The sequence below is a fragment of the Enterococcus larvae genome, from assembly GCF_017830045.1.
Taxonomy (GTDB): Bacteria; Bacillota; Bacilli; order Lactobacillales; family Enterococcaceae; genus Enterococcus_L; species Enterococcus_L larvae.
Genome location: NZ_JAEDXU010000009.1, coordinates 57672 through 115342 on the forward strand (window position 1 = coordinate 57672; position 57671 = coordinate 115342).

The following is a 57671-nucleotide window of genomic DNA, read 5'->3' on the forward strand; positions in this document are numbered from 1 at the left end:
TTTTGTATCCAAGCAGCGCACGATTCGACGGTTTGATCTGGTGGCGATCCAGACACCAAATGGAAAAGGTGTTTCTGTTCGCCGAGTCATCGGTCTGCCGGGTGAGAATATCAGCTACAAGCAAGATCGACTTTATGTGAACAATGAAGAAAAGGAAGAGCGGTTTATCGCGGATGCGATAGCACAGGCAGATGCTTCCAACAGCTATTATACGGATGATTTCAGTTTGTATAAGCTGACCAAGGAACATCAGATCCCATCAGGACAATACCTTGTTCTGGGGGATAACCGTCCGTATTCCAGTGACAGTCGTTATTATGGATTGATTGACAAAGAAGACATCATCGGTGTTGTGACCATGAGAATCTTTCCTCTCCATCAAATGACAAAATTCTAGCGTACTACAGCTTACAGCTAGGTAATAACATAGAAAAGGTACAGTGTGATTTTAACCGAAATCATACTGTGCTTATTTGAGTTTCTCCTCTATTTTCTGAGTTTCTATTGTTTTTATGTATATAGAATCCTGTAATTTTTTTCAGACTAAAATAAATAAAACAGTTTTTTTGAATTTTCTGAATTTTCTATTGACATTCTAATTTATAGGGTTTATAGTTAACAAAAGCTTTTCGAATTCACATTTTATTTTAATCATAATCGATTTATATACGAAGGAGAATTCCCATTATGAGAAAGACAACCAATTTTGAATTAGTCATTATTTTATTAAACAGGACTTAGAACACTGAGATTTTTGGCAGATGTTTGAGTCCTATTCGTCTTTAGTGAATGGGATTCTTGCTAAAGCATCCCATTAATGGGGTGCTTTTTTTGTAGGAAAAAGTTAAATGAAATGTCTTGAAAACTAGAAATGGAGTGAAGAATATGCGAAGCGATAAGATAAAAAAAGGAATAGAGGCTGCCCCAGCGAGGAGTCTGCTGTATGCAACAGGGCAGGTAAAAAGTGCTAGGGATATGGAGAAACCGTTTATTGCGATTTGTAACTCATACATTGATATCGTACCGGGACATGTCCATTTGAGAGAATTGGCAGATATTGCAAAAGAAGCGATTCGTGAGGCCGGTGGGATTCCTTTTGAGTTCAATACAATTGGTGTGGATGATGGGATTGCAATGGGGCATATCGGGATGCGCTACTCTTTGCCTAGTAGAGAAATCATTGCAGATGCTGCTGAGACAGTGATCAATGCTCATTGGTTCGATGGCGTTTTCTATATTCCAAATTGCGATAAAATCACTCCTGGAATGCTTTTAGCAAGCGTTCGGACTAATGTACCGGCAATTTTCTGTTCAGGCGGTCCAATGAAGGCAGGAATCGATCCGAGAGGGCACACAGCTACATTGTCTTCTATGTTTGAAGCAGTTGGTGCATTTAAAGACGGACAGATGACAGAAGAAGAATTCAACTTTATGGAACAAAATGCTTGCCCTACTTGTGGTTCATGCGCGGGGATGTTCACGGCAAATTCAATGAACTGTCTAATGGAAGTCTTAGGAATGGCACTTCCTGGAAATGGCACGATTTTAGCCGTCTCTGACGAGCGTAGGGAATTGATTCGTGAGTCAGCCTTTCATTTGATGGACCTGGTAAAAAATCAAGTGAAGCCTAGAGACATCATCACAAAAGAAGCAATCGATGATGCCTTTGCGTTAGATATGGCGATGGGCGGTTCAACAAATACAGTTCTGCATACATTGGCAATCGCTAACGAGGCAGAGATCGATTATGAGTTGGAATCAATTAATGAAATCGCTAAAAGAGTACCATATTTGTCTAAAATTGCTCCTTCCTCTGCTTATTCTATGCACGATGTTCATGAAGCCGGCGGCGTGTCTGCCATCCTAAAAGAGCTAGTGGATCTAGGGGATGCCATTCATCCTGATCGAATAACTGTTTCAGGAAAGACACTTCGTGAGAATGTTGCAGAAGCAGTGATCAAAAATGAGGAAGTCATCCATCCGAAGGAAACACCATACAGCCCTGTCGGTGGTTTATCGATTCTCTATGGAAATATTGCTCCAAAGGGTAGTGTAATCAAGGTTGGTGGTGTTGATCCATCAATCAAGGTCTTCAAAGGGACAGCAATTTGCTTCAATTCCCATGATGAAGCTGTTGAGGCAATCGACAATCATACAGTCAAGAAAGGACATGTAGTTGTTATACGGTACGAAGGTCCTAAGGGTGGTCCGGGAATGCCGGAAATGCTGGCACCTACATCAAGTATTGTCGGCAGAGGACTTGGTAAGGACGTAGCACTGATCACAGATGGTCGATTCTCAGGTGCTACTCGCGGAATTGCAGTAGGACATATCTCACCCGAGGCAGCCTCTGGCGGTCCAATCGCATTAATCAACGATGGGGATGAAATAGAGATTGACCTGACTAATCGTACACTGAATGTTCTGGTCGCCGAGGAAGAGCTGGAAGCAAGGAAAGAGACGCTGCCGCGATTCAAGGCAAAGGTAAAAACAGGTTATCTTGCAAGATATACGGCATTGGTAACCTCAGCACATACAGGCGGTGTCATGAGAATACCGGAGGATCTGTTGGAATAGAGAGTAATGGCTGAAGGGCAGTTCATCGAGTCGGTATAATGCAACGTATCTGTCCTTGTGGCTATCTTGACACAACGTTAAATGAACGATGATGGGGTAAAAATAAAGGAATCAAAATGAAGGATACTGTGTTTACTTAAATAAAGCTTTAGCTCAAAAAGTGAATATAAGCTAAGGCTTAAGGAGTTAATTATAAGAACGAGGAGGGCTTCTATGGAAAACATTAAAAGTGGATCAAAAATACTGATAGATTCTCTGCTGCGGCAAGGCGTTGAGATGATCTTCGGTTATCCGGGCGGAGCAGTACTGCCGCTGTACGATGCACTGTATGACGGAGATCTAAGGCATATACTGACGAGACATGAACAGGGAGCAGTACATGCAGCAGAGGGCTATGCAAAGGCAACAGGGAAGCCGGGCGTAGTTGTTGTAACAAGTGGTCCGGGGGCGACAAATGCGGTAACAGGAATCGCGGATGCTATGAGCGATTCCGTACCACTGATTGTCTTCACAGGACAGGTAACAACAAATGGCATTGGTAAGGATGCCTTTCAAGAAGCGGATATGGTCGGCATCACAATGCCAATCACCAAGAATAACTATCAGGTCAGGGATACCTGTGATCTGCCGAGAATCATTGATGAAGCCTTTCACATTGCTACTACAGGAAGGAAAGGTCCAGTGGTGATTGATCTGCCGAAAGACATGACAATCATTGAAACTGAAGCAGTGCATCCGCCTGAACTGGTTCTACCTAGCTATCAGCCAACGGTTTATCCTAATAAGCTGCAGGTTAAAAAATTGATGGAGGAGCTGGAAACAGCGAAAAAACCATTAGTCTTGGCTGGAGCCGGGGTTGTTCAAGCGAATGCCAGTAAGGAACTGACTGAATTTGTAGAAAAGTATCAGCTGCCGGTATTGAGCACGTTGCTGGGGTTGGGAGCAATCCCTTCAGAGCATGAGCTTTTCCTTGGAATGGGTGGGATGCACGGTTCTTTCGCCGCAAATATGGCTCTGACTGACTGTGATTTACTGATCAATATTGGCTCGCGCTTTGATGATCGTCTGGCAAGTGCACCACAGGAGTTTGTCCCAAATGCTATTGTTGCTCATATTGATATCGATCCGGCAGAAATTGGTAAGATCATTGATACAAAAATTCCAATTGTGGCTGATGCAAAAGAAACCTTGAAGGAAATGCTGTCTTATGATTGTGCAGCAATCAGTGAGCATTGGACAGACTGGCGAAAAATCAATTTATCCAGAAAGAAGCTTCATCCTTTTAAGTATGACAAGGAGCAGAAGGAAGAAATCAAGCCTCAGAAGGTCATTGAGTATATTGGTGAGCTGACGAATGGCGAAGCCATCGTAACGACAGATGTTGGACAGCATCAGATGTGGGCGGCACAATTCTATCCATTCAAAAATGAAAAGCAGTTGATCACAAGTGGCGGTTTGGGAACGATGGGGTATGGCATACCTGCGGCAATTGGTGCTCAGCTGGGCTGTAGAGATAAGGAAGTTGTCTTGTTTGTCGGAGATGGCGGTTTTCAAATGACGAATCAGGAAATGGCGATTTTGAATGAATATGATTTGCCGATAAGAATCGTTCTCTTGAACAACCAGTCATTAGGAATGGTTCGGCAGTGGCAGGAAAGCTTCTTCAATCAGCGACGTTCAGAATCTGTATTTACAAGTCAACCGGATTTTCTTAAACTGGCTGAAGCATACGGCGTTAAAGCGGTGCAGATATCTGATCCGGAAACCGTTGAGGAAGAATTGAAGCAGGCGTTTGAGGAAAAAGGACCAATTTTGATTGAAGTTCGAGTATCCCAGACAGAGCATGTTTTACCAATGGTACCTGCCGGTAAGCCAAACTATCAAATGCTGGGGGTGGAGTAGCATGAGACGGATCATAACAGCAACAGTTTATAACAATTCAGGTGTTCTTAACCGTTTCAGCGGTGTTCTGACTCGACGTCAGGTAAATATCGACAGTATCTCTGTCGGACCAACGGAGCAGGAGAATATTTCAAGGATAACCATCATCGTACAGATCGAGGATTTAAGGGAAAGCGAACAGGTAACGAAGCAGCTGAATAAGCAGGTAGATGTTATCAAGGTATCAGATATAACAGATGAGCCGCACTTAGAAAGAGAGCTGGCTTTGATCAAACTGAATGCCCCGGCAGCAATCCGCTCAGAGCTTTTCTCAGTCATCGATCCGTTTCGAGCAAATGTCATCGATGTTGGGACAAAAACAGTGGTGATACAAGTCACTGGAACAAGTGAAAAAATCAGCGCGTTTGTCGATGTGGTTTCACCATACGGCATCAAGCAGCTGGCACGCACAGGAGTAACAGGCTTCACTAGAGGTAATCACTAAAGTGAAGTTTTTAAATAAACAATACTAAAAATACACGGAGGTTTTATAATTATGGCAAAAGTTTACTACAATGACTCAGTTGAAAAAAACGTACTGGAAGGTAAAACAGTCGCAATCATCGGATACGGCTCACAAGGGCACGCACATGCGCAAAATTTAAGAGATAACGGCAATCAGGTTGTGATCGGTATCAGAGAAGGAAAATCTGCTGAGGCAGCTAGAAATGATGGGTTCGAAGTACTTTCAGCAGCTGATGCTGCGAAAAAAGCACAACTCGTGATGATCTTGGCACCGGATGAAATCCAAGGTGACCTGTATGATAATGAGATTGCTCCAAATCTGGCAGCAGGAGATGCACTAGCTTTTGCCCATGGCTTCAATATTCATTTTGATGTTATCAAACCTCCGAAGGATGTCGATGTGTTCTTGGTAGCACCGAAAGGACCTGGACATTTGGTTCGTCGTACCTTTACAGAAGGCTTTGCAGTCCCGGCTTTGTTTGCAGTTTATCAGGACGCAACAGGAACTGCTCGTGATGTGGCACTTTCTTACGCAAAAGGGATTGGAGCAACACGTGTAGGTGTTCTGGAAACAACTTTCAAGGAGGAAACGGAAACCGATCTATTTGGGGAACAGGCAGTTCTTTGCGGAGGTTTGACAAGCTTGATCGAAGCTGGTTTCGAAACGTTGACGGAAGCTGGATATCAGCCTGAGCTTGCGTACTTTGAAGTATGTCACGAAATCAAGCTGATCGTTGACTTGATCTACGAAGGAGGCTTTGGGAAAATGCGTAACTCTATCTCAAATACTGCTGAGTACGGAGACTATGTTTCTGGTCCTCGTGTTATTACAGAACAGGCGAAAGCAAACATGAAGGATGTATTGACGGATATCCAAAACGGGAACTTTGCGAAAGGCTTTGTTGACGACAACAAAAACGGCTTCAAAGAGTTCTATAAGATGAGAGAAGAAAATGCCGGTCACCCAATCGAAAAAGTTGGTGCCGAATTAAGAAAAATGATGCCATTCGTTTCTCAAAATGACTAGTCCGACGTTTCAGACAAAGAGGTGAGAGAAATTTGATGGAACTGACAAAAGAGAAAATCGATGGTGCACATGAAGTATTAAAAAAAGTAGTGACCAAAACACCTCTTCAGTATGATTTGTACCTTTCACAAAAATACCAGTGCAATGTATATTTGAAGAGAGAGGATCTGCAGAAGGTTCGATCATTCAAGCTGCGGGGAGCTTACTATGCTATCTCGCAGATTGCTCCTGAAACACTGGCAAATGGCGTTGTCTGCGCCAGTGCAGGGAATCATGCGCAGGGCGTTGCATATACTTGCAGGGAGATGAAGGTACCGGCAACGATCTTTATGCCGACAACCACGCCGCAGCAGAAAATTTCACAGGTTCAATTTTTTGGTGGAAATGAAGTAGTAATACAGCTGGTAGGAGATACATTTGATGCTTCTGCCGCAGCGGCAAAGAAATTTGCACAGCAGAACAATCAGACGTTTATTGATCCATTCGACGATTTGAATATCATGGCAGGTCAGGGAACTGTCGCAGCAGAGATCTTCACTAAAGCTAAAGAAGAAGATATTCAAATCGATTATTTACTGGCGGCGATTGGCGGCGGCGGATTGATCAGCGGTTCAGCAGTTTATACAAAAGCGGTCAGTCCAGTTACTGCTGTGATCGGTGTTGAACCGCAGGGTGCGCAGTCGATGAAGGCCGCTTTTGAAGAAGGCGCACCGATAGAACTGACGCAGGTAGAGAAATTTGTTGATGGGGCTGCAGTGAAAAGGGTTGGTGGGAAGACCTATGAACACACGGTGGAAACAGTCGACAAATTGATTTCTGTTGATGAAGGTCAAGTATGCTCAACAATACTTGAGCTATATTCAAAACAGGCGATCGTTGTTGAACCAGCAGGAGCACTGAGTGTAGCTGGTCTTGAACAAATGAAGGAAGAAATAAAAGGAAAGACAGTTGTTTGTATTATCAGTGGCGGAAACAATGATATCAACAGGATGGCAGAGATTGAGGAACGGTCTTTGATATTTGAAGGACTGAAGCATTATTTTGTCATTAATTTTCCGCAACGTCCGGGAGCATTGAGGGAATTTGTAAATGATGTCTTGGGCCCCGATGATGATATCACACGATTTGAATACACAAAGAAAGTGAATAGGGGAACAGGGCCGGTGATATTAGGTGTCCTGTTAAAAAGAAGAGAAGACTTGCCTCAACTAATGGAAAATCTTCACAGCTTTGATCCGACATATATTGATCTGAGTGAAAACCCTTCTCTCTATACTTTACTGGTATGATTGATCATTTTGTAAATAAGACCTTTCTGGATGCATAAACGTCCAGAAGGGTTTTTTTGTTATTTTATTATTATTATCTAAACATATTTTAAAAAAGGGAACATATTAAAATCTCCTTTTATTTTTATGTAATCCCAGTTCGTCATACTTTCGTCCGACTACTATAAAGAATTAGTAAAATTTTGTTGAAAGCATGAAAGACCCCTTGCCATTTTCGCTGAAAGGACGTATATTTAAATTATCGCTGAAAAAAGCATTTAAAATTTGAAAATAACTTTTACAAAATAGATTATAGTAAAGTTGGTTAATATAGATGGAACATAAAAAAAGGCTTGAAAAAAGCCGTTATATTACTGGATTCGATGGAATCCGGACGATTGCAGTTGTCGGAGTCATTCTCTATCATTTATTCCCGCAAATCATGAGCGGCGGATATCTGGGGGTTCCGATATTTTTTACTCTTTCAGGGTATCTGATCACCGATTTATTACGCCAGGAATGGCTTCAAAATGATGGAATAGACGTAAAAGGATTTTACATAAGAAGGATGAAGAGACTTTACCCGGGACTGATATTCATGCTGATTTCAGCCTCCGCCTACATTGCTCTTTTTCAAAGGGATTTACTCAATAATCTGCGTGGTGTAGTTGCCAGCAGCGTGTTATATTATAATAATTGGTGGCAAATTTTTCATGGTTTTTCCTATTTTGATCGTTTTGCTGCACAATCCCCGTTTACTCATATCTGGTCTTTAGCAGTGGAGGCTCAAAACTATCTGATCTGGCCTTTGCTGTTCATTCTCTTAAAAAAATACTTGAAAACAAATGGAAAAATAGTTGGAGCCATTTTGGCGGCCGCAGGGATTTCAGGCCTGTTGATGGCCGTTTTATATGTTCCGGGCGCTGATCCAACAAGGGTTTACTATGGAACAGATACAAGAATATTTTCTATTTTGATTGGTAATGCGCTGGCATTTGTCTGGCCGACTTCTCGATTAAAGGAAGAGATCCCGAAAAAAGCGCGTTTTCTGCTTAATGGAGTTGGCGGTATATCGCTGGCAGTCATCATCATCTCCTTTATCTTTTTGTCCGATCATTATGCATTTATTTACCGCGGCGGGATGTTTCTTCTGAGCATATTTACCGCACTATTAGTAGCTGTTACAGCCCATCCCGGTGCAGACCTGAACAAATGGCTGACCAATCCTGTGTTTGCCTGGGTTGGGAAAAGAAGCTATGGCATTTATCTTTATCAATTCCCTGTCATGATATTCTATGAAGCGAAAATCACGAATCTGACGGATCACCTTTTCCTGCATTCACTTGTGGAGTTAGCATTGATTCTTGGTATCAGTGAGTTGTCTTATCGCTTTATTGAAAAGCCGCTGAAGAATTTCTATTATCGTTATATCCTCTATGCATTGAAGGATATAGTCAAAAAGCCGTTTATTACGGTTCCCAAGGCAACGTTTGCGGTTGGTGTCATTCTTTCCGGTTTTGCAATTTATGGATGGATCATTGCACCAACAAACTATGTCACAGCAGAACAGCTCCAGCTTCAGCAAACTATAGAGCAGAATAAAAAATTGGCTGAAGAGCGGAGAAAAGCAGAGTTGGAGAGAACCGAAGCCTCTGAGTCAGCTGCCTCTGAATCTCAGGAAGAAGCCGGAGATCCGGCTCACTACGGCTTGACGGACGAAGAATGGGCAAAAGCTCAAGCATTGGAAATCACTGCTTTTGGCGACTCAGTCATTTTGGATGGCGGAGCAGATTTGCAGACGGTATTTCCTAGAATGCTCATTGATGGAGAAGTTGGCAGGCAGGTATTCAATAGTGAGGAACCATTGGAGAAGCTTAAGACGGACAATCAGTTGAGGGACACAGTTCTAGTCAGTCTGGGAACGAATGGCTCATTTACTGAAGCCCAGTTTGACAGTTTACTGCAAATCATCGGAAGCGAACGACAAGTCTTTTGGATCAATGCTAGAGTTCCTACAAGACGTTGGCAGAATGAAGTAAATACAATGCTGAGTTCGATGGCTGAGAAATATCCAAATGTTACAATCATTGACTGGTACGACTTCAGTAAGGATCATGATGAATGGTTCTATGAAGATCTTGTTCATCCAAATGTAGATGGTCAAATCCAATATGCTCAATTTATTGCAAAAGCTATAGTAAACAACAGCAATAACGAGACGAAGGAAACAAAAGAAACGAGTGAAACAACTCAATCAACTAAAAAAGCAGAGTAATTTATCTGTAAAGCTCAAAGAGGGTCAGGTATCAGACGCCCCCCTGAAGTACCACTTAGTTGAATATTACGGGTGAAACCGACTGGATGTCAGCAATGATCCAGTCGGTTTTTTTAAATTTTTCTGAAGTTGACCTGATACGAATAGGCTTTCTTTGTGTTTTCATTGGATGAAAGGTAAAGTGGAAGAAAATGAGTGTACTGGAGGAGAAAAATTCATGGACACGATGAAAGCAGTCGTATTGAAGCATTCTGCAGAGCCGAATGGTATCAATTATTTTGATGATGCAGAAATTGCAATACCTGAATTGAAAGAAGCCCACGATCTGCTGGTGGAGGTCAAAGGAATCTCTGTAAATCCTGTAGATACAAAAACGAGTAAGAAGAATTTCGAAGAAGACTATCGTGTTTTAGGCTGGGATGCTGCTGGCGTCGTCAAAAAAATTGGGAAAGCAGTGACTGATTTCAACGTAGGAGATGAGGTCTTTTATGCAGGAGATTATACTCGTTCGGGAAGCAACAGCCAATATCAATTGATTGATGAACGTTTGGTTGCGAAAAAGCCTGAGCTGTTGTCAATGGCAGAAAGTGCAGCGATTCCTTTGACTGCTCTAACTGCTTGGGAAGCACTGTTTGATCGTTTAGAACTTACTGAAAAGGATCGAGGAAAGAAAATCCTGATCATCAATGGTGCCGGCGGTGTAGGATCAGCGGCGATTCAACTGGCAAAACATGCCGGTTTGGAAGTCATTACTACAGCTTCGAGAATAGAAACACTTGAGTGGGTCAATAAGATGGGTGCAGACAGAGTGATCAATCATCGTCAGTCACTATCAGAAGAGTTGAGAAAAATTGGCGTGAAGGAGCTGCCGTATATTTTATGCTTGTATAATCCAAATGCGTATTGGGAAGAAATGGCAAAAATCATTCAGCCCCAAGGCAGGATATGCTCAATTGTGGATGCAGACAGACCAGTTGATCTGAGTTTGTTGAAAAATAAGAGTGTGACCTTTAGCTGGGAATTTATGTTTACTCGCTCTATGTACCAGACAGAAGATATGGGGCGTCAAGGAGAAATTCTTACTGAAATTGCTAAGATGTATGATCAGGAAATACTGAATAAGACAATGACAAAACATATGCATCCAATCAATGCGGAGAATATCGAAGATGCACATAAAATTGTTGGAAGCAGTAAGATGATCGGCAAGTTGGTTTTGACCGGCTGGTAGAAGAGGTTAAATAGAGGTGATAGGGGCGAGCCATAAGAGAAAGCCTATGAGACATGTATTTATGGTTTACCTATACTGATGATTTCCACTATAGATAAACGTTAATTTACAAATTTTTGAAATCGTTTGATCTATTTTGAGAAGGAGCATTGCCTCTGAAAATCTAACGATTTTTGAGACAAACCATTATGCTGTATTCCTTTTTTCTGGCTCTACAGTTTTCTTCTCACTTCCCCCCTCGTTTATGGAGCAGAGGGACCTTATCCGTTCTATCAAATTTATAGCAATCAAAAAGTCTGGGAAAATAAAATCCCAGACTTTTTGATTTTTGCTGTATTAAGTATTAAGTTTCAGTTTATAAATTTTCGATGGTCGGCCAATCCCGACAGGGCGTTCACCGATTTCATCGAAGTATTGCAGCATCGCTTTTTTAAAGTTCGAATGATCGATTGATTTGTAATCTACACCAAGGAACTTAGCAAAGACCTTTCTAGCTTCCGTGATCGTGAAATCCTTCCCAAGAACTTGCAAAACCTGAGGCTCATGCTCCATTTTATTGGCTACTCGATTAAAGGCCTTTAAAACGATTTGGCTATGGTCAAAGGCAAGCAGTTGGTGATCATCCGCTGATGGATCATTCAGGTCCAGACGAATTTCTACATCTTCATCTGTAAGAATCAGCTTATGACCGACACGTTTCATATTGAACCAGCTGACTTCCTTGGCATCATCTCCGGCTATCAAGGGCTCTTCGCCGATAAAGGCCAGATAACTGACTGTTACCACCCAGCCCCGCGGATCACGATTTGGCGTACTGAAGGTATGCAGCTGTTCAATATTCTGTTTGGATATCACAACACCGGTTTCTTCCTTCGTCTCACGCAGGACGCTTTCTCCTGTAGACTCATTCGGCATAACAAAGCCGCCGGGCAGTGCCCATGAGTTTCTGTAAGGATGTCCCTTACGCTTGATCAAAAGCAGCTTCAGCTGATCCTCTTCCTTGTTATAGCACATCAAAACAATATCAACAGTCAATGAAGGTTTTTCATATTCAGGATGATCTTGCTGGTGATACCACTTTAGAAACTCCACTTCACTGGCTTCTTGTTCATAGTATTGTCGTTCTTCTTTTTTTGAAGCAAAGCGAGACAAAAGCGTTCATCCTCTCTAACTTATAAGATAAAAGTAATTTTCACTTTATTTTATCATGTAGAAGAATAAAAACAACTATAGAAAGTTGACTCTTGTAAAATAATCCGGATTTTGTTAGACTGTAACTAACTTAAGAAAGGGAAAGGTACTTGGACTATGGATACTACATCTACTAAACAATAATTTAATTCAATTATTAAATTCTGTAGTGGATGAGTGTACCCAAAATAGTGATGACAAGTATTCTTTCATAGAAGCAAATAAACGGCTTATTTTGTATAGCCTTGGGTTTGCTATATATGCATAGTAGGGAAACTGTCATCTTCTTCAGAATTGAAGGAGGTTTTTTTGTTATGTCAATAGAATTCAAAAATATAAAAATGTACTTTGGTGATAAAGATTTATTTGCAGTCGATCACTTCCTGATTCCAACAGGCAGTCGTGTAGGTGTAGTCGGGGATAATGGATCAGGGAAAACAACATTGTTCTCCTTGATCAAAGGAACGATGGAGCCCAATGAAGGGCACATCATATGTGATGATCAGGTTGCGTCAATCGATCAGCTGATTGATGCTGACACGACTGATAGTGGTGGGGAACAGACGAAGAAGCGGATTCAGGAAGCCTTGAAGGGGGCATCTGGAATTCTGTTGGCCGATGAGCCAACGAACCATCTGGATACAAAGGGAATCGACTTCTTAGAGAAAAAACTGAAGCGTTATTCAGGAACACTGCTGGTAATCTCTCATAACCGTTCTTTTTTGAATAAGGTAGTGAATAAAATACTGGCAGTTGAGAAGGGTACCTTAAAGCTGTACGAGGGAAATTATGATGCATATCTGGAACAGAAAAAGATCGAAGAGACCGAGCATCAGCGCGCCTATGACAACTATCAGCAGGAGAAACACCGCTTGATTCAGGCAACAGGTGTTGTGAAGGAAAAAAGCCGTCAAACCAGAAAAGCACCACGACGTATGGGCAATTCAGAAGCTCGTCTGCATAAAATGGGCGATCAGCGGGCAAAGAAAAACCTAGATGATCGTGCAAAAATCATGGAAACCCGTTTGGAAAAGTTGGAGAAGGTAGAGAAGCCTAGAGAAAAGAAACAGCTGATCATACCATTTACTGCGACACAAAAACTGCATGCAGTCTATTTGCTGTCAGCAGATCACTATTCCTTGAAAGTCGGCAGCAAGGAGCTTCTAGTGGATGCCTCCTTCCAATTGCTGACAGGGTCAAAAACAGCTTTGCTTGGCGCAAATGGGACAGGGAAAACAACATTGCTGAAGCAGATTCTTAATAGAGATGCTGAGATATCTTTTGCTAAAGGAGTAAAGATTGGCTATTTTAGCCAGAGCTTTGAGACGCTGGACGAAGAAAAAACGATTTTCGATACAGTCCGAGAAAGTTCACTTCATGATGATCAAGCAGTCAGAGACTTATTGGCGCATATGCAATTTCGAGGAGAAACGATATTTAAAGAGATTGGTGTATTAAGCGGCGGTGAGCGAAGCAAGGTGGCAATCAGCAAGTTGTTATTGAGTGATTACAATATCCTCTTATTGGATGAGCCGACGAACCATTTGGATATTTCTTCGATCCAGGTTTTGGAGGAAGCATTAACTGCATATCAAGGGACGATCTTATATGTTTCCCATGATCAGACATTTATTGAGCATACCGCAACTGACAAATGGCTGATAACCGAAAAACTCATTCAAACAGAACAGGATAAGAATCGTCTGAATGAGCAGGAAGAGCAAAGAAAGCAGCAGCAGATGCTGTTGGAAAATCGGAAGACAGCGTTATTGAGTCAGATGATTGGTACAGGAGGCGATGAGAAGCTGGCGATAGAGAAGGAGTTTCAAGAAGTGCTCCAAACATTGAAGAAGCTAGCTGAAGAGTAGGATATGATTGTGGATGAATAAATGGTCGCTTTGCTGGGTGCTGCTTCAACTAAAATCAGGAATAACGATTGAAGGTTCATCGTACGAAAAGTGATCTTTGTATGAAATCTGCAGCAAAGAAATTAGAAGTAGTTGCTATTTCCTTAATAGAGAATATATGGAACTTTTCAAGCTAGGTCTGTTGCTTAGCTTTGAGGAGTTCCATTTTTTATTGACATTTTAAGGAGAAAATATTAAACTGACTATATAGTCAGTTTGTTGTTTCAGACTAATAAAAGGAGCAGCCGATGAATAGAGAAGAAAAAAAAGCATTGACGAAGAGCAAGATTCTGTCTGCAGCAGAAAAGCTGTATAGTGAAAAAGGCTTTGTAGAGGTATCTATTGAGGAAGTCAGTAAGGCAGCTGGTGTAGGAAAAGGAACGGTTTTTCTTCATTTTGGGAATCAAGATGAGCTGATGGGGACAGTACTCAGTCAGCTGCTTGAAACCTTTGATCAGGAAATGGAAAAGAAGGGGCACGAACTAGCAACGTTAGAAGAATATTTGCTTCTTCATCTATCTGTTCTAGCCTATCACGAGGATTTGTATTTTCACTTCATCACACAACGATTGCTGTTGGGGAAGTCAGTGAATTATACATATATAGGATTACAGGCAGCTTTTTCTCATCATTTTGAAAAATGCGTCAAGCGTGAATTATCTCTGCCTTTGGATGTTGTGTTCACTAGTTGGATCGGGATGGTCCATTATTATCTGGAAAATAGGGATTTGTTTGGCGGAAAAAATATTATCTCAAAGAATAAAGAAAAATGGGTAGCCCATTATCTTATTTTATTGAATGAAGGAGGAATCAAGAAATGAAACAATGTATTTCATGTGGTATGCCGATGAGAAAAAAAGAGGACTTTGCAAATCAGGATATGACGAAAGATTATTGTGTGTATTGCGTAAAGGAGGATGGGAGTATGAATACATTTTCCGAAATGGTTGATGGTACTGCCAAATTTCTTATTCAAACACAAGGACTTTCTGAAGAAGCGGCGAGAGAAGCTGCGGTCTATCAGCTAAAACAGCTGCCTCATTGGAAAAATGCAGAGGAGTGATCATCATGACTTTAGAAAGCGTTCCGGGATTAGGACCGGTAACTGTTGAAAAACTCCGGAAGGTTGGTATCGAATCCATCGATCAACTGGAGGAAATTGGAAGCATGAATGCTTTTTTAATGGTAAGAGAGATGGTAGATAAAGGAGCGTGTCTCTCGTTTCTTTACGGTTTGGAAGGTGCAGTACAGAAAAAACGCAGCAAAGAACTTTCTCCTGACACGAAGGAAAAGTTGAGAAAGTTTGTTCGTTCATTGGATCAAGAACAATAAAATAATTGAATCGATCATGAAAATAAAGTGCTATGACATAAAAATGTCAGAGGGCTTTATTTTTTATACATATTTCTTCCCAAAAGAGTTGATAACAGTCCTTGTGGAATGTAAAAAAATAGTCTTCAGGTTTTGTCAAAGCCAAGTGGACAAAACCGTATTTTCATTCTCTTGTGAATGGAAACGACAGCGTTTACAATGAGGTTGACAGCAAGAGCTCGTCAAAAAAATTCGACTGCGCAGTCTGAATGAAAAAGATACATTCTTATGGAATCAGGATGTTTTAAAACTTGAGGAGGAAAAAGTTATGGAACAGACACAGGGGAGTATAAAAGTAAAAATCCAGCAGTTCGGTAGTTTCTTAAGTGGAATGATCATGCCGAATATTGGAGCATTCATTGCGTGGGGGATTCTGACGGCATTATTTATTCCAACAGGTTGGCTGCCGAATGAGCAGCTGAATGAAATCACAGGTCCGACAATCAATTACTTATTACCTATTTTGATTGGCTTTACTGGCGGGCGTTTAGTTTATGATATCCGCGGAGGTGTCGTGGGTGCGATGGTTACGATGGGTGTGATCACAGGATCGAATATCCCGATGTTTCTTGGTGCAATGATGGTTGGTCCTGCAGGGGCTTTATGCATCAAGAAGTTTGACGAACTGGTTGACGGAAAAATCAAACCGGGTTTTGAAATGTTGGTCAACAATTTCTCGGCTGGTATTTTATCTTCTATTTTAGCAATTTTAGCATTTTTGGTGGTTGGACCAGCAGTAGAGGGATTGAACAGTGCATTGGCTTCAGGTGTTGGTTTCCTGATCGATCATTCGTTACTGCCGTTGGCAAGTATCTTTATTGAACCGGCAAAAGTATTGTTTTTGAATAATGCGATCAATCATGGTGTTATCAGTCCGATTGCAATCGAACAGGCTGCAGAAACCGGAAAATCATTGCTGTTCTTGTTGGAGGCGAACCCTGGACCGGGCTTAGGTATTTTACTTGCCTATACGATGTTTGGTAAAGGAACAGCAAAACAAACAGCACCGGGTGCAATCATTATTCATTTCTTAGGTGGTATACATGAAATTTATTTCCCTTATATATTGATGAAACCGGCACTGATTCTTTCAGCAATCGGTGGTGGTATGGCAGGTGTACTGACATTATCCGTTTTTAATGCAGGCTTGGTAGCACCGGCTTCTCCAGGAAGTATCTTTGCAATATTGGCAATGACACCTCGTGATGGTTATCTTGGTGTTATCCTAGCAATTATCGCAGCGGCGGCAGTGTCATTTGGTATTTCTGCATTGATTCTGAAAACGTCAAAAGAAACAGAAACAGATTTGAAGGAAGCAACAGAAAAAGTCAGTGCTTTGAAAGGAAAGCAGTCAGCTGCTCAAACATTGACAGAGGTGGAAGCTGTTGAACAAAGCAATGGTGTTTTAACGAATGTTCAAAAAATCATTTTTGCTTGTGATGCAGGAATGGGGTCCAGTGCAATGGGCGCTTCTGTACTGAGAAACAAAGTGAAAAAAGCAGGACTATCAATAGAAGTAGTTAACTCAGCTATTGCTCAGCTGCCGACTGACGCAGATGTGGTGGTCACCCATAAGGATTTGACCTCCAGAGCAAAAGAGAAGCTGCCGAATGCGTACCATGTTTCGGTAGAGAACTTCTTGAATGGGGATCAATATGACCAATTGGTAGAAGAGCTTTTAGCTCAAGCATAAGAAAAAAACAATATTAGTAAATCAAGGAGGGGAAATCAATGTATCTTTCAGCTAGAGCACGATTGATATTGGAACAGTTTTTAAGCTATTCGCTGCCGGTTACCTTGAAGAAATTGGCCAAGGACTTGAATGTCAGTGAGCGAACGGTTCGTCGTGACATGAAAGAGGTGGAAGAGACATTGACCTCCTATGATTTACAGCTGAAAAAGGAAAACAGTATGTATCATCTACAAGGTACGGAGAAGGATATTCAGAATTTTCGCTGGTATTTGATGGATCTTTCTTATAACGAATATAGCCCAGAAGAACGACAGGCTAGAATATTGAAGACGCTGCTGAAGGAAGAGGATGGGATCAAGCTGATTGCATTGGCTAATGAACTCAATGTAACTGTCTCGACAGTGAGCGGAGATCTAAACAAGCTTGAAGAACAGCTTCCGACAGATGTATCGATCGAACGAAAGCGTGGCGCAGGTGTTTCCTTGCAAGCGACAGAGGTCAGCAGACGTCATTTGATGAGCGAAATCGTCGGCAATCAGTTTCCTAATTATCAGCTGATCAAATATTTTCAGGAAAAGGAAAAATCTGAAGCAACCGCAAATTGGGTGGAAGAACGGTTGCTGAATCTAGTTGATGAGAGCTTGCTGCAAAAGGTTGAAATACGTATCAGAGACTGGCGGGAACAACAGGCTGTTCAAATCAGTGACGAAGCATACAGCAATTTAATTGTTCATCTATCAATAGCTGTTGAACGAATCATTGACGGCAGTTTTGTTCCAAGCTATCAATCTGAACAGGAGATTCTCAGCTCATCTGAATATGAAGTTGGAAAGAGACTGCTTGCTGATATTCTTGAAATCGATCCCGAGGTTGTCCCGGAAGGAGAAGCAGTGTATGCTGCGCTTTATTTACGAGGGTTGAAAAGCAGTAAGGCAGATAAGGATTTCTATGAAAATGAAGACATTCAGGTCATCCTCCTTGCTAAAAAATTGATTGCTGCCGTAGAGACAAAGCTTGCCAAAGAGCTGCCTAAGGAACAGCTGCTAAAGGGGCTGATATCTCACTTAAAGCCGACCTTGAGGAGGCTGCAGCAGGGGATGAGGATCTATAATCCACTGATTCAATCAATTAAACAGGATTATCCGGACTTGTTCAAGGTATTGCGAACTGCTTTTGACAGTGTATATTCTGGTGCTCAAGCACCGGACGAAGAAATCGGTTATTTGGTTCTTCATTTTGGGGCAGTGCTGCTTCAATTGGAAAGCCAGAATGAGTTTTCCGCCTTGGTCGTTTGCGCTAGTGGTATCGGGACTTCTCGTATGCTGGTCACACGTCTACAGCAGAAAATTCCACAGCTGAAGCAGCTTCAGACGGTATCACTCTTTGAGCTGGGCAGGAAGCGTAAAGAAACAAAGGTCGATATCATTATTTCAACAATTGATTTAGGTAAAGTGGATTTTAATTATTTTCTAGTTTCTCCAATCTTAACGGAGCAGGAAATCATGCAGATTGATATCTACTTAAAAAATACAGAGAACAGCTTTGGTAAGAGGGCGCATAAGCAGCAAGAGCTGCAGGCTGAGCTGACGATTTTAGAGGCTGTTGATTTGTTGCAGGAAAGACAATTGTATCATGAGGTTGTTCTTTCTGTTTTGAGTAATTTTAAATATGTTCATTTGAAAGAGCAGCTGGTGCTGACAGAGGATATTCTACGTGCTGTTTGCACAAAGCTTTTGGAGAAGGACCCTACGTTGGATGTAGAGCTTCTGATTGGTATTCTGCTGAGGGATGAGCACTGGAGCGGCTTTGGTATTCCCAATACATCGATTGCGATGTTTCATGCAAGAGATGAGATGATCCGTCAGCCATTTTTCCAGGTCTTTCATTTAGCAGAAAAAATTTCTGTCAAAGGCATGGATCAATCAGAAATGAAGGTGGACAAATTGATTTTGCTTTTGGCACCTGAAAAATATTCTCAGCAAGGACTAAGAGTCTTGAGTTACATAAGTGCTCTGTTTGTCGATAATCCAGAGCTGCTTGAGGTTTTGGACTATGGATCAGACGAAGAGGTTTCCAACTATTTTGTGCGAAGTTTACTGGATTTTTTGACTATACAAAGCGAATCTTGAAAAATGATACACCTCGAGAAAGGAATGGTTAGATGGAACTAGGATGTAAAGATGTTGTATTAAATCAACTATTTGAAGATAAAGTAGAAGCAATCACTGCAGCTGGAAAACTTCTGTTGGAAAGAGGGTATGTTACAGAAGGATATATTCCTAAAATGATTGAACGAGATCAAATGACCTCAACCTTCATTGGAAACATGGTGGCAATTCCCCATGGAACAGAAGATAGTAAATCAGAGATTCTTCGATCAGGAATCGTGATTATTCAAGTCCCGGAGGGAGTATCCTTTGATGGGAATGAAGTGAAGCTGATCATAGGAATTGCCGGAGCTGAAGGCCAGCATTTAGAGCTGTTATCGGAAATTGCAATGGTCTGCTCTGAGCTGGACAACGTGGAGAAATTGATTGCTGCAACAGAGGAAGAAGCAATCATCAGACTTTTTGAAGGAGGTGCAGCAGCATGAAAACAGCAGTACATTTTGGGGCTGGTAATATCGGTCGAGGCTTTATTGGCTGGCTGTTGTCGGCTGCGGGTTATGAAGTAGTTTTTGCTGATGTGAACCAGAAAGTGATTGATGCAATCAATGAAAAGAAAGAATATCAGGTAGTATTGGCAAATGAGCAGCAAGATAGCTTTCTTGTTAAGAATATTCGTGCGTTGAATAGTGAAAAGGATCAAACCCAGCTGATTCGGGAGATTGCAAAGGCTGATATAGTAACAACTGCTGTTGGAGCTACAATCTTACCGTATTTGGCAGAGACGATCGCAAAAGGGATCAAGCTGAGAAGTGTTTCGGAACAGCCATTGACAATCATTGCTTGTGAAAACATGATTGGAGGCTCCTCTCTTTTGAAGAAAGAAGTCTATCAAAAGCTGGATGAAAGTGAACAAGTATACGCTGAAAAGCACGTTGCGTTTCCTGATTCAGCTGTCGATCGCATCGTACCGGATCAAAAGCATGACGATTTATTGACAGTGACGGTTGAACCGTTTTATGAATGGGTCGTAGAAGAGCTTCCGCAAATGGATCGAGCACCGAAAATTCCGGGAATGACCTATGTACCGGATTTGACACCATACATTGAACGAAAGCTGTTTACTGTTAATACGGGTCATGCTGTTACGGCGTACTTCGGTTATATCAAGAATATTGATTCAATTGAAGATGCTATCCATAATGAAAAAGTCTTGTTTATTGTTCGAAGCGCATTGGAAGAAACAGGCGCATTGTTGGAAAAGAAATTCCAGTTCTCCCATAAAGAGCATCAGGAATACATTGATAAAATCATTGACCGATTCAAAAATCCATATGTCTCAGACTATGTTGTTCGTGTTGGACGTTCACCGATAAGAAAAATCGGCGAGAACGATCGTTTTATTCAGCCGGCGAGGCAGTTTGTAGAAGCGTTTAATGAAACACCAAAGGCTTTAGCGATCGCAATAGCAGCAGCACTGAAGTTCGAGAATCCTTCTGATGAAGAAGCCTGTGCTCTGCAGCAGGCCATTGAAGAAACTGGTCTTGAAGCGGCGATTGAACAGTATACCGGTTTGAAGCCGTATACGAAACTGTTTGAAAAGGTCAAAGAATCTTATTATGAATTGATTTAAAGACGAAGAACAATGGGTGAGCCAACCATTGTTCTTTTTACTGTGTTAAAATAAATAATGGAAAGAAAAGGAGCTGAGAAGATGACAAGTAAAGAGGCAAAGAAAGTATTCGACATGTTGGTAGAGAATAAAAATCTGGATGAAATCCTGAACACACCTCTGGAAGAGCAAAGACGTATGTGGGAGGAGTATGCAGCTGCTGCAAAAATTCCAGAGGGTATACGAATCATTAAAGAAAAGATAAATGACATAGATGCAGAATGGCTGATTCCTGAAAAGGGGGCAATGGATCAGGTCATCGTTTATTTTCATGGCGGCGGGTTGAATCAAGGATCGATCATTACTCATAGAAAGCTTTGCGCATATGTTGCGTTGTATACCGGAAAAAGAGTGCTGGTTCATGATTATCCTTTAGCACCTGAGCACCCATACCCGGCAGCTCTAAATGCATCGACAGGGCTATATCTAACACTGTTGATGCGAGGTTTCGATTCGGAGAAAATTATCTTTGGTAGTGATTCCTCCGGCAGTACCTTATCATTGGCAACAATGCTTCAACTAAGAGATCAAAAAGAGCCGTTGCCAGGGGCATCTTTCCATTTTTCACCGATGATCGATTACAGCTTATCAGGTGAATCCCTTGAAGAAAGAAAAGATAGGGAGCCACAGCTGTTCATAGAGGATTTGGAAATGACTGCTGACTTTTATTGTGAAGCTTCTGTCAGAAAAGAACCTTACGTATCACCGGTTTTTGGTGATTTCACTGGATTTCCACCAATGCTTATTCATGTTGGTAGTGAAGAAATGCTGTGGAGTGATGCAGAACGCTTAGCACAACAATCTAAGGATAATGGTGTTCATGTTGCATTCAAATCATGGGAAGGGCTTTGGCATGTATTCCAATCCAAGGCGGAGACTGTTCCTGAATCAAGGGAATCATTGAAGGAAACAGCCATATTTCTTAAGGAAATAAAGAACAATCAAATGTAAGTATTTACCTGTTCAGCTTAGCTGTTTATTTAGGAACAACTAAAAAAGAAGTGGGTCGAACGAGGAACATTCGACTCACTTCTTTTGTTTTATTATTGTGTTAGTTCCAGAAGCTTGTTCTTCAAGTCTTCTTCCATGTGGCCTAGCTCAATTTCAGCAGCACGACGTTTCTCTTTTCCTTCTTGCTGGATACGTAGTGTTTCCTGAATGGTTTCGACCAGATCATTTTGTGTCTTCTGCAGAGTTTCAATATCAACAATTCCGCGTTCATTTTCTTTCGCAGTTTCGATTGCTGAGATCTTCAACATTTCAGAGTTTTTCTTCAACAAATCATTTGTTGTTTCAGAAACCTGACGCTGTGCAGTAACGGCATCCTTTTGTCTAAGCAGGGTCAAAGCAATGACTACCTGGTTTTTCCAAAGAGGGATTGCTGTGTTGATCGATGCTTGTATTTTCTCAGCTAGTGCTTGGTTCGTATTTTGGATCAGACGAATTTGAGGTGCTTGCTGGATCGCTATTTGGCGAGCCAGACGCAAATCATGTGTTCGCTTATCTAAACGATCAAGAAACTGTGTATAATCATTAGCGATTTGAACGTCCATTTGATCGCCTGTTTCTTCTGCTTTCTTCATTGCTTCAGGTATTATTTTCGTATTTAGTTCTTCGATTTTCAATTCACCAGCAGCAATGTAGATATTCAGCGCATCAAAATAGTCTTTGTTCTTATTGTAGAGCTGTTCAAGCATTAGATTGTCTTTTAGCAGACCATCCTTTTCTCTATCCAGCTTAACGGCAATCTTATCGATTTGTGCACCAATTTTTTGATATTTAGCGGTGATTTCAAAAATCGACTGCTTCACTTTACCAAACATTTTTTGGAAGATGTTTCCTTCACCGGCACGCAGTTCATCTGGATTCGCTTCATTCAAACGATACATCAAATCAGTCAGAGAATCTCCAATTGGGCCGATATCTTGCGCTTGTACATGGTTCAGCATAGATTGAGAGAACTCGCCTAGCTTTGTTTGGGCATTTGAGCCATAAGAAATGACCGCCTGAGTATCTTGAAGATCGATTTTTGAAGCCAGTTCAGCGGCTTGGCGTTGTCGATCTTCCGGCAATCTATCAATCAAACGCGGTGCTGTTTGTTGATCCTTAAGGGCAGAAATCTCACTTTGTTGTGTTGTTGTCAATGTATCGATAGGTGTAGAGAACGGGTTGCTTAATAAATCATCCAATGCACTATCTACAGATACTGTTTCTTTTTTTTCAAGATCCATCCATATAACCTCCTAAAATAGCAGCAATTTCATTTACTCACTATTACTATTATCTCTTTTCAAACTGTTTTTAGCAATCGAAATCTCTACATCCAAGTCTTCTAAATCGTCTGCAACAAACTGCTCGTAATCCTTTTTGATCAATTTAGATACCTGATCGATGATTTGAGCGCTTTCTTCCAGCTTTTCATAGGCTTGCTTGCTTTTGATTTCATGACTGTCGATCTCTAAATATTTTTGTGTTAAATCTACTAAGTTCGGCAAATGTGTGTAGAGAAAATGATTTGCTGAGTGTAATTTAGTAGGATTTTTAACGAGTTCTTTAAACATGGCTTTAGAGACACGAACTGTGTCGTTGCGCAAGTCGATTGCCTTCAATTTCGTTGACTGGTTCACATTATCCTGAAGTTGAACGACCAGTTTTTTTGTCGTGTTCATTGTGTCACGGAAAAAGCTGATCTCAGTGCTGCTCATACCAAGCTGTTCATAATGTTCTTCTTTAGACTTAGTCAAATTCGGCAATATTTCTTCAGATGCCTTTGTTTTTCTTCGTCCGGTAAAAAGAGTAATCAAGATCGCTATGATAAGAACGCCGACAATCAAATCAGAGTTGATAAACGTGTAACTGTCAATGATCGCTGCCAGTATGATGAAGGCAACTATCTGGATAATTTTTCTTGTTTTCATGTGAATACCCTCCGTTTTCTAATCAAAAGATTTCTCCCTTGCTACATAAACTATTCTAACACAATCCCAATTAGAAAAAATATCCGTCCTAGGGTTGATTTTGATATTTACAAAAAACGTAAGAAACGTAGAAAAAAGTTTATTTTTACCGAGAATATGGTATTTTTAAACAAGAAAAAAGGAAAACGAGTGCTTAAGAATCAGCTCCTTTGACTATAAAAAATTGGGATTTTTTTAATGATTAGGAGAGAAATTCAGTCTGGAAATGCCAAAATCTAAAAAGTAAGGTATGATATTACTGGAAAGCATGGTGAGTATATGTTGAATTATGAAGATTTTGAAGAAAAAACTCTTTCAAGGAAGGAAATATTTCAAGGAAAGATCATAGATGTTGCAGTGGATGATGTTCGTTTACCGGACGGATCGACAGCCAAGCGTGAGTTGGTGTTTCATCCAGGAGCTGTAGCAATCATTACGATCACTGATCAGGATAAAATGATCATGGTCAAGCAATTCCGTAAGCCGTTGGAAAAAGTGATCTTGGAAATTCCGGCAGGAAAAATCGATCCGGGAGAACAAGATGTGCCGATCGAAACAGCACGACGCGAGTTGGAGGAAGAGACTGGTTATCAGGCAGAAACCTTTGAGCATGTGACAAGTATGTATGTTTCGCCGGGCTTTGCGAATGAGCTGTTACATATTTTTTATGCAGAAACGCTGACGAAAATAGAAAATCCGCTTCCTCAGGATGAGGATGAAGTACTTGAATTATATGAATTGACACTGGAAGAAGCAAAACAGGAGATAAAAAATGGTCTTATCTGTGATGCTAAGACGCTGTTTGCGGTTCAGTATTGGGAGCTTATGATGCTCAATAAGAAATCGAAGGAGGTATAAAGATGGGCAAAGGTCCGTTAGTCACTCGGACAGAATTGCGTAAGCGTAAGGAAGCTGCTGAGCAGGAACAAGAGCAGCAGGAGATTGCGGCGCAGGAATACGAAGAGAAAGAAAGAGAAATTTCTGACTTCTATAGAAAGAAACGCGAAAGCGGACAGGAATCTTCTCGGACTCGTTCAGGGGAACAAAATAAAATCAGAGAGCGAAGCAGCAAGCTGACAAAAGCGATCATTATCGTTGCAATTCTTTTAGTGATTGTTATGCTGATCGTGCTAAATATATAGAAAAGAGGAACAAGAATGAAAATCGGTATTATTGGTGCAATGGATCAAGAAATCGAAGTATTGAAGGAAGTAATGACAGAGAAAAAATCATGGGAACGAGCAGGAGCTGTGTTCATTTCAGGAGCTTTGGGCAACCATGAAGTGATTGTTGTCCGTTCTGGGATCGGCAAGGTGTTATCTGCGGTAACGACAGTACTGCTGATTCACCAATATGGTGTGAATATGGTCATCAATACAGGATCGGCAGGCGGTATTGGTGCAGGTCTGGCAGTAGGAGATGTTGTGATTGCTGATAAATTAGCATATTTTGATGTTGATGTTACCGGTTTTGGCTATGAAAAAGGACAGCTTCCTGGTATGCCTCTGTATTATGAATGCAGTGCTTATCTGAAGGCGGAAATGAAAAAAGCCGTTGAAAAAATCGGCTTACCTGCTCATCATGGATTGATTGTTACAGGGGACTCATTTATAGATGGAAAAGAAAAGACAGCAAGTATTTTATCTGACTTTCCGGAAGCCTTGGCCTGTGAGATGGAGGGCGCATCGATTGCTCAGGCAGCTGCACAGTTCAATATTCCATTTTTGGTTGTACGGGCAATCAGCGATACAGCAGATCATGCAGCAACTCAGTCCTTTGATGACTTCATTGAAGAGGCTGGCAAGAAATCAGCAGAGATGGTTATTCAGTTCGTTAAGCATTTAGTGTAATGCCAAAGAGGAGCCGTTGCTGGTTCAAAGTTGAGCAAACAAGACGGTTGGCATTATGATGATTCCAGCCGTTTTTTATTCACTTAAAGGAGGCGTTTGTATGAAAGCATTGATTTCTATTGATTACACGAACGATTTTGTTGCAGCAGATGGGGCATTGACAACGGGAGAACCGGGACAGGAAATTGAAGCTGCACTAGTTCAACTGACAAAAGAGTTTACAGACAGAAATGATTTTGTTGTTTATGCGATCGATCGGCATGAGGAAAACGATTCCTATCATCCTGAAAGTCAGCTGTTTCCACCCCATAATATTGCTGGAACTGAGGGAAGAGCACTTTACAGTTCATTAGCTGAACTTTATCAGGAAAGCAAAGAGCAGGAAAATGTTTACTGGATCGATAAAAGACATTATTCAGCATTTAGCGGAACAGATTTGGATATTCGCCTAAGAGAACGAGGAATCACAGAAGTTCATTTGACTGGCGTCTGCACAGATATCTGTGTGCTGCATACCGCAGTAGATGCGTACAATTTAGGTTATAAAATCGTTGTTCATCAATCAGCAGTTGCCAGCTTTGACCCAATCGGTCATGAATGGGCACTTCGCCACTTTGCCAATACATTAGGTGCGGCTGTGGTTGATTGAAGATCTGAAATTATTGGTTATAGTTTGTGAAAATAAAAAAAGGCTATTCAACTGTGAAATCAATACTCAACAGTTGGATAGCTTTTGATGTTTTTCCATACGAATATAGCCATGTTCATCCTCTGGATTGTCTGGCTTTTTGACTTTAAAACCAAAGTGTTCATAGAATTCTTTTGCTGTTCTGGATGCAGGAACTTCAATCCGTTGTGCCCTTGTATAAAAAGAGTCCTTCTCCAATTGTTCCATAAGCTGGTGTCCAACGGCTTTTTTTTGGTATTCCGGAAGAACAAAGAAACTTAAGATGATGCTTTCTTCGGCAGAATCAAAATAAGGGCAGATTGCTGCTGTTCCAACAATCGTGTCACCTAGTTCGGCAATATAGACATGGGCGCTCTTAGCTTGGTCCATCAGCTTTGCTGGCGTATACTGTTCGGCTAAATCAATCATTTGATCCATTGGGTAATCTTGACTATTTACCTCTAAGAAGTTCCGCTTCAGTAAATGTGCCAACTCTACACTATCAGAGTCCTCAAAGGCTCGTATCCCACAAGCGATTTTCGCTGTACGAAGATAGCGCTCCTTTTGTTTTCTCGGCAGCTTTTTAAAATGATATTCTGCTTTTGTAGCTTCGGGTCTTGTCGCAAACACCTCTGAATGAATCATTTGAACAGGGCGACGAGAGGCTGGACGAGTATATTTTGCTCCGGTACCTGAATTATGTTCCTTGACTCTCCGCTTGGGTTCAGTCGTATAACCTCCATAAAAGCTGCCGTCTTTACAGCTTAGAACATAAAAATAATGTTTACTTTCCATACAGCATGGCCGCCATTTCTGCTTGATATTCACCATATTCATCTTGAATGAAGAAGGGAGGGAGTACGCGGAAACCGTCTTGTTTTCCACGTAAGATACCTTCCACCAATACAATGTTTGCTTCTCGGTCAGGCTTCGGATAGATGAATTGAACTCGCTTAGGGGCGATCCCTGCTTCTTGCATAGCGTTGATGATATCTAAGAAGCGATCTGGTCGATGAACGAGCGCCAGTCGTCCGTTTGTTTTTAGCAGCTTCGCTGAAACGTCTACGACTTCTTTCAGCGATGTATGGATTTCATGTCTGGCAATTGCAAGATATGGATTAGGATTCTTTTTGCTGCTGGGCTGTTCCTTGAAGTAGGGAGGGTTGCATAGGATAAGGTCGACAGAATCGGGTTTGATAACTGATGCGGCCTCTTTTAAATCCAGAGGGATCATTTCCATCTGCTCTTCCAGTTTATTCAATTGGATACTTCTTATTCCCATATCAGCTAAGCGAGGCTGCAGTTCAATTTGCTTGATCTGCGCTTGTGTTTTTCTGCTGGCGAACAAGCCGACTGCACCATTACCGGCACAGAGATCGACAATCAAGCCTCTTTTAGGAAGGTTAGGAAAATTGGCAAGCAGTACAGCATCCATTGAAAATGAAAAAACTTCTTTGCTTTGGATGATTTGGATATCATCAGCATATAATTGGTCGATGCGTTCGTCATTTTGCAGCATGCTGCTCCTCCTTTTTATGAAACCAGTCGATGAGTTGCATCATCGGTAAGGTTGAAATCCTTTTGATCAAAGTATCTTCATGATACAAGTTGTTTTCCAGCAGTGCAAGCTAGAATTTGTTTTATGAAAACAAACAAAGAATATTTTCACAAAAATATATCTATGGTATTATGATAAAAGATCAAAAAAATAGAAAATATTTCTGATTAATCAGAAATGACTATATAAACCCGTTAAAGATCCAATGTACATAATCATTAAAACAAACAAGGTTGTTTTTTTAATGGGAGTTATATATTCGTAAACATGAGAAGAGGGAGAAAACACGATGTTTTTTACATTTATGCGGGGAGTCGTCCGCGTGGTGCTGTTTATTCTTAATGGACGGATGCGCCTTGTGGGCAAAGATCGATTGCCAACAGATAAGAACTATGTACTAGTTGCACCACATAGAACCTGGTGGGAGCCGCTGCACCTAGCAGTAGCAGCTTCTCCCAAAAAATTCAGCTTTATGGCGAAAAAGGAACTATTCAAAAATCCGATCCTTAGTTTTATTTTAAAGCATGCGAATGCCTTTCCAGTCGATCGTGAGAAGCCCGGGCCTAGCGCAATCAAGACACCAGTCAAAACATTGAAGGATACGAACCTGAGTCTAGTTATGTTCCCAAGCGGTACAAGACACTCCTCAGATTTAAAGGGTGGTGTGGCTGTCATTGCTAAGCTGGCTAAGGTGCCAATCGTTCCATCTGTTTATCAAGGACCATTAACCTTCAAAGATTTATTAAAGCGTAAAAAAGTAACGATAGCCTTTGGTGACCCAATCGATATCAGTGACATCAAGAAAATGGACAAAGAAGGCATTGCTGAGGTTGAACGCAGAATGAATGAAGCCTTTGATGCATTGGACATAGAAGTTGATCCAAGTTTTAAATATGAGGCGAAATAACTGGCAACAGCTTGGTAGACGACCATTAAGTGAGGCGAAAAAATGACAGAATCAGAGTTTAGACGGCTAAAGATCGATACAGTTGTGAAAAATCGTGAAGAAGAATACTGGGTTGTGTATGACCTGGATCAATTTGGCGGTGGCTCGAATGTCTGTGGTTTGCGTCTTCTTGATTCTGATGTGCCAAAATATGCCAGATTGAGTGTGAACAACTACCAGTTCTGGCAAGTTGCAGGTAAATTGAAACAAGTATAGAGGAAATAATGGAGGCTGCTGATGGAAGAGCAATCAGCTGCCGATAATCATAGGAATACAGCAGTCCTTTTATAGGGTTGCTGTATTCTTTTTTTGAAAAGTGCATTCTGTGACATTGTCTTTCTCTATTTCCGGATAAATTTGCTATAATAGAAAGAAGGTCTTTTTTTATATATGAATTCTATTGAATAAATGTCGGCTGATTTTATTTCTTTTGCTAGACATTTTGAGGCAAAGAAGACAATTTGTCTGGTACTTCTTGGACATGAGTCTATAAAAATCACAGCTAAAAAATCAACTGTATAAGAGAAGAAATTTATTTCTCAGAAAAATCAAACAAGATTTCTAATGAGTCGGTAAAAACAAGGAGTGAGACGATGCGTTTTTTACATACAGCAGACTGGCATATCGGGAAAAAACTTCATGGATATAACTTATTGGAGGATCAATTGCATGCCTTCAACCAGATTATTCAGCTTGCCAAGAAAGAAGCGGTTGACGGTATCATCATTGCAGGTGATCTTTATGACCGTTCGGTTCCCTCTGTTGATGCAGTTGAGGTGTTCAATCAAATGATCATTGAATTGAATCTTGAAGAAAAACTGCCTGTTTTTGCGATTTCAGGGAACCATGACAGCAGTATTCGTCTGGAAACAGGGGGACCATGGTTCAAACAATCTGATTTCTATTTACATACTCGGTTGGAGCAAGCTTTCCAGCCTATTGAAGTTGGTGATACACAGCTTTTTCTATTGCCGTACTTTGAACCTATTGCAGCTCGCCTGTATTTTGAAAATGATGAAATTCGCACAATTGAAAAAGCGATGGAGTTTGTAACAGCAGAAATCAAAAAGAATTTTAAATCTGGAATGGCTCATGTTCTAGTCAGCCATTTTTTTGCGGCAGGCAGTGCTAAATCAGATTCAGAAACCAAGTTGACTGTGGGCGGTTTGGATACAGTTCCGTTAGATTTATTGAGAGATTTTGATTATGTAGCCTTGGGTCATTTACATAATAAGGACGCGCTGATTTCAGATCAGATTCGTTATAGCGGGTCACCATTAAAATTTTCTCTTTCCGAGAGAAAGCAGGAAAAAGGCGTGTGGATCGTAGATATCAGTGAGCAATCCTGTCAACTGGAATTTCACAGGATACAGCCCTTGAGAGAAATCAAGGAATTACAAGGAACTTTTCAGGAGCTGGCTAAACAGGAGTTCTACGAATCGATTGATCGAAAGGATTTTATGTTTATTCAATTGACGGATCGGTCGGTCATCCCAAACATGATGTATCAGCTGCGGAAGGTTTATCCAAATATTCTAGGTGTTGAACGAGTATATGGACGTGAGAATGATCAAAAGGGCCTGACGAAGGATGTCAATATGAAGCAGCTTTCGCCGTTAGAATTAAGCAGACAATTCTTTGAAGAAATGACAGAAGAAGAGCTTACCAGTCAACAGGAGCAGTGGCTGAATGAGTCTTTGGATAGTGTTCAGCAAAAAGAAAGAGGGAAATAAGTTGAAGCCTTTGACACTCAGATTAAAAAACTTTGGTCCCTATATTGATGAGACGATTGATTTTACAAATTTCGAAGAATCCTCGCTGTTTCTGATCAGCGGAAAAACCGGGGCAGGTAAAACGACAATCTTTGATGGTATGAGCTATGCCTTGTTTGGTGAGAGCTCCGGAAAACTGCGACAAGGGAAAGAACTACGTTCAACCTTCGCTGATCCTTCAGAACCTACGGAAGTCCAGCTGCTTTTCTCTCACGGTGAGTTTCTTTATGAGATCACTAGAAAGCCGGAACAAGAACTTTTCAAAAAAAGAGGAGACGGCACGAGAACACAGCCGGCGAAGATATCGTTGATCATCAAGAGCCCAGTAGGGAAAGAGCTGAAGGAATATACTAAGCGTCGAGAAGTGGACAGCTTTATTCAAGAGCTGCTGCACTTGGATGCAGAGCAATTTTCTCAAATCGTCTTATTGCCTCAGGGAGAATTTCGTACATTCCTGATTGCAAACAGCAGTGAGAAGGAAAAAGTCTTACGTAGGCTTTTCAGTACGCAGATGTATCAGGCATTGAGTGAAGAATTGAAACAGCAGTCTAAAGTGAAAAATCAGGAAATCGAACAGATTCGTCAAAAAATAGAAATGAAGATGGAGCAAATCCATTGGGAAGAAGAGCCTCAGGAAGAGCTGACTGAAAAGAGATTACAGCTTTTAGCTCAGCAACAAAAGACTTCTGAGCTCCAGCAGGAACAGCTGAAAAAGCAAATTGATCAGCTGAAGGAAGAGCTTAAGCTTCTTGAACAGAAAAAAATGAAAATCGAAGAACAAAATAAATTAGCTCAAGAATACGAAACTCTTTCGACAGAGCAGATATCGCTATCCTTGAAGCAAGAGGATATAACCGCACTCAAGCAAACAGAGCGAGCACTTTTATGGGTAAAAACACAGGAAAACTTACTTGATTCACTAGAGGACAGTGAACAGGAGTTAGCTGATAATCAAAAGAAACTGGCCAATACAGCAGTAGAGAAAGAGGCACTTGAGCGAAGCTTGATGGAATATCAGGAAAAAGCAAACATGCTCAATGAACGCCAAAAGGAAATGGACAAGCAGCAGCTTGTGCTGAATGATTTGAAAATGAGGCTGCCCTTATACGAGGAAAGAGAAGCACTAGAGAAAGAGTTATCAACGGAACTACTTGAACAACTGGAAGCGAAGCTGGCGGCTGAGCAGGAAAAAAATGAAGAACTGGTCAGCAAGCAGCAAAAGCTATTAGAAGAGCTTTCTCTCTCTCCACAACTAGAAAATCAGCAGCTGATTTTGGAGCGGGCACAAAAAGACTGGCAGAAGATCCTTGAAGATTGGCAGGCATTGATTAGCGACAAGAAGCGACAGGAAGAACAGCAGGAGCGGATTGCTGCCTTACAGGAGAATCTGTCACAAGCCGAGGTACAGAGGACGAATGCAGAAAAAGAACGAAAAGACAGACAGGCTGTCTGGGCACGAATGCAAATCAGCCGTTTGAGTCTTTTGCTTGAGGATGGCGAACCTTGTCCTGTTTGCGGTGCGATGGAGCATCCGAATGCAGCAGTGCATCAAGAGGTTTCACTTGAGGATATTCAGGAGGCTGAGCAACAGCTTAATGAAGCAGAACGAGTATTGAAGTTTGCGGAAGAAAAAGTGACGAGCCTTGCAAAGGATATCGAAGCAGCAGAGAATCAAAAGGAACAGTTTAGCGGTGAGCTGGCTACTCGACAGGAAAAAATTCTTAAAGTAATTGAAGAGCTGGCTGCAGTTCAATCAATGACCGATGTAGAAGTAAATGAAGAATGGATTGAAGAAGAGAAAAATGCTCTGCAATCCGAGCTGGAAGAAACACTGGTTAAGCTATCAGAGCTTAAAGACAAGAAAAGACAAGAGGCAACGCTGAAGGAACAAATAGATCAACAGCGGCAGCTTCTGTCAGAGCTGGATCGATCGTACGGGGAGAAGCTGAAAAAACAGCAGACAGTTGAAGTGAAGCTAGAGACGATCTTGAAGCAGTTGGATAGTCAACTGACGTTTCCAGAGGCTCTGGAAAAGAAACAGCTTCTGGAAAATGAGTACGCAGAATGGCAGCTTGAATCAGAGCAGACGAATAAAAAATTGATGGCGTATAGAGAACAGGACCAACATTTGGCACAAACAGCAGAACGGTTGGAGCAAGACATTCAACGGCTGCAGAGAGTATTAGAAAATGGGCAAGAGAAAATGATTCTGTCGATAAAGGAAAATGATTTTTCTTATCAGTTGGCAGAAGTTCGAGAATTACTTGGACAATTAAAAGACCTGCCTGATTTACAGAATGAAATTGCCTCTTTTGAAGAAAAGAGCAAGGAAATCTCATTTCGAATACAGGATATCAAGAAAAAACTGGATGCTTCTCAACTGCCTGAATTAGCTGAAGTTGATAATCAGCTTGAGGAAAAAGGACAGGAGATTTCTGAACAGGAGTCTGTTTATTATCAGAAAAAGGAAAAACTGCTGACAAATGAGCTGATTCAACAGGAGATAGTCGAAGCTATCGGAGCTGTTGATAAGAAATGGGCGGAAGTTGCAGCGCTGCAGCAGCTTGCGGATACGATCAACGGGGATAATTTGAAGAAGACCAGCTTGGAGCGGTATGTATTGCAGACTTATCTTCGAGAGGTATTGAAGACAGCCAATATAAGAATGGCATCATTAACGAATAGTCGCTATCAGTTTGAGCTGAATAGTGAAAAGAACAGCTACAAAAATCAGACAGGTCTGGAAATCAATATCTATGACGATAATGCTGGAGCAAGTCGAAGCGCCAGAACCTTATCTGGCGGCGAGAGCTTTATTGCAGCTTTAGCACTGGCTCTTTCGCTGGCAGAAGTGATTCAGGAGCAGGCCGGTGGTGTTTTGATTGAAGCACTATTCATTGATGAAGGATTTGGTTCTTTAGACGAAGAGGCTCTAGAAATGGCCATTGAAGCACTGGAAACAATTGAAAATGAAGGAAGAATGATAGGGATCATTAGCCACGTTGCGGAATTGAAGAGTAGAATCTCTCAGCAGCTGCAGATCAAAACAAACGGTGCCGGACAAAGCAGTGTTTCCTATCAAGTGATGTAGGGGGTGAGCACATGAAATGGAGCATACCGGATCGAATCATTACAAAGGGACGGGAATATTTAAACGAAGGAAGAGTCCTGTCAGTCGTACAAGATTGGGAAAAACAGGTTTGGTATGGCGAGGTTTTGGGCTCGGAGCTGTATCTGGTAGAACTAGATGGCAGTCCGAAGGAGCAGGACCGATGTGAATGCCCATATTGGCAGGAACAGGGCTATTGCAAGCATACAGTTGCAGTAGAGCTTTATCTTCGTAATAAAGGCATTGCCAGAGTTATGAAGAATAAACCAGATACGGTTATTTCAGCTAAAAAAACATCGAATGCAGAAATGTTTACAAAAGGATTCTCAAAACTACAACAGCCAATCGAACAAAAGAAGAATTCTTCATTAGTTGTTGATTATGTAGTCGATACGATTGAGACGAATAGCTATTATCCTGAGTTTGCTCTTTTAGGCGTTTCTCTTCGAGTCGGCATTCGAGAATCAAAGAAAAAAACATATATTATCAAAAATATTGGTGATTTCCTACAAAAGCTTCAAAAGGAAGAAGCAATTTCTCTAAACAAGCAGCATATGGTCAAGCTGACTCGAAATGCTTTTTCAGAAAAGGATGAGGATATCCTGTATCAGCTGGCAGCGATTTATCAAACGAGTCTGCTGTTAGGTTCAAAGGGACTGCAAGTCAATGGTAAGCTGGATAAGCGTTATCTTCTATTGCCGGTAGAGCAGGCGCAGCAGTTGATCGAGAAAATGACAGATACAGGTTCGCTGCAGCTGAACCTAGAAGCCGGTAAGCTGAGGAAGCCTGAATTTTCGGCAACAGACCTGCCTCTTGATTTTTCTATCAATAAAGCGGGTGAGCAGTATCAATTGATGATCACAAATTTATTTCAACCATTTCTAAGTCATTATCATTGGGGCGTATCTGGTGATACGATTTATTTACTGACGAGGGAACAGGAGGAAATTTATAGCATATTGATCCAGCTGTTGAAGCGCATGGAGCAGCCTGAGGTGATCTATGAGCAGGCGCAGTTGTCTGATCTTTTCAGCTCAGTCATACCGCTTTTAAAAAAACTTGGACGTGTATCTGTTGCGGATGAAGTGGAAAAGGAGCTTGTGATTGAACCGCTGAGTATTAAGTTGATATTTAAAAAATTGAAGAATATGCTGGATGTTCGAATCGATTGTCATTACGGAGACACTATTTTTTCTACAGATAAGAAGCATTCCTCAATACCAGATAAAGAAAGAGAAGTCATTCGGAATGTGGGCAAAGAAGAGGCGGTAGTCAAGCTGTTGGAGAAATATTCCTATACGGCAAAGAAAACCGGTTTTGAAAAAGCTCTTCCAAGTGGGGAACGACTTTATTACTTCTTTAAAGCTGAAATTCCGGCATTTCAAAAGCTGGGTGATGTATTGATGGGTAAGAAGCTTCGTGAGCTGTATCTGGATGCTCAAAGTCATCAGCCGACGATTGAAGTGACGGATTCTGATTCATGGTTGGATGTTCGATTTGATATTGTCGGAGTCGATGAGCATGAAATTGATGCAGTTCTGGCGAGCTTATTGAGAAATGATTCGTTTTATACATTAGAATCCGGTGAAATCTTATCCTTTGACTCGGAAGAATTTTATCAAACTAGCGAAATATTAGAGAAGCTTCGTGAAAATATGAAGAATCATCTGGGAACGATCCAGCTTCCAAAAAATCAAGGGTTGGCTCTTGAACACATGTTGGAGGGAAATTCTCAGGCTGTCTTTTCTGATTCCTTCAATCAGTTAGTTAAGGATTTGACTACTCCTGAAGACTTTGAAGTTCAGTTGCCGGAAAACCTGCATGCTGTTTTAAGGAATTATCAGGTGGAGGGCTTTAAATGGCTGAAAATGCTTAGCCATTATGGATTTGGTGGTGTACTCGCTGATGAAATGGGCTTGGGAAAAACAATTCAGATCATCACTTATCTGCTTTCAGAAAGAGAAGAAAAGCGGCTGAAGCATCCTGCTTTAGTTGTCGCACCAGCAAGCTTGATTTATAACTGGTCTGCGGAGCTCAAGAAATTTGCCCCTGATTTGAGAGAGCTGGTCATCACTGGGCAAAAGGAAAATCGACTGACTTTATTAGAGGATGCCGGAAATCAGGATGTGTTGATCACCTCCTATAATAGCTTCCGTCAGGATGTAGAAACATATGAACAAATGCACCTTGACTATCTGATTCTTGATGAAGCACAGATGGTAAAAAACAGTGGGACAAAAACAGCTCAGGCTCTTCGTCAACTGAATATTCCACAACGATTTGCATTGAGCGGGACCCCGATAGAAAACTCTATAGACGAGCTATGGTCAGTTTTCCAGCTGGTTTTACCAGGGTTGTTTCCTAAGAAGCTTGCATTTCGAGAGATGGGGACAGAAGATATTGCCAAAATGATTCGTCCGTTTATTTTGAGACGTGACAAGAAAAATGTACTTGCCGATCTACCTGAAAAGATTGAAAATAACTTGTATAGTACGTTGACAGAGGAGCAAAAAGCAGTATATCTAGCTTATCTCAGAAAAATGCAGGAAGATGTCAGTCAAATGGACGGAGACGCCTTCAAGAAAAACCGAATCAGCATTCTTGCTGGTTTGACTCGGCTGCGGCAAATCTGCTGTGATCCTCGCTTATTTATGGATGATTATCATGGCAGCTCAGGAAAGCTGGAGCAGGTAAAAATCTTTTTACAGACAGCGAAGGAGAATGGCAGACGTGTCTTGCTATTTTCGCAGTTTACAAGTATGTTGAGTATTTTAGAAAAAGAACTGAATGAGCAAGGACTGGAAACCTTCTATTTACGGGGAAGTACAAGTCCAATAGATCGGATCAATATGGTCAATGCATTTAATGAGGGAGAAAAGGATGTTTTCTTGATTTCATTGAAAGCAGGAGGGACGGGTCTGAATCTTGTCGGCGGTGATACAGTCGTCCTATATGATTTGTGGTGGAATCCGGCAGTAGAGGAACAGGCTGCAGGCAGAGCTCATAGAATGGGGCAGAAGAAGGTTGTTGAAGTCTATCGCATGATTGCTGAAGGAACCATAGAAGAAAAAATGGATCAGCTGCAGCAGGAAAAAAGAGAGCTTTTCCAAAAAGTCATTCAAGGTAATGAGCAGCAGCTCAATAAAATGACCGAGGAAGACATTCGGACGATCCTGAGTATGGGAGACGAAGGCTAAATTATATGGCGATGGGGAATTAGAGCAAGATTATAACCATTCCATAAGATAAAAAGCAGCATCCGATTTTAAATCGGATGCTGCTTTTTTGATATTCATCATTAATTACTTCTTACACGAATTCTTGAATGGAGGCAAACAGTTCATTAAAGCAAGTGACTTCTTTCAAATAAGTAAGCTCGGTGTGTTGGGGTACAGCTCTCAGTCTATGGTTGAACCACAGAGATTGCCAACCGCCGTTATATGCACCGACAACGTCATTTTCAAAGCTGTCGCCAACATACAACGTTGTTTCAGGATTCATCTTGAATTGCTGAGCTGCCAACTCAAAAATCTCTTTTTCAGGCTTCTGATAGCCGGTGCTTTGAGAGATAATGATATGATCAGAAGGTACCCAAGCTTCCAAATCCAACTGCTTCACTTTTTTGTATTGGTGATCAGTCGGACCATTTGTGATGATGCCTAAAGGAATATTTTTCTGACGAAGGTAATCCAATATACGGGCAACTTCAGGATGCATAGTGATTTTTCCCAGCTCATCTTCATAGGCTTTCTGGAAAGAATCGCCCTCTTCTTCTGTAGCTGATGGATAGCCAAGATCTTTTAACGATTCATCCAATCTGTAAAAGCGCATATACGCCAACGTCCATTCTCCTGTGATTGTTTTTTCAAACGTAACATCACTGTGATGACGGAAGCGAATGTAAAGCTCATGCATTTTTTCAACAGGAAAATCGGGATAGATCCTTTTTACAGCAGCTCTGAAAGGTGCTTGTTGATCATAAATAGTATCATCAACATCAAAAACAACAGTGTTAATCAAGAAAGACACTCCTTTATATTTTTGATGCAACTGTTCAGGTAACTGTCCAGTTGCTTCATTTTGGCGGTCCGATGTCCATTACCCTAGAGTACCTGATGAAAGGGAAATGGCACTCCTTTATATTTTTGATGCAACTGTTCAGGTAACTGTCCAGTTGCTTCATTTTGGCGGTCCGATGTCCATTACCCTAGAGTATCTGATGAAAGGGAAATGGCACTCCTTTATATTTTTGATGCAACTGTTCAGGTAACTGTCCAGTTGCTTCATTTTGTAGGTCCGATGTCCATTTCCCTAGAATACTTGATAAAAGGGAAATGGCACTCCTTTAATATTTTGAAGAAATCGGTCAGGTAACTGCCTGATTTCTCCATTTTATCGGTCCGTTGTCCTCTACTTCTAGGTTTTTGTTTGTACCAGAGTAAAGGCATCTACTTTATATTTTTGATGTAACAGGTTAGGTAACTGTTCTGTTTTTATTGGGTGGTAGTTTCTTGAAAAGTTTCAAACAAGAACATTGTAGCTGATTTCACATGAAAAAAATAGATGATTTGCTCATTTTGATTCAGTAAATATTACTGTTTTTAAGGGATTTCGTTCAAATTTTTTTGCAACTTAAAATTTCTTTTCGTATAATAGGAGGAGTGTCTGGAAAGGGGGAAAAACATGTTAAAACGTTTTTTTAGTTATTATAGACCTTATAAGGGGTTATTTGTATTGGATTTCGGCTGTGCTGTTTTGGCTGGCCTTTTAGAATTGGCCTTTCCGGTAGTGGTAAATAAAGTAATCGATGACCTGATGCCGAAGGGGAATTTTCGGTTGATTGCGATGGCCTGTTTTGGGTTGTTTCTTTTTTACGTGTTGAATACGATTTTACAGTATATCGTTGTGTTCTTCGGTCATAAGCTGGGGGTAAATATAGAGACAGATATGCGTAGAGAGCTGTATGAGCATTTGCAGACCCAGCCATTTGAATATTATGACAATCAAAAGACAGGGAAATTAATGAGTCGTTTGACGACGGATTTATTTGAAATATCTGAGGTTGCCCATCATGGACCTGAGGATGTTTTTATTACAGTCATGACGTTGCTGGGAGCATTTATCTTGATGATGAGCTACCATGTGAAACTGGCATTGGCAACGATTGCCCTATTACCATTTATTGCTATCGCCCTTATCGTTTTTAATAAGAAGATGACGAAGGTCAACACGAAGATTTATGATAACCTAGCGGAATTCAATGCCGGGATCGAAGCATCAGTCAGTGGGATTCGCGTGACGCAGTCTTTTGCAAATGAACCCTTTGAAAGTGTTCGCTTTGAAGGATTGAATCAAACTTACAGAAAATCAAAGATTCTTTTCTATAGAGTAATGGGTGTCAGCTCAGCATATAATTATCTGATGATTCGCTTAATCAACCTGTTTACATTGATTTTCGGCGGTTACTATACAATCAAGGGAGAGCTGCGGGAAGGGGCTTTTGTTGCATTTATCCTGTTAGCCAATATTTTTGTACGTCCGATCGAAAAGGTAAATAATATGATCGAGAGTTATCCGAAGGGATTTGCAGGATTCAAACGATTTACTGAGGAAATGGATAAGAAGCCAACGATTCAGGATCGCCCGAATGCAGTTGCTGTGGATCATTTAAATGGGAATATTCAATATGAGGATGTGTCCTTTTCTTATGCTGACTCTACCAAGGTATTAAACCATATCAACCTTCAAATCAAGAAGGGGGAAACGGTTGCCTTTGTTGGTCAGAGCGGATCTGGGAAGACAACACTGTGTAATCTGCTGCCGAGATTTTATGAGGTGTCAGATGGACGGATCACCGTAGATAATATGGATATTCGCGACATGACATTAGCTTCTTTAAGAAGTCAGATTGGGATTGTTCAGCAGGATGTCTTTCTATTCCCTGGAACGATTCGGGAAAATATCATTTACGGAAAGCTTGAAGCAGCCGAAGAAGAGGTTCAACAGGCTGTGAAGCTGGCTCATTTGGAAAAAGTGATCGATCTTCTTCCGGAAGGCTTGGAAACAGTGATTGGTGAACGTGGCGTGAAGCTGTCTGGTGGTCAGAAACAGCGGGTTGCGATTGCACGAATGTTCTTGAAGAATCCGCCAATCCTAATTCTAGATGAGGCTACGTCTGCACTGGATACAGAAACAGAGCAGGTCATACAAGAGTCATTGAACTCTCTTTCAAATGGTCGAACAACATTGATCATTGCCCATCGTTTAGCTACGATCAAGCACGCAACACGAATTATTGTTGTCAGTGAAAATGGTATTTTGGAGGAAGGTTCTCATGAGGAGCTGCTTGCAAAGGGTGGGCATTATCGTCGATTACATGATGCGCAGTTCAGAAGATAAAACAAAAAAAGAAACAGCTGCAAAAGCTGTTTCTTTTTTTATATAAAAACTGTTATTTATTCCGTTTTGGTTTTCTACCCAGACCAACAGCATTTTTCATTCGCTGTAGTGTTTTGTTTGCGACAAATCGGGCTTGTTCTGCGCCACGATCCAGAATCTCATCAAGCTCATCTGAAACAAGCAGTTCTTTATAGCGTTCTTGAATTGGCTCAAGTAGAGCAACAACTGCTTCAGCTAAATCAGACTTGAACTCTCCATAGCCTTTGCCGTTATATGCTTCAGCCAGCTCATCGATTGAACGATCTGTAACAGATGAAAAAATGCTCAGTAGATTTGAAATCCCTGGTTTATTTTCCGGATCATACTCAATCACACCAGTAGAATCAGTCACAGCAGATTTGATTTTTTTGCGAATCACATTTGGTTCGTCCAGCATAGAGATAAATCCTTTAGCGTTTGTATCTGACTTGCTCATCTTGCTAGTTGGCGTTTGCAGACTCATGACACGGCTGCCTTGCTCAGCAATCTTGACCTCCGGCATTGTTAAAATCTCTTGATTCGGCTGTGCATAACGCTTGTTGAAGCGTTCAACAAAATCTCTTGTCAACTCCAAATGCTGTTTCTGATCTTCTCCAACCGGTACCAGATCAGCATTATACAAAATGATATCGCCAACCATCAGCGGCGGATAAGTAAGTAGACCGGCACTGACGCCTGTTCGCCCATTTTTTTGTGATTTATCTTTGAACTGCGTCATTCGTTCTAACTCGCCAATTGTTGTGTTGCATTGGATGATCCAAGCCGCTTCAGCATGTGCTGAAACCTCAGATTGAATGAATATCGTTGCTCTTTCCGGGTCAAGTCCAACAGCTAGATAAAGTGCAGCTAGGCTTCGTGTTTGTTGTCTTAGCTTTTGAGGTTCTTGTGGAACGGTGATCGCATGCTCATCAACAATACCAAAATAGCAGTTATAGCTGTTCTGCAAATTGACGAACTGCTTCATTGCACCAATATAATTACCGATAGTCGGAGTTCCGCTTGGTTGAATAGCTGAGAAAATTGTTTCCATAAATTTACCACCTTACTCTATTAATTACACTCATAAATCAGTATACAATTAATAAAATGAAATGAACAGAATTTATTTGGATAAGACTGGTCCTTTTTTTCTGATTTGTGAAAATAGTACATACTAATACAGATTGAATACCTGTGTTAGTATGGTATGTTTTTTAATAAAAAGTTCAAAAATGTTATAATGTTATTACTAAAGGGTATTAATTCGGTCTGAATGGTAAAATAATTGATGTTGACATTACAAAAATTATATTTTTTCTCAAAAATGCTCTAGTAATTCTAATTGAAGTTCGGTATACTATAGATGGATAGGAAAACAGATGACATTCCTGTTCCAAAAATATATAAATAACTCATAAAGAGGAGTGATGCGCAATGTTGACACTGTATACTTCCCCAAGTTGTACGTCATGTCGAAAAGCTCGTGCGTGGTTACAAGAACATGAGATTCCATTCAAGGAAAGAAACATTTTTTCTGAACCATTGAACATTTCAGAACTGAAAGCAATTCTGAGAATGACGGAAGATGGTACAGAGGAAATCATCTCAACTCGTTCTAAGGTTTTCCAAAAACTGAATATGGATCTTGATGAACTTCCATTACAGGATCTATTGGAACTGGTTAAGGAAAATCCCGGGTTGTTACGTAGACCAATCATGATTGATGATAAAAGATTACAGGTTGGTTTCAATGAAGATGAAATCCGTCGGTTTTTACCGAGAGATGTCCGTCAACTTGAATTACGGCAGGCACAATTAATGGCAGGATTATAAACATAAGCAACAGACTGAAACAATAAGTCTGCGAAGGATATTAAATAGTCTGACAAAACAAATTTAAAAATACAGGACAGAGAAAATAATGACATAATTATTTTTCTCTGTCAATTTTTAAGAGTCCCTATTGCATGTATCAACAAAATGCGTTAGGACTCTTTTTTATGTTGATGGAGCAGGAAGAGTTCATTACGATCCTTGTTGCAAAGCAGTAAAAGACAGTCCTGATTTTCAAATCAGGGCATAATTTAGTAAATTCTAAATAAATGAACTTTTCTCTTTACTTTTGAGGCGATTGCTATACAATTAACCTAAGAAGTAGTTTCCTGACTTGAGCAAAAAGCGAGGTGGAACCAGATGGAAATGGAACATATTAATGAAAATACGATTCGTGTATTGATTGGCAATGAAGACTTAGCAGATCGAGGAATTACGTTTTTGGATTTGTTGGGAAATCATAAGGAAGTAGAAAACTTTTTCTATAGTATCTTAGAAGAAGTAGATATTGAAGATGAATTTCAGGGTAGTGAGGCTGTGACTTTTCAGGTTTTACCGAAAAGCGATGGCTTGGAGCTGTTCATCAGCAAGAATGCTTCAGTTGAAGATGTGCCTAATATAAGCAGCTTCAACGATTTGAGTTCTGACGAAGCTAGTGCGATGATCAGAAAACAGCTGGAAGCGAATTACACTGATGAGACGAAAGACTTGATCGATGACAGTATTAGAAGTTACGTTCTTGAATTAGACAGTTTTGAGTCAATGGTTCAATTAGCCAATGAAATATATGTTAAGTCTATGCTGGCTAACCTATACAAATACAAAGATAAGTACTTTTTACAGGTAATGTTTTTCTTAGATGAGGTTTCTGTAAACGAGATTGAGAACGAGTGGTCAAGATTGCTTGAATTTGGACAAGCATCTTCTGTAACACCGGAAGTTCTGAATGAATATGGCATCTGTATTATGGAACGAAATGCAATTGAATTAACAAGATACTACTTTCATTAATAAATTGACTAGATAAGGCGGCTGATTTTCAGTCGTCTTATTTTTTTTCTATAAAGCGTTTAGAAATGCTTATGTAGTTATGGATAAGTAGAAAACTGAAGGTGCAGATCAGCCGCGCAATCAAAGGCCGTTCAATAGTTTCTTTCGAAAACCTCAGAAAAAATTCATGAAAGAAAGAGCAATCTGCGTATTTTTATAAGAGGTGAAAAGAATGCTGCAGGCGAAGGATGAAGAAGAGAAACTCGTTTCCCTTGTTCAAATGTCCAGAAAACAAGTTGAAAAATGGCGAAAGCAAAAGTTCTTTTGCCCGATATGTAATCAAACAGTCCAATTGAAGAGTGGAAGAATCAGAATCCCTCATTTTGCCCATCGATCAGATCAAGCCTGCTTTTTTAAGGAAGCGAAGGAATCAGAGGAGCATCTTTCGTTGAAAACTGCATTAGTTGAATGGTGTCTTCGAGATGCGCTTGATCATCAGCTGGAAGCTTATCTGCCTTTGCTGAAGCAAAGGGCAGATATTTTGATTGATCGATTTGCTGTTGAGATTCAGTGCAGCAAACTTAGTATAGAGGAGATGGGGAGGAGAACAGCTAGCTATATAAAAAATGGGTATCAACCAATCTGGATTTGCGGGGAGAAAACGTGGAACTCTGGTAAGAATTCATCAGCACTAAGGAAGTTTTGTGCCTATTCAGAAAGTCTGGGTTTTTACTTATGGACAGCAGATTGGCGGGAGAAAAAGCTTTATCTACGCTATCATTTAGAGTCTGCTTCAGCAAATAAATTACACTATGCAAGCAAATGCTGGCACTTTGGGGAAGGAAGGCTGGATGAACTGTTCAATAAAATCACTAAGAAAAATCTATTTCATTTTCGGAAATACGATAGTAGACAGGAAATGATGCAGACTTATCAAGAGCTATACAGAAAATTAAGGGGAAGAGTTCCGGATATATTGGCTATCCAATCTTTGTATTACCAGAACGGAAGCCATTTATTAGGCCTTCATTATTGGTTCTATTATCCTATCAATCAGCTTATTTTATTTGGGAAATCTATTTTCCTATTTAAATACCACTTTTGGAAATGGCTCACTCTCAATAATAGGAAGACTGTAACCGAAGCTGAAATCTTCGACTTCTGTCGATCATGCATACAGAGAGAAAAGCTGGATCAGTTGTTTCCTCTGATCCCATTTAGTAGTCTGGTGCAGTGGCAGACGCATTATCTGATTGAAGGATTGATTGTCTGTCATATATTAATTATAGAGGGGGAGCAAAGAAGTTTTTATATCGCCATCGATCCTATTGACTGTGTGAAGCCTCATTCTGTTATTCAGTTCAACGACACGAAAAACATAACGGAGGTAGTTATTACTGGTACACCTTTAAAAATATGATACTATAGATTATATGAATACAACTAAATACAATAGAAGAAAGAATTGCTATTGTTTACACGAAGAGAGTTCATCGCTTTTCGGATAGTGAATTATTTAGGGAGATTCATAGATATAAACCTTATTAAGGAGACGAGCGGAAATGTTATTTCTTTGGTCCAAGGAGCTGAGAAAGACAATTTTCGTATATTAGGATCTTTTTATAGGATTTATGTGGAAAGTATGAATGGAGGGAACGCAGTTATGAGCGAAGCAAAACAATTACCAAAGCGTGATGAAATCGAAAAGGAACTGACCTGGGATCTGACGCCTATTTTTAAGGATGATCAGGCATTTGAAGAAGCTTATACCCAATTGTCAGAGGAAATAAAAACAGCGAAGAAGCTGAAAGGAACTTTAGGAAACGGCAGTAGTGCCTTTCTAAAAGGAATTGAGTACTTGCTTGATATTTATCGTAAGATAGAAGTTATCTATGTTTACTCTCATTTAAAAAATGATCAGGACACTACTAATTCAACCTATCAGGCACTGAATTCAAGAGCAGGTTCATTGTATTCTCAAGTTGGAGAAGCAATCGCGTGGTTTGAGCCGGAAGTTCTATCGTTAACAGATGAAGAGATTTGGGGCTATTTTAAGGAACAGCCTGAGCTGGAGGTCTATAGACATTTTATTGAAAATATCTTGGATAGCCGAGCGCATGTCCTGAGTGAAGATCAAGAGGCTCTTTTAGCTGGTGCAGGAGAAATTTTTGGTGCATCCAGCAATACCTTCTCTGTTCTGAACAATGCTGACCTCAAGTTCCCGGTGATCGAGGATGCTAACGGAGAAAAAATCCAGCTGAGTCATGGTGTCTACGGTCAGCTGATGGAGAGTACAGATAGAAATGTCAGAGAATCCGCATTTAAAGCGTTATATAGTGTTTATGAGCAATTTAACAACACCTTTGCATCAACTTTATCTACTCATGTTAAGATGCATAACTATAAAGCGAAGGTAAGAAACTATAGTTCTGCCAGAGCTGCTGCTTTGGATGGCAACCATATTCCGGAAAGTGTATATGAAACCCTAGTTGATGTTGTTAATCAGAATTTACCATTGTTACATCGTTATGTAAGCCTTAGAAAAAGATTGTTGAAGCTGGACGAGCTGCATATGTATGATATGTATACACCGATTCTTGGTGATGCGTCAATCAAGTTCAGCTATGAGGATGCAAAGAAAAAGGCAACGACAGCTCTGGAGCCTTTGGGAGAAGAATATTTAGCAGTAGTCAACGAGGCCTTCAGCAATCGCTGGATCGACGTTATTGAAAATCAAGGAAAACGAAGTGGAGCATACTCCTCCGGAGCCTATGATACCTTTCCGTATATCCTGATGAATTGGCATGATAGCCTGGATCAGCTTTATACACTTGTTCATGAAATGGGGCATAGTGTTCACAGCTATTTTACAAGAGGAAACCAGCCGTATGTTTATGGTGATTATTCCATTTTCCTAGCAGAGATTGCTTCAACGACCAATGAGAATATTTTGACTGAATATCTTTTAGAAACTGAAACTGATCCGCATGTTCGTGCGTATGTATTGAATCATTATTTAGATGGTTTCAAGGGAACGATTTTCCGTCAAACACAGTTTGCTGAGTTTGAACAGTTTATTCATATAAAAGATGCGGAAGGTATCCCGTTAACTAGCGATTATCTGAATGAAAATTATGCAAAATTAAATGTGAAATACTACGGACCGGATGTGGTAGAAGATGACGAGATCGCTTTAGAGTGGTCTAGAATCCCTCATTTCTATTACAACTATTATGTGTATCAATATGCAACTGGTTTCTCAGCGGCCTCTGCGTTAGCTGACAAAATCATTAAGAAGGAGCCGGAGGCGTTAGAAAAATATTTGAATTACCTAAAATCCGGAAGCAGTGATTATCCGATCGAAGTGATGAAAAAAGCAGGTGTTGATATGACTCAACCGGCTTATATTGAAGATGCAATGAGCGTTTTTGAAACACGTTTGAAGGAATTGGAAGAACTGATTGAAACACTGGAAAAGAAATAGAAAAAAACGGAAGCAGCAGGAATTGAGCTGTTTCCGTTTTTTTATAGTAGGTGTAAATGTCCTTTAGGGACGGACTGTTCAAAATCCTCTGCCAGCTGGATTGGATCATGGAAATGGACATAGTTTTCTTCAGATGTTTCACAGAGCCGCATGACATGTTCAATCGTCAGGCATTCCTCAACAAGAACGCCAAAGTCTCTATCACAGGCATAATTGTAGATAACAGCTGAAGGATGCTTTGACACACCCATTTCTCTTGCAATCTGCTGATCGATTTGGAAAGAATCCTTCACAAAACTTGAATTGCGGTCGGCTTGAAACATTTCCAAGTCGCCTCCTGCCTCAACAATCAGCTTTTCAGCTAAATCAGTAGAGTAAGGAATGTTGTCCTCAGCTATCATTTGCTGCAGGTTCAAAAGGATATGACGTCCTTTTTTCTTACCCTGAAGCTGAGCAGCTTTAAAATCTAATGCTGCAGAATAGGTATTCTCAAATAGCTTGTTTCTTCCTGTAATGTCGGTAGAAGATATTTCGTGGACTTTAAGCAGATTCTTGATCGTATTCATATTTACCAGTGGAATTAAACGTAGTTGTATTTTTTTGCTTTCTGCTTGTGCAAATTTCAAGATATCTCTTTCAATACTCAAACAGATTTTCCCTAATGGATTAACGAACAAATAGATTTCAATCATTCATACTTCCTCCAATTCGACTCTTTGAAATAATGCACGAGATGAACCAGTTCATGTAATGTAACAAAAAAACAAAGAAAAAAGAAATAATTTGCTCATTTGTCGTTACAAGTGCGTTAAGAAGAGGACAACATCATTCTCTGGATTTTATTGGGCGCGTTGGTTTCTTTGATGTTCAAAGTATTTAACAAGCCTTCGAAAGCTAATCTTCCAGATACAGCGTCGGTAACTTCTAACTCTAATTCAAAATCGTGATCATTGTTATACCAGCTTTCATCAAGAGCTAATAAACCTTGGGGAAGTTTTTTTTGTGCTCGCTTGGTTTTCAATTGACCGATTTTATGTAAGGGAGTAACAATATTCAATTGTGCTAGTTTTTGAAATACTTCACTGTGTTCAGGGAATATTTCAGATTGGATGATCTCATCAGCCTGCTGTAGGGAAATGTTATCTGTGATTTCCAACAAGCCAACCTTATCAGGAAGCTTCAAGGTAATCTCCGCACCATCAGCAAAAGATCGAATCCGTAAACCAGCATTCATTTGCTTCAACTGTAAGTCAGATGTATCAAAATACGTATTCACCTGAACGAAGAAATCTTCTTCTCTAAGTTGAAAGTAGTCAGTGATTCGGAAAAATGTCTCTTTTGAGAGCATCGTTTTATATTCAATTTCTAAATTTTCGCTCAAGGAGACTCACCTTCTTCTGTACCTAATTCTTACATAGATCAACTAGTTTCGTCAAGGAAAGTGACTGATATGTTTGATTTTTTTGATAATTCTCACAATGGAATAAAAAATCCTTTTTTTCTTCGGTCTATGGTAAAATAAGCATTGGGTCAAATTCAAAGAAATTGAGGGAGAAATATGGAGAAAGACTGGGAACTTTTTCTTGCGCCATATGAACAAGCCGTTGGAGAAATGAAAGTAAAATTACGGGGTATCCGTAAACAATTCAATGAGCTTAACAGGCACACCCCTATCGAGTTTGTAACAGGACGAGTAAAGCCGGTAGACAGCATTTTAACGAAGGCAGAATTGAGAAAAATTCCGCTTGATCGATTAGAAGAGGAAATGCAGGATATTGCCGGATTACGGATCATGTGTCAGTTTGTGGAGGACATTTACCAGGTCGTGGAAATTATTAGAAATCGTAAAGATCTGGAAGTTATTCAGGAACGAGACTACATCACCAATAAGAAAGAGAGCGGCTATCGTTCGTATCATTTGGTGATTGCCTACCCTGTTCAACTGATAACGGGAGAAAAAAAGATATTAGCAGAAATACAGATTCGAACATTAGCTATGAATTTTTGGGCTACAATTGAGCATTCATTAAACTATAAATACCATGGAGATTTTCCGGAAGAGCTGAACGACAGACTTCAACGAGCTGCTGAGGCAGCGTATCAACTTGATGAGGAGATGTCTAATATTCGTGAGGAAATTCAGGAAGCACAGCACCTCTTTTCTCATGGCCGAGGAAAATCCGCCAAAGCATATCAGAAAAAGAAAAAATAAAGGTCAAACGTAGACGGGAGACAAGATCATGAAGGTAGCGATCGTTCATAACAATGAAGAAAAATCTAAAAGAGTGACACAGCAGCTGCTGATTCTTTTAGAGCGAGAGCAGATCGAAGTGTCTGAAATAGATCCTGAACTGGTCATCTCTGTAGGTGGGGACGGCACGCTGCTTTCTGCGTTTCATCGGTTCAATCATCTTTTAGATAAGGTAAAATTTCTAGGTGTGCATACTGGTCACTTAGGTTTTTATACGGATTGGCGAGACTATGAGCTGGAAGAGTTAGTTTCCAGCTTTTTGATGGAACAGGAAAAAAGCATCAGCTATCCTTTATTAGATGTGAAGATCAAGTTTTGTGATGAAAATCCTGACAGACATTTTTTAGCATTGAATGAATCAACAATCAAGCGGTCCAATCGAACAATGGTGGCGGATATTTATATCAAAGATGAACTGTTTGAGCGTTTCAGAGGCGATGGACTATCTGTCTCTACACCAACAGGCTCGACCGCTTACAACAAAAGTATTGGCGGTGCAGTGATCCATCCCAGTATCAACGCTTTTCAGTTGGCTGAGATTGCGTCGTTGAATAATCGTGTTTTTCGAACGCTGGGCTCTCCGATGGTTATTGCAGATTCTGAATGGGTATCGATCGATTTACGAGGCGGCAGTGACTATTTGATTACTGTGGATCAGTTGAATATCTATCAGGAAAACATTGATTCGATCCACTATCGAATTGCAGATGAACGGATTCACTTTGCATCATACAAACACATGCACTTCTGGCACAGAGTCAAGGATGCATTTATTAGCGAGGATTAGAAGAAATATGGAATTTCAATGGGTATTCACAAAGGAAGAGCCGCAGCAAATCAAATCTTTTTTAAAAGAAAAAGGTGTGTCGAAGGGCTTGCTGGCAAAAATAAAATTTCAGGGTGGACGAATCATGGTCAATGACCAAGTTGAGAATGTATTGTTCAAACTCTCCTCCGGTGATCAGGTGGCTATCGCGATTCCTGACGAAGGAGAGCATGAAACGATGCTGCCGTCTGAAAGTCCGGTGGATATTTTATTTGAAGACGAACATTTTTTAGTTGTAAACAAGCCGGCAGGTATTGCATCTATTCCATCTCAGTATCATACCAGTGAAACTATGGCCAATCAGGTAAAGGGCTATTATCAAAGGCAGAAGTATAAGGATCAGGTGATCCATATTGTTACCAGATTGGATAGGGATACCTCAGGAGCGATGCTCTTTGCAAAGCATGGCTTTGCCCACGCACTGCTTGATCAGCAGCTGAGACAGAAGCAAGTCGTCAAAATCTATCACGCACTTGTTGGAGGAGCGGTTGATTCTTTAGCTGATCATGGCGAAATCGTCGCGCCAATCAGCAGAGATTTGTCTTCTTTATTGAAACGAATGGTTTCCGAGGAAGGAAAATATGCAGAGACAGAATATTGGCTGACAAAGAGGGAAAAAGAGATCGCTTTTGTAAAAATTCGACTTCATACAGGTCGAACGCACCAAATACGAGTACATTTTGAAAGCATCGGCTGTTCCTTGCTGGGGGATGAACTTTATCACGGTTCAATGGAAAAAGGGATAGCACGTCAGGCACTTCATTGCAGTCATCTGAGCTTTGTTCATCCATTTACAGGAGAAACGCTGAGTATTGATTCAGCTCTGGCGGAGGACATGCAGGAGATTATCGATTAAAGAGGGAGGTTAGAGGGATGAATGAAGGACAGGAAATCGAAGAGCAATTTGAGCTGTTGCTGACCTATTTGAAGCAGGAGCAGATGAATGAATTTCGGGAAGTCTTTTTGAACCTTCACATATACGAGCAGGGACAGTTCTACCAATCTCTTGAATCTGAGGATCGTAAAAGAGTATATAATTATCTGTCTCCAAAGGAACTGGCAGACATGTTCGACGTGATCGAAGAAGACAATGAGGACATGAAGGATTATATCGCAGAAATGCGTCCAAATTATGCAGCGGAAATGCTTTCAGAAATGTATACGGATAATGCTGTAGATTTACTGAACATGCTGGATAAAGGCCAGATGGCAAAATACTTAAGCTTGATGAGTGCAGAGGATGCCAGCGAAATCAAAGAGCTGCTCCATTATGAGGATGATACCGCCGGTTCGATCATGACAACGGAATACGTATCGATTGTTGCCAATCAAACGGTACGTTCGGCCATGTACGTTTTGAAAAATCAGGCAGATGTTGCTGAAACGATTTATTATGTATATGTCGTTGATCAGGACAATCGACTGGTTGGGGTTATTTCTCTAAGAGATTTGATCGTCAATGATGATGATACGATGATCAGTGAAATTTTGAGTGAACGGGTGATTTCTGTTCATGTAGGCGATGATCAGGAGGACGTGGCGCAGACGATTCGTGACTATGACTTTCTGGCATTACCGGTCACTGATTACGATGATCATTTATTGGGAATCGTTACAGTTGATGATATTATTGATGTTATTGATGATGAAGCGGCAAGTGACTATTCTGGTTTGGCCGGGGTCGATGTCGAGGAAGTCAGTGAAAATCCGCTTAAGGCGGCATCTAAGCGCTTGCCTTGGCTGATTACATTATTATTCTTGGGAATGTCTACAGCGACTCTTATCAGCCATTATGAGACACTGGTCAGTGAAGCGAGTATTTTGGCTGTCTTTATTTCTTTAATTACAGGGACTGCTGGGAATGCAGGAACACAGTCATTGGCGGTAGCTGTTCGGCGTCTAGCTGTAAGTGATGAAAAGGATAATAATTTCAGTCGTCTGATTGTCAGTGAGGTTCTTACAGGGGCTGTGACAGGTGCAATCACCGGTTTGACAATATTTATTGTTGTCGGTATTTGGAAACAAAATTTTCCCTTAGGCTTTGTGATTGGTATGGCAATGCTTTGTGCAATCACAGTTGCGAACTTGGCGGGAAGCTTGATTCCTATGTTGATGGATAGGCTTGGGTTTGATCCGGCAGTTGCAAGTGGTCCATTTATCACAACCTTGAGTGATTTGACGAGTGTTCTTATTTATTTTAATATTGCCAGTATTTTTATGGGCTACTTTACATGAAAAAATACCTTCCGATATTTAGACATCCAGTCTAGCTGTCGGAAGGTATTTATTTTATGGCGCTTGAATAGATCCTATTAGTAAAAGCTATTACTCATTGATAGCAATGATTTTAGTACCGTGTACTTCGTCGACATTTAGTGCTTCTTTAACTTGATCCAGGTTTTGGTAAGAGATACCCCCGCCGGGTAGGATGATGATTCTTTCTGCGGCATAAGCAATCAGCTCTTTAAGATGAGGAATGTTTTCCTCGATTGGTGTTCCAGCAGATCCGCCGTGTGTCAGAATCCGATCAACACCGCGCTCAGCTAACCAGTCGATCGCCTTGAATTGGTTTTCCTTGCTTAATGAGTCGAAGGCCATGTGAAAAGTGATTTGCAGTCCTTCAGAGGTCTCAATCAATAATTCCAATGCTTCCTCGTCCAACCAGTTTGTATCTGTCAGACAGCCGAAAACTACACCGTCTGTTCCAATTTTTTTTGCTTCAATCAAGTCAGTATGCATAATTTTCAATTCGATATCATTATAGACAAAGTTGCCTCCACGGGGGCGGATCATCGTCATCACAGGAACAGAATGTTCACCTGCATATTGAAGAGCTTCCTCGATCACACCTGTACTTGGCGTCGTTCCTCCTACAGCAAGATTATCACATAGCTCGATTCTTCCTGCACCACTGCGGATCGCAGCCGGGATATCTGTAAAATTTTCTGCACAAAATTCTTTGATCATTTCGATCACTCCTTCTAATCATTCGATTCTATTTAGTTAATAGGAAGTAGTATTACCGGAGGAAATCATAAGGGTTGATTGACTCATAACCTATTTCGATTTATCCATAGGCATTGTAACACATTTTTGGATGTTGCCAAAGCGGCCTTCTCATTGTAAGATAAAACAGAATGAAATCATGAGAACTCACTTGAAAATATCCGTTGTCGGGATTTCCAGAGGTTCTAGCAAATAAAGGAGCAAAGAATGCTGAAAAAAATTGATAAGGCAAAAGAATTTTTACTTGAAAATAGCCAGCTGTTTCGGTGTCCTATTTGTCACAGCTCGTTTTTACAGAAGGATTATGCCTTGATTTGTACTGAAAATCATCGATTTGATTTATCGAAAAAGGGAACGCTGTATTTTCTTAAAACCCACGTACAAACAGACTATGATCAGCAGATGTTTACACATAGACAGGCAATGATCAAAAGCGGGATGTATGAGAATATGCTTGCGGAAATCGCCCCATACATGGATGGCAAAGAGATTGTTCTGGATGTTGGCTGTGGAGAAGGAAGCTTTCTTACGGAGTTGTCAAAGCTCAGCACGGCAAAGGTAAAAATAGGCTTCGATATTTCCAAGGAAGGAATTTATCTTGCAACAAATCAGCCAGTCGATGCATTTTGGTGTGCGGCAGATTTGACGAATCTTCCTTTTGCGGATCAATCTGTTGATTGTATTTTGAACATCTTTTCACCATCACATTATAAAGAGTTTGAACGTGTGCTGAAACCGGGAGGTCAGGTAGTTAAAATCGTACCGGAAACAGATTATTTAAAAGAGCTGCGAACGGCATTCTTTCCTAATGATCAAAAGAAGCAGACCTATTCGAATCAAAAAGTGATCGATAAGTTTTCTGAGTCTATGAAGTTGATTGCTGACAAGCGGCTAACGACGGTCTTTGATATACCTGAAGAACGGCGTTTGGATTTATTGGAGATGTCTCCTTTAGAGTGGCAGGCTGATCCGGAAATCAAGGCTGGGCTGAAGAAGCAGCCTTTGAAAAAAATCACTGTTGACCTGCGCATGTTAGTTGGCGAAATAAGGTAACGCTTACAAAAAATTAATTTGTGAAAAACTATTGCAAAGCTCTGTTATTGGTGTTATATTACATACAAGTTGTTTTTTCATTGGTTTTTATCAGGTTCCTGTTCTGATAAAAGTTAGTGAAAAGATCTTCACTAACGTAGCGACTCGCAGTGATTTAACACCGAGGCGGTACGTTTTTTTATTGTCTAAAAATTGCATAAAAACAGTCAATTGCCTACGGAAAGGAAAGATAAAATGACAAATCATATCGTTCTATTCGAGCCGCAGATTCCGGCAAATACAGGGAACATCGCACGGACATGTGCTGCAACAAATTCTCCGCTACATCTCATCGAGCCGTTAGGTTTTTCTACGGACGACAAGCATCTGAAAAGAGCTGGATTGGACTATTGGCATGATGTAGCGATCACCTATCATAAGGATTTGCCCTCCTTCCTGGCATTTATTGGTTCAGAGCCGCTGCATTTGATTACGAAGTTTGCAAATAAGGTATACAGCGATGAGAATCTTTCAGATGGCAGAAACCATTATTTCATGTTTGGTAAGGAAACTACCGGGTTACCGGAGGACTTCATGCGTGAAAATGAGGAAAAGTGCTTAAGAATACCAATGAACGATGAGCACGTGCGATCATTGAACCTCTCTAATACCGCTGCATTGATAATTTATGAAGCCTTGCGTCAGCAGGCTTTTCCAAATCTTGAACTGAAGCATCATTACGAGAATGACAAGCTGGATTAGTTGTTTACAGCTGATTAGCTTGATTGATACAATCACAGAGAAAAAAAGAGAGTGGGACAATAATCTGTTGCCACTCTTTTCCATACCCTAAATCCGAATAAACGGCGAGTCAGAAGTAGCTCCTACGACAATAAGCCGGAATTCAACAAAAATTTGTGAAACAATTTTCGTGAATTCCGGCTTATTGCTTGTAGCTAAACACTTCTGTCTCAGCCTCTTTTTAGCTAATGATTAATTTAAAGCTGCTTTCATTGTATCGATATAGTCTGCTAAGCCATCTCTATAGCTTTTAAGGTAGCTGACAAGGGTGTCTTTCCCAACAAGGGCACTTGTACCTAAGTCTTCATATTGCTTCTTCTGCTCTTCAAGGGCAGCATCGTATTCTTCTTTCATGCTGGTAAAGGCACTTTCGTCATAAAGGACAGTACCTTTGAAGACTTCCTCATATTCAGATAGGTAGTTTTTAATGATTTTTTGATAGATATCTAAATAATCTTTATATGTCTTGATTGCTTCAATATCTTTATCAGCAATGTTCAGACGAGAGCCGCTGCTTTCAGTTTTAGCAGCTTTTTCACTGGTCTTTGTTTCTGAACTTGAGCTTTCACTCGATTCTTTGGAAGAAGAGGATGACGAGCTTTCTGTATCCTTGCTTCCGTCAAAATCATGATCAGTATAGCCTACAGTGATTGTAGCACCTTCTTCAGCATAGTAGCCGGTATCGTTTAAGTCTAAGCCGTCAGAAGTGCTTAGGTATTCTGCTCCGGAGTTGCTTTCCAATTGATAACAGTCGCCTTTGGAAATTTTCTTTTTATTGGTAGTGGCAGCACTGTCAAAGTTTTTAACAACAAATTTTACCTTCAGTCCTACTTCTTTAAATTCAGCTTCTACTTGGTCCTTTGTTTTGAAGTAAGGATCAGGTACTTTTACCATGCCTTCCAGGATATCATCAGATGAATCTTCTTCTGTCTCTTCAACAGCATCTGCTGCTTCCAATTCATCGATTTTTTCAGTTAATGAAGCGATATTTTTTTCAAGTTTATTGATTTTACTTTCTAGTTTCGATGTATCTGTACTGCCGCAGCCTGTAAGTACAAGCCCGCACAATAGAACCAGACCTAACCCCGTGATTTTTTTCATTTCCATTTCCTCCTAATTTTAACAATGACTATCTTTGTACGACTTTCTCATAGATGATAAGACTATGAATGTTTTAGAAATTTGGTTCAATGCTGTCGTTCTTTTTAACATCTTTTGCAATTTCTTCAGCCGTATATGTTTGAGAAGCAATAATGCTTCTATCAGAAGAGTTCAAGCCGCTTTCAGAGTAGATATTGATATTCACGCTTTTTTCTTTACTGCTAATCTGATAGGACATGATACCGTCTATTTTTGCGCCTGATTTGATACTTAATCTAGTATTGGCATATAAATCCTCAAACTCTTTATAGTATTCCACATAATCTGAGGAGTATAGAGAATCTTCTGAGATATCGTCTTCCTCCAAAACGTCAAAATAGTATGGAACAGAGCCGCTAGGTTTCAACTTATCATCACTCAAATTTTCTACAGTATAATAAATGACCGCCATCACTTCAGAATCATTAACAGAAGAAAGAATATTTCCAATGAACTTGACATCAGTTACGGTTAGTTTCACATAGTCATCTTCAATAACTGTACCTTTAACTTTATCTGCTGAAGCTGTTGATTTCTCTTCAGATTTACTTTCTTTTGTTTCAGAGCTTTCTTTGGTTTTTGAGCTGTCCGTTGTTTCCTTGGATTCCTTAGTAGATTCCTCTGTTTCTTCTTCAGAACTCTCAGAAGTGCTGCTTGCAATGCCGTTTTCACTTAGCTCGTCGACTTTACTGTGCAGTGAATCCACATTCTTTGTAATCTTATCTAATTTTTCTTCCAGCTTTGATGTGTCTGTACTGCTGCATGCAGAAAGTGCTATCCCGCAGAACAGAACTAACCCTAAATAACCCATTTTTTTCATTGTTTAACCCCTTTTCATAAAATAATAGCTAATATAACACAATCTATTTAAAGATTAGCATAGAGACAAGACTAATGTAAACTTCAGATTTTATAAAATAAACAAAAAAAATTGAGAATGATACTAAAATAATGTAGTTTAACGCTCTTGATAGTCTCAGGAAGAAATAATCAGCTCCTTTTATTCGTAACTATTTTTCTCCTTCGATATAATAAAAGAAAGAGCGATGGAGGAGGAACAGAGAAATGAGCAATCAATTTGACGTAATCATTATTGGCAGTGGTCCTGGCGGGATGGCTGCAGCGTATGATCTTCATTCAGCTGGCAAGAAAGTTGCAGTCGTTGAATCAGATAAATGGGGTGGTACTTGTCCAAACAGAGGCTGTGATCCAAAAAAGATACTCTATCATGCAGTAGAGGTTCAGCAAAGTACGAACCAGTTGATCGGCCGTGGGTATAAGGAGCAGCCTGCAATCAATTGGGAAGATCTAATGGCATTCAAGGAAGAGTTTACTTCGGCAGTACCAAAGGAGCAAAAGGGCGGGTTAGATAGCTTTGGTGTTGAAACGATTGAAGGGGTTGCGGTATTTGAAGATACCGATACGATTCTTGTGAATGGAGAAAGATATACAGCAGACACCTTCATTATCGCTACTGGTCAACGTTCAGCGATAGTAGATATTCCCGGCAAGGAGCTTATGGAAACCAGTACAGAGTTCTTGTCTATGCCTCATCTACCGAAGACAATGATTTTTATCGGTGGCGGTTATATTACCTTTGAGTTGGCAAATATTGCACATAGTTGCGGTAGTGAAGTCCACATCCTTCATCATAATGAACGTCCTCTGAAGGGATTTGACCGTGGTCAGGTACAGAGCTTGATCGAGGGATTGAAGAAAAAGGGGATCATCTTCCACTTCAACGAATCTGCAGTTGATATCAGGAAAGCTGGAGAACGGCTTACCGCTACATTAGCTTCTGGGAAGGAAATGACAGTAGACAAGATTATTTGTGCTACAGGAAGGATTCCCAATCTGGAAAACCTGAATTTAGAAAAAATCGGCGTAGATTATTCCAAAAAGGGACTGACAGTGGATGGTTTTCTGCGGACAACTGCAGCCAATATTTACGGTCTGGGAGACTGTTTGGCGAAGCAGCAGCCAAAACTGACACCTGTTTCCAGCTTTGAGGGAAGTTATCTGGGAAGATTATTAGGTAAGGGGATAGAAAAAGAAATAGTGTATTCTAAAATACCAACCATTCTATTTGCTGCTCCCAAGCTGGCACAGGTGGGGAAAGTTGTTATTGAGGAACAGGAAAAAGAGAACTATCAAGTGACCGAGGTGGATATGTCAAGCTGGTTTACCTATAAACAAAGGAACGAATCGATCGTTAAGGCGAAGATCGTCATTGAAAAAACCACTGGATTGCTTGTGGGAGCTTCTGTTTTGAGTAATGAGGCGGATCAGCTTATCAATCTCATGACATT

At 40.6% G+C, this 57671-nt stretch carries 50 protein-coding genes and 1 pseudogene (2 of these 51 cut by a window edge); 38 read left to right on the plus strand and 13 right to left on the minus strand.

The features are described 5' to 3' along the window. The 8 genes from lepB to I6N96_RS15515 form a co-directional block, all read left to right on the plus strand. Positions 1-397: the 3' portion of a signal peptidase I gene (gene lepB / locus I6N96_RS15480; protein WP_245187002.1), read on the plus strand. The gene continues 425 nt to the left of window position 1, outside the view; only the last 397 of its 822 coding nucleotides appear in the window; its start codon lies off the left edge, out of view; it ends in the stop codon at positions 395-397. A 488-nt stretch (positions 398-885) separates the two neighbouring features. Continuing rightward, entirely contained in the window at positions 886-2577 is a 1692-nt protein-coding gene (ilvD, locus tag I6N96_RS15485) for a dihydroxy-acid dehydratase (RefSeq protein ID WP_209558473.1), read from the plus strand. Positions 2578-2790: 213 nt separating this feature from the next. Next, complete coding sequence (gene ilvB / locus I6N96_RS15490) at positions 2791-4479, plus strand: biosynthetic-type acetolactate synthase large subunit (protein ID WP_209558474.1); 1689 nt, start codon at positions 2791-2793, stop codon at positions 4477-4479. Position 4480: 1 nt separating this feature from the next. Then, on the plus strand, positions 4481-4963 hold the full coding sequence (gene ilvN / locus I6N96_RS15495) for an acetolactate synthase small subunit (RefSeq protein WP_209558475.1): 483 nt from the start codon (positions 4481-4483) through the stop codon (positions 4961-4963). A 51-nt stretch (positions 4964-5014) separates the two neighbouring features. Next, positions 5015-6010: a ketol-acid reductoisomerase gene (gene ilvC, locus I6N96_RS15500; RefSeq protein WP_209558476.1), complete on the plus strand. Its 996-nt coding sequence runs from the start codon at positions 5015-5017 to the stop codon at positions 6008-6010. Positions 6011-6045: 35 nt separating this feature from the next. Next, on the plus strand, positions 6046-7299 hold the full coding sequence (gene ilvA, locus I6N96_RS15505) for a threonine ammonia-lyase IlvA (protein WP_209558477.1): 1254 nt from the start codon (positions 6046-6048) through the stop codon (positions 7297-7299). 313 nt (positions 7300-7612) lie between these two features. After that, complete coding sequence (locus I6N96_RS15510) at positions 7613-9553, plus strand: acyltransferase family protein (protein ID WP_209558478.1); 1941 nt, start codon at positions 7613-7615, stop codon at positions 9551-9553. Between the two features lie 217 nt (positions 9554-9770). Then, a complete protein-coding gene (locus I6N96_RS15515; RefSeq protein WP_209558479.1) occupies positions 9771-10784 on the plus strand; it encodes a zinc-binding alcohol dehydrogenase family protein in 1014 nt (337 codons plus the stop codon). A 336-nt stretch (positions 10785-11120) separates the two neighbouring features. Here I6N96_RS15515 and I6N96_RS15520 read toward each other — a convergent pair whose 3' ends face one another. Next, positions 11121-11936 (minus strand): NUDIX domain-containing protein, encoded by an 816-nt coding sequence (locus I6N96_RS15520; protein ID WP_209558480.1) that lies wholly within the window; start codon positions 11934-11936, stop codon positions 11121-11123. Positions 11937-12289: 353 nt separating this feature from the next. On the opposite strand from I6N96_RS15520, the gene abc-f reads away from it, so the two are divergent. The 9 genes from abc-f to I6N96_RS15565 all read left to right on the plus strand — a co-directional run bounded on the left by abc-f (position 12290) and on the right by I6N96_RS15565 (position 21674). After that, a complete protein-coding gene (abc-f, locus tag I6N96_RS15525) occupies positions 12290-13843 on the plus strand; it encodes a ribosomal protection-like ABC-F family protein (protein WP_209558481.1) in 1554 nt (517 codons plus the stop codon). Positions 13844-14130: 287 nt separating this feature from the next. Then, the gene (locus I6N96_RS15530) at positions 14131-14703 is read left to right on the plus strand and encodes a TetR/AcrR family transcriptional regulator (RefSeq protein WP_209558482.1); all 573 of its coding nucleotides are present in this window, start codon (positions 14131-14133) and stop codon (positions 14701-14703) included. Further along, positions 14700-14945, plus strand: coding sequence for a zinc ribbon domain-containing protein (locus tag I6N96_RS15535; protein WP_209558483.1), 246 nt, complete (start codon positions 14700-14702; stop codon positions 14943-14945). The genes I6N96_RS15530 and I6N96_RS15535 overlap by 4 nt, the downstream gene beginning before the upstream one ends. 5 nt (positions 14946-14950) lie before the next feature. Further along, positions 14951-15214 (plus strand): TfoX/Sxy family DNA transformation protein, encoded by a 264-nt coding sequence (locus tag I6N96_RS15540; protein WP_209558484.1) that lies wholly within the window; start codon positions 14951-14953, stop codon positions 15212-15214. A 307-nt stretch (positions 15215-15521) separates the two neighbouring features. Then, positions 15522-16946, plus strand: coding sequence for a PTS mannitol transporter subunit IIBC (locus tag I6N96_RS15545; protein WP_209558485.1), 1425 nt, complete (start codon positions 15522-15524; stop codon positions 16944-16946). 38 nt (positions 16947-16984) lie between these two features. Beyond that, complete coding sequence (locus tag I6N96_RS15550) at positions 16985-19075, plus strand: BglG family transcription antiterminator (RefSeq protein WP_209558486.1); 2091 nt, start codon at positions 16985-16987, stop codon at positions 19073-19075. A 32-nt stretch (positions 19076-19107) separates the two neighbouring features. Continuing rightward, positions 19108-19539 carry a PTS mannitol transporter subunit IIA gene (locus I6N96_RS15555; protein WP_209558487.1) on the plus strand — a complete coding sequence of 144 codons (432 nt, stop codon included), beginning with the start codon at positions 19108-19110 and terminating at the stop codon, positions 19537-19539. Further along, a complete protein-coding gene (locus I6N96_RS15560; protein WP_209558488.1) occupies positions 19536-20684 on the plus strand; it encodes a mannitol-1-phosphate 5-dehydrogenase in 1149 nt (382 codons plus the stop codon). The genes I6N96_RS15555 and I6N96_RS15560 overlap by 4 nt, the downstream gene beginning before the upstream one ends. 81 nt (positions 20685-20765) lie before the next feature. Then, positions 20766-21674, plus strand: coding sequence for an alpha/beta hydrolase (locus I6N96_RS15565; RefSeq protein ID WP_209558489.1), 909 nt, complete (start codon positions 20766-20768; stop codon positions 21672-21674). A 92-nt stretch (positions 21675-21766) separates the two neighbouring features. Here the strand turns inward: I6N96_RS15565 and I6N96_RS15570 are convergent, their stop codons facing one another. Together I6N96_RS15570 and I6N96_RS15575 are read right to left on the minus strand one after the other, a co-directional pair. Continuing rightward, positions 21767-22954, minus strand: a complete 1188-nt coding sequence (locus I6N96_RS15570; RefSeq protein WP_209558490.1) for a toxic anion resistance protein — start codon at positions 22952-22954, stop codon at positions 21767-21769. 33 nt (positions 22955-22987) lie between these two features. After that, entirely contained in the window at positions 22988-23641 is a 654-nt protein-coding gene (locus I6N96_RS15575) for a 5-bromo-4-chloroindolyl phosphate hydrolysis family protein (protein WP_209558491.1), read from the minus strand. Between the two features lie 318 nt (positions 23642-23959). Here I6N96_RS15575 and I6N96_RS15580 point away from each other — a divergent pair, with 318 nt between their 5' ends. The 4 genes from I6N96_RS15580 to I6N96_RS15595 all read left to right on the plus strand — a co-directional run bounded on the left by I6N96_RS15580 (position 23960) and on the right by I6N96_RS15595 (position 26179). Then, entirely contained in the window at positions 23960-24538 is a 579-nt protein-coding gene (locus tag I6N96_RS15580; protein ID WP_209558492.1) for an NUDIX domain-containing protein, read from the plus strand. A 2-nt stretch (positions 24539-24540) separates the two neighbouring features. Continuing rightward, positions 24541-24822: a cell wall synthase accessory phosphoprotein MacP gene (gene macP / locus I6N96_RS15585; protein WP_209558493.1), complete on the plus strand. Its 282-nt coding sequence runs from the start codon at positions 24541-24543 to the stop codon at positions 24820-24822. 15 nt (positions 24823-24837) lie between these two features. Then, on the plus strand, positions 24838-25530 hold the full coding sequence (locus I6N96_RS15590; RefSeq protein ID WP_209558494.1) for a 5'-methylthioadenosine/adenosylhomocysteine nucleosidase: 693 nt from the start codon (positions 24838-24840) through the stop codon (positions 25528-25530). A gap of 100 nt (positions 25531-25630) precedes the next feature. Next, positions 25631-26179, plus strand: coding sequence for a cysteine hydrolase family protein (locus I6N96_RS15595; RefSeq protein WP_209558495.1), 549 nt, complete (start codon positions 25631-25633; stop codon positions 26177-26179). Positions 26180-26245: 66 nt separating this feature from the next. Here I6N96_RS15595 and I6N96_RS19785 read toward each other — a convergent pair whose 3' ends face one another. The 3 genes and pseudogenes from I6N96_RS19785 to I6N96_RS15605 form a co-directional block, all read right to left on the minus strand. Beyond that, complete coding sequence (locus I6N96_RS19785) at positions 26246-26635, minus strand: GNAT family N-acetyltransferase (RefSeq protein ID WP_347339091.1); 390 nt, start codon at positions 26633-26635, stop codon at positions 26246-26248. 105 nt (positions 26636-26740) lie between these two features. Next, positions 26741-26992 (minus strand): annotated as a pseudogene (locus I6N96_RS19790) (GIY-YIG nuclease family protein); the annotation flags it as partial. Continuing rightward, positions 26982-27716 (minus strand): tRNA1(Val) (adenine(37)-N6)-methyltransferase, encoded by a 735-nt coding sequence (locus tag I6N96_RS15605; RefSeq protein ID WP_209558497.1) that lies wholly within the window; start codon positions 27714-27716, stop codon positions 26982-26984. The pseudogene I6N96_RS19790 and the gene I6N96_RS15605, both read right to left, overlap by 11 nt. Positions 27717-28044: 328 nt before the next feature. Between I6N96_RS15605 and I6N96_RS15610 the strand changes: the two genes are divergently transcribed. The 5 genes from I6N96_RS15610 (at position 28045) to I6N96_RS15630 (ending at position 36779) form a co-directional block, all read left to right on the plus strand. Then, on the plus strand, positions 28045-28662 hold the full coding sequence (locus I6N96_RS15610) for a lysophospholipid acyltransferase family protein (protein ID WP_209558498.1): 618 nt from the start codon (positions 28045-28047) through the stop codon (positions 28660-28662). A gap of 42 nt (positions 28663-28704) precedes the next feature. Further along, positions 28705-28917: a hypothetical protein gene (locus I6N96_RS15615; protein WP_209558499.1), complete on the plus strand. Its 213-nt coding sequence runs from the start codon at positions 28705-28707 to the stop codon at positions 28915-28917. 377 nt (positions 28918-29294) lie between these two features. After that, entirely contained in the window at positions 29295-30434 is a 1140-nt protein-coding gene (locus I6N96_RS15620) for an exonuclease SbcCD subunit D (protein ID WP_209558500.1), read from the plus strand. Position 30435: 1 nt separating this feature from the next. After that, a complete protein-coding gene (locus I6N96_RS15625) occupies positions 30436-33564 on the plus strand; it encodes an AAA family ATPase (protein ID WP_430650170.1) in 3129 nt (1042 codons plus the stop codon). Positions 33565-33575: 11 nt separating this feature from the next. Further along, complete coding sequence (locus tag I6N96_RS15630) at positions 33576-36779, plus strand: DEAD/DEAH box helicase (protein WP_209558502.1); 3204 nt, start codon at positions 33576-33578, stop codon at positions 36777-36779. A gap of 112 nt (positions 36780-36891) precedes the next feature. Here the strand turns inward: I6N96_RS15630 and I6N96_RS15635 are convergent, their stop codons facing one another. Next, the gene (locus I6N96_RS15635; protein ID WP_209558590.1) at positions 36892-37599 is read right to left on the minus strand and encodes an HAD family hydrolase; all 708 of its coding nucleotides are present in this window, start codon (positions 37597-37599) and stop codon (positions 36892-36894) included. A 666-nt stretch (positions 37600-38265) separates the two neighbouring features. On the opposite strand from I6N96_RS15635, the gene I6N96_RS15640 reads away from it, so the two are divergent. After that, on the plus strand, positions 38266-39981 hold the full coding sequence (locus I6N96_RS15640) for an ABC transporter ATP-binding protein (RefSeq protein ID WP_209558503.1): 1716 nt from the start codon (positions 38266-38268) through the stop codon (positions 39979-39981). Positions 39982-40033: 52 nt separating this feature from the next. Here the strand turns inward: I6N96_RS15640 and trpS are convergent, their stop codons facing one another. Then, complete coding sequence (trpS, locus tag I6N96_RS15645; protein WP_209558504.1) at positions 40034-41050, minus strand: tryptophan--tRNA ligase; 1017 nt, start codon at positions 41048-41050, stop codon at positions 40034-40036. A 383-nt stretch (positions 41051-41433) separates the two neighbouring features. Between trpS and spxA the strand changes: the two genes are divergently transcribed. The 4 genes from spxA (at position 41434) to pepF (ending at position 46306) form a co-directional block, all read left to right on the plus strand. Next, positions 41434-41832, plus strand: coding sequence for a transcriptional regulator SpxA (gene spxA, locus I6N96_RS15650; RefSeq protein ID WP_086349137.1), 399 nt, complete (start codon positions 41434-41436; stop codon positions 41830-41832). A gap of 360 nt (positions 41833-42192) precedes the next feature. Continuing rightward, positions 42193-42843: an adaptor protein MecA gene (locus tag I6N96_RS15655; protein WP_209558505.1), complete on the plus strand. Its 651-nt coding sequence runs from the start codon at positions 42193-42195 to the stop codon at positions 42841-42843. Positions 42844-43054: 211 nt separating this feature from the next. Beyond that, positions 43055-44242, plus strand: coding sequence for a competence protein CoiA (locus I6N96_RS15660; protein WP_209558506.1), 1188 nt, complete (start codon positions 43055-43057; stop codon positions 44240-44242). Between the two features lie 243 nt (positions 44243-44485). Then, the gene (gene pepF, locus I6N96_RS15665; protein WP_209558507.1) at positions 44486-46306 is read left to right on the plus strand and encodes an oligoendopeptidase F; all 1821 of its coding nucleotides are present in this window, start codon (positions 44486-44488) and stop codon (positions 46304-46306) included. Between the two features lie 41 nt (positions 46307-46347). Here pepF and I6N96_RS15670 read toward each other — a convergent pair whose 3' ends face one another. After that, positions 46348-46998, minus strand: coding sequence for a DsbA family protein (locus tag I6N96_RS15670; RefSeq protein ID WP_209558508.1), 651 nt, complete (start codon positions 46996-46998; stop codon positions 46348-46350). A 116-nt stretch (positions 46999-47114) separates the two neighbouring features. Then, positions 47115-47687 (minus strand): CYTH domain-containing protein, encoded by a 573-nt coding sequence (locus I6N96_RS15675; RefSeq protein ID WP_209558509.1) that lies wholly within the window; start codon positions 47685-47687, stop codon positions 47115-47117. Positions 47688-47864: 177 nt separating this feature from the next. Between I6N96_RS15675 and yjbM the strand changes: the two genes are divergently transcribed. The 4 genes from yjbM to mgtE are packed head-to-tail and all read left to right on the plus strand — an operon-like array spanning position 47865 to position 51618. After that, positions 47865-48518 carry a GTP diphosphokinase gene (yjbM, locus tag I6N96_RS15680; protein WP_209558510.1) on the plus strand — a complete coding sequence of 218 codons (654 nt, stop codon included), beginning with the start codon at positions 47865-47867 and terminating at the stop codon, positions 48516-48518. Positions 48519-48546: 28 nt separating this feature from the next. Further along, complete coding sequence (locus I6N96_RS15685; RefSeq protein WP_209558511.1) at positions 48547-49344, plus strand: NAD kinase; 798 nt, start codon at positions 48547-48549, stop codon at positions 49342-49344. A 7-nt stretch (positions 49345-49351) separates the two neighbouring features. Further along, positions 49352-50239 carry an RluA family pseudouridine synthase gene (locus tag I6N96_RS15690; RefSeq protein WP_209558512.1) on the plus strand — a complete coding sequence of 296 codons (888 nt, stop codon included), beginning with the start codon at positions 49352-49354 and terminating at the stop codon, positions 50237-50239. 17 nt (positions 50240-50256) lie between these two features. Then, on the plus strand, positions 50257-51618 hold the full coding sequence (mgtE, locus tag I6N96_RS15695; RefSeq protein ID WP_209558513.1) for a magnesium transporter: 1362 nt from the start codon (positions 50257-50259) through the stop codon (positions 51616-51618). A 90-nt stretch (positions 51619-51708) separates the two neighbouring features. Here the strand turns inward: mgtE and I6N96_RS15700 are convergent, their stop codons facing one another. Beyond that, complete coding sequence (locus I6N96_RS15700; RefSeq protein WP_209558514.1) at positions 51709-52350, minus strand: copper homeostasis protein CutC; 642 nt, start codon at positions 52348-52350, stop codon at positions 51709-51711. A gap of 246 nt (positions 52351-52596) precedes the next feature. Between I6N96_RS15700 and I6N96_RS15705 the strand changes: the two genes are divergently transcribed. Continuing rightward, positions 52597-53442, plus strand: coding sequence for a methyltransferase domain-containing protein (locus I6N96_RS15705; RefSeq protein ID WP_209558515.1), 846 nt, complete (start codon positions 52597-52599; stop codon positions 53440-53442). A 234-nt stretch (positions 53443-53676) separates the two neighbouring features. After that, positions 53677-54183: a tRNA (uridine(34)/cytosine(34)/5-carboxymethylaminomethyluridine(34)-2'-O)-methyltransferase TrmL gene (gene trmL / locus I6N96_RS15710; RefSeq protein WP_209558516.1), complete on the plus strand. Its 507-nt coding sequence runs from the start codon at positions 53677-53679 to the stop codon at positions 54181-54183. Positions 54184-54414: 231 nt separating this feature from the next. On the opposite strand, the gene I6N96_RS15715 is transcribed toward trmL, so the two are convergent. Next, positions 54415-55323, minus strand: coding sequence for a hypothetical protein (locus tag I6N96_RS15715; RefSeq protein ID WP_209558517.1), 909 nt, complete (start codon positions 55321-55323; stop codon positions 54415-54417). A gap of 73 nt (positions 55324-55396) precedes the next feature. Further along, complete coding sequence (locus I6N96_RS15720; protein WP_209558518.1) at positions 55397-56182, minus strand: hypothetical protein; 786 nt, start codon at positions 56180-56182, stop codon at positions 55397-55399. 245 nt (positions 56183-56427) lie between these two features. Between I6N96_RS15720 and I6N96_RS15725 the strand changes: the two genes are divergently transcribed. Continuing rightward, positions 56428-57671, plus strand: partial view of a dihydrolipoyl dehydrogenase family protein gene (locus I6N96_RS15725; RefSeq protein ID WP_209558519.1) — the 5' portion only. The gene runs 91 nt beyond the window's last position; only the first 1244 of its 1335 coding nucleotides appear in the window; the start codon lies at positions 56428-56430; its stop codon lies off the right edge, out of view.

Coding starts and splice junctions, on each gene's coding strand:
- ilvD (WP_209558473.1), top strand. CDS start 886: ATGCGAAGCGATAAGATAAAAAAAGGAATAGAGGCTGCCCCAGCGAGG.
- ilvB (WP_209558474.1), top strand. CDS start 2,791: ATGGAAAACATTAAAAGTGGATCAAAAATACTGATAGATTCTCTGCTG.
- ilvN (WP_209558475.1), top strand. CDS start 4,481: ATGAGACGGATCATAACAGCAACAGTTTATAACAATTCAGGTGTTCTT.
- ilvC (WP_209558476.1), top strand. CDS start 5,015: ATGGCAAAAGTTTACTACAATGACTCAGTTGAAAAAAACGTACTGGAA.
- ilvA (WP_209558477.1), top strand. CDS start 6,046: ATGGAACTGACAAAAGAGAAAATCGATGGTGCACATGAAGTATTAAAA.
- I6N96_RS15510 (WP_209558478.1), top strand. CDS start 7,613: ATGGAACATAAAAAAAGGCTTGAAAAAAGCCGTTATATTACTGGATTC.
- I6N96_RS15515 (WP_209558479.1), top strand. CDS start 9,771: ATGGACACGATGAAAGCAGTCGTATTGAAGCATTCTGCAGAGCCGAAT.
- abc-f (WP_209558481.1), top strand. CDS start 12,290: ATGTCAATAGAATTCAAAAATATAAAAATGTACTTTGGTGATAAAGAT.
- I6N96_RS15530 (WP_209558482.1), top strand. CDS start 14,131: ATGAATAGAGAAGAAAAAAAAGCATTGACGAAGAGCAAGATTCTGTCT.
- I6N96_RS15535 (WP_209558483.1), top strand. CDS start 14,700: ATGAAACAATGTATTTCATGTGGTATGCCGATGAGAAAAAAAGAGGAC.
- I6N96_RS15540 (WP_209558484.1), top strand. CDS start 14,951: ATGACTTTAGAAAGCGTTCCGGGATTAGGACCGGTAACTGTTGAAAAA.
- I6N96_RS15545 (WP_209558485.1), top strand. CDS start 15,522: ATGGAACAGACACAGGGGAGTATAAAAGTAAAAATCCAGCAGTTCGGT.
- I6N96_RS15550 (WP_209558486.1), top strand. CDS start 16,985: ATGTATCTTTCAGCTAGAGCACGATTGATATTGGAACAGTTTTTAAGC.
- I6N96_RS15555 (WP_209558487.1), top strand. CDS start 19,108: ATGGAACTAGGATGTAAAGATGTTGTATTAAATCAACTATTTGAAGAT.
- I6N96_RS15560 (WP_209558488.1), top strand. CDS start 19,536: ATGAAAACAGCAGTACATTTTGGGGCTGGTAATATCGGTCGAGGCTTT.
- I6N96_RS15565 (WP_209558489.1), top strand. CDS start 20,766: ATGACAAGTAAAGAGGCAAAGAAAGTATTCGACATGTTGGTAGAGAAT.
- I6N96_RS15570 (WP_209558490.1), bottom strand. CDS start 22,954: ATGGATCTTGAAAAAAAAGAAACAGTATCTGTAGATAGTGCATTGGAT.
- I6N96_RS15575 (WP_209558491.1), bottom strand. CDS start 23,641: ATGAAAACAAGAAAAATTATCCAGATAGTTGCCTTCATCATACTGGCA.
- I6N96_RS15580 (WP_209558492.1), top strand. CDS start 23,960: ATGTTGAATTATGAAGATTTTGAAGAAAAAACTCTTTCAAGGAAGGAA.
- macP (WP_209558493.1), top strand. CDS start 24,541: ATGGGCAAAGGTCCGTTAGTCACTCGGACAGAATTGCGTAAGCGTAAG.
- I6N96_RS15590 (WP_209558494.1), top strand. CDS start 24,838: ATGAAAATCGGTATTATTGGTGCAATGGATCAAGAAATCGAAGTATTG.
- I6N96_RS15595 (WP_209558495.1), top strand. CDS start 25,631: ATGAAAGCATTGATTTCTATTGATTACACGAACGATTTTGTTGCAGCA.
- I6N96_RS19785 (WP_347339091.1), bottom strand. CDS start 26,635: ATGGATCAAATGATTGATTTAGCCGAACAGTATACGCCAGCAAAGCTG.
- I6N96_RS15605 (WP_209558497.1), bottom strand. CDS start 27,716: ATGCTGCAAAATGACGAACGCATCGACCAATTATATGCTGATGATATC.
- I6N96_RS15610 (WP_209558498.1), top strand. CDS start 28,045: ATGTTTTTTACATTTATGCGGGGAGTCGTCCGCGTGGTGCTGTTTATT.
- I6N96_RS15615 (WP_209558499.1), top strand. CDS start 28,705: ATGACAGAATCAGAGTTTAGACGGCTAAAGATCGATACAGTTGTGAAA.
- I6N96_RS15620 (WP_209558500.1), top strand. CDS start 29,295: ATGCGTTTTTTACATACAGCAGACTGGCATATCGGGAAAAAACTTCAT.
- I6N96_RS15630 (WP_209558502.1), top strand. CDS start 33,576: ATGAAATGGAGCATACCGGATCGAATCATTACAAAGGGACGGGAATAT.
- I6N96_RS15640 (WP_209558503.1), top strand. CDS start 38,266: ATGTTAAAACGTTTTTTTAGTTATTATAGACCTTATAAGGGGTTATTT.
- trpS (WP_209558504.1), bottom strand. CDS start 41,050: ATGGAAACAATTTTCTCAGCTATTCAACCAAGCGGAACTCCGACTATC.
- spxA (WP_086349137.1), top strand. CDS start 41,434: ATGTTGACACTGTATACTTCCCCAAGTTGTACGTCATGTCGAAAAGCT.
- I6N96_RS15655 (WP_209558505.1), top strand. CDS start 42,193: ATGGAAATGGAACATATTAATGAAAATACGATTCGTGTATTGATTGGC.
- I6N96_RS15660 (WP_209558506.1), top strand. CDS start 43,055: ATGCTGCAGGCGAAGGATGAAGAAGAGAAACTCGTTTCCCTTGTTCAA.
- pepF (WP_209558507.1), top strand. CDS start 44,486: ATGAGCGAAGCAAAACAATTACCAAAGCGTGATGAAATCGAAAAGGAA.
- I6N96_RS15670 (WP_209558508.1), bottom strand. CDS start 46,998: ATGATTGAAATCTATTTGTTCGTTAATCCATTAGGGAAAATCTGTTTG.
- yjbM (WP_209558510.1), top strand. CDS start 47,865: ATGGAGAAAGACTGGGAACTTTTTCTTGCGCCATATGAACAAGCCGTT.
- I6N96_RS15685 (WP_209558511.1), top strand. CDS start 48,547: ATGAAGGTAGCGATCGTTCATAACAATGAAGAAAAATCTAAAAGAGTG.
- I6N96_RS15690 (WP_209558512.1), top strand. CDS start 49,352: ATGGAATTTCAATGGGTATTCACAAAGGAAGAGCCGCAGCAAATCAAA.
- mgtE (WP_209558513.1), top strand. CDS start 50,257: ATGAATGAAGGACAGGAAATCGAAGAGCAATTTGAGCTGTTGCTGACC.
- I6N96_RS15700 (WP_209558514.1), bottom strand. CDS start 52,350: ATGATCAAAGAATTTTGTGCAGAAAATTTTACAGATATCCCGGCTGCG.
- I6N96_RS15705 (WP_209558515.1), top strand. CDS start 52,597: ATGCTGAAAAAAATTGATAAGGCAAAAGAATTTTTACTTGAAAATAGC.
- trmL (WP_209558516.1), top strand. CDS start 53,677: ATGACAAATCATATCGTTCTATTCGAGCCGCAGATTCCGGCAAATACA.
- I6N96_RS15715 (WP_209558517.1), bottom strand. CDS start 55,323: ATGAAAAAAATCACGGGGTTAGGTCTGGTTCTATTGTGCGGGCTTGTA.
- I6N96_RS15720 (WP_209558518.1), bottom strand. CDS start 56,182: ATGAAAAAAATGGGTTATTTAGGGTTAGTTCTGTTCTGCGGGATAGCA.